The sequence below is a fragment of the Siphonobacter sp. BAB-5385 genome, assembly GCF_002261125.1.
GTDB lineage: Bacteria > Bacteroidota > Bacteroidia > Cytophagales > Spirosomataceae > Siphonobacter.
The window spans coordinates 1-57671 of record NZ_NMPS01000046.1; the positions used below are offsets into that span (position 1 = coordinate 1).

At 49.0% G+C, this 57671-nt stretch carries 44 protein-coding genes and 1 tRNA gene (1 of these 45 running past the window's edge); 37 read left to right on the forward strand and 8 right to left on the reverse strand.

What is annotated here, in order from left to right:
- The 8 genes from BWI93_RS04040 to BWI93_RS04075 all read left to right on the forward strand — a co-directional run.
- Positions 1–581: DUF5675 family protein (locus BWI93_RS04040; protein WP_217902231.1), on the forward strand; the 581-nt coding region annotated here is incomplete at its 5' end.
- Between the two features lie 27 nt (positions 582–608).
- A complete protein-coding gene (locus BWI93_RS04045; protein WP_094808872.1) occupies positions 609–929 on the forward strand; it encodes a hypothetical protein in 321 nt (106 codons plus the stop codon).
- 2 nt (positions 930–931) lie between these two features.
- A complete protein-coding gene (locus tag BWI93_RS04050) occupies positions 932–1267 on the forward strand; it encodes a hypothetical protein (RefSeq protein ID WP_094808873.1) in 336 nt (111 codons plus the stop codon).
- Positions 1268–1296: 29 nt separating this feature from the next.
- Entirely contained in the window at positions 1297–1995 is a 699-nt protein-coding gene (locus BWI93_RS04055; RefSeq protein ID WP_094808874.1) for a patatin-like phospholipase family protein, read from the forward strand.
- Positions 1977–2258, forward strand: a complete 282-nt coding sequence (locus BWI93_RS04060; protein ID WP_141217350.1) for a hypothetical protein — start codon at positions 1977–1979, stop codon at positions 2256–2258. Before BWI93_RS04055 ends, BWI93_RS04060 begins: the two co-directional genes overlap by 19 nt.
- Positions 2259–3971: 1713 nt before the next feature.
- Positions 3972–4262, forward strand: coding sequence for a hypothetical protein (locus BWI93_RS04065; RefSeq protein WP_094808876.1), 291 nt, complete (start codon positions 3972–3974; stop codon positions 4260–4262).
- A gap of 17 nt (positions 4263–4279) precedes the next feature.
- Entirely contained in the window at positions 4280–4465 is a 186-nt protein-coding gene (locus BWI93_RS04070; protein ID WP_094808877.1) for a hypothetical protein, read from the forward strand.
- Between the two features lie 40 nt (positions 4466–4505).
- Positions 4506–5105: a hypothetical protein gene (locus BWI93_RS04075; protein ID WP_094808878.1), complete on the forward strand. Its 600-nt coding sequence runs from the start codon at positions 4506–4508 to the stop codon at positions 5103–5105.
- Between the two features lie 3 nt (positions 5106–5108).
- Here BWI93_RS04075 and BWI93_RS04080 read toward each other — a convergent pair whose 3' ends face one another.
- Positions 5109–6377 (reverse strand): phage integrase SAM-like domain-containing protein, encoded by a 1269-nt coding sequence (locus BWI93_RS04080; RefSeq protein ID WP_094808879.1) that lies wholly within the window; start codon positions 6375–6377, stop codon positions 5109–5111.
- Positions 6378–6595: 218 nt separating this feature from the next.
- Between BWI93_RS04080 and BWI93_RS04085 the strand changes: the two genes are divergently transcribed.
- Complete coding sequence (locus BWI93_RS04085) at positions 6596–7039, forward strand: hypothetical protein (protein WP_176454126.1); 444 nt, start codon at positions 6596–6598, stop codon at positions 7037–7039.
- Between the two features lie 140 nt (positions 7040–7179).
- Positions 7180–9831, forward strand: coding sequence for an alpha-L-rhamnosidase (locus BWI93_RS04090; RefSeq protein WP_094808881.1), 2652 nt, complete (start codon positions 7180–7182; stop codon positions 9829–9831).
- Between the two features lie 263 nt (positions 9832–10094).
- Here the strand turns inward: BWI93_RS04090 and BWI93_RS04095 are convergent, their stop codons facing one another.
- Positions 10095–10868, reverse strand: coding sequence for a S1 RNA-binding domain-containing protein (locus BWI93_RS04095; protein ID WP_094808882.1), 774 nt, complete (start codon positions 10866–10868; stop codon positions 10095–10097).
- Positions 10869–11435: 567 nt separating this feature from the next.
- Here BWI93_RS04095 and BWI93_RS04100 point away from each other — a divergent pair.
- The 26 genes from BWI93_RS04100 to BWI93_RS04215 all read left to right on the forward strand — a co-directional run bounded on the left by BWI93_RS04100 (position 11436) and on the right by BWI93_RS04215 (position 49886).
- Entirely contained in the window at positions 11436–14684 is a 3249-nt protein-coding gene (locus BWI93_RS04100; protein ID WP_255157719.1) for a TonB-dependent receptor, read from the forward strand.
- A gap of 50 nt (positions 14685–14734) precedes the next feature.
- A complete protein-coding gene (locus BWI93_RS04105; protein ID WP_094808883.1) occupies positions 14735–16495 on the forward strand; it encodes a RagB/SusD family nutrient uptake outer membrane protein in 1761 nt (586 codons plus the stop codon).
- Positions 16496–16586: 91 nt separating this feature from the next.
- Complete coding sequence (locus BWI93_RS28505; protein WP_255157720.1) at positions 16587–17159, forward strand: VCBS repeat-containing protein; 573 nt, start codon at positions 16587–16589, stop codon at positions 17157–17159.
- A gap of 8 nt (positions 17160–17167) precedes the next feature.
- A complete protein-coding gene (locus BWI93_RS04110) occupies positions 17168–20143 on the forward strand; it encodes an FG-GAP-like repeat-containing protein (RefSeq protein WP_255157721.1) in 2976 nt (991 codons plus the stop codon).
- A gap of 19 nt (positions 20144–20162) precedes the next feature.
- On the forward strand, positions 20163–21509 hold the full coding sequence (locus tag BWI93_RS04115; protein WP_094808884.1) for a vanadium-dependent haloperoxidase: 1347 nt from the start codon (positions 20163–20165) through the stop codon (positions 21507–21509).
- Positions 21510–21512: 3 nt separating this feature from the next.
- The gene (locus BWI93_RS04120) at positions 21513–23024 is read left to right on the forward strand and encodes a VCBS repeat-containing protein (protein ID WP_094808885.1); all 1512 of its coding nucleotides are present in this window, start codon (positions 21513–21515) and stop codon (positions 23022–23024) included.
- A gap of 358 nt (positions 23025–23382) precedes the next feature.
- Complete coding sequence (locus tag BWI93_RS04125) at positions 23383–23988, forward strand: RNA polymerase sigma factor (RefSeq protein ID WP_094808886.1); 606 nt, start codon at positions 23383–23385, stop codon at positions 23986–23988.
- 157 nt (positions 23989–24145) lie between these two features.
- Positions 24146–25237 carry a FecR family protein gene (locus tag BWI93_RS04130; RefSeq protein ID WP_094808887.1) on the forward strand — a complete coding sequence of 364 codons (1092 nt, stop codon included), beginning with the start codon at positions 24146–24148 and terminating at the stop codon, positions 25235–25237.
- A gap of 233 nt (positions 25238–25470) precedes the next feature.
- Positions 25471–29076 carry a TonB-dependent receptor gene (locus BWI93_RS04135; RefSeq protein WP_094808888.1) on the forward strand — a complete coding sequence of 1202 codons (3606 nt, stop codon included), beginning with the start codon at positions 25471–25473 and terminating at the stop codon, positions 29074–29076.
- A gap of 18 nt (positions 29077–29094) precedes the next feature.
- Positions 29095–30885, forward strand: coding sequence for a RagB/SusD family nutrient uptake outer membrane protein (locus BWI93_RS04140; protein WP_094808889.1), 1791 nt, complete (start codon positions 29095–29097; stop codon positions 30883–30885).
- Between the two features lie 199 nt (positions 30886–31084).
- Positions 31085–32008, forward strand: coding sequence for a sugar phosphate isomerase/epimerase (locus BWI93_RS04145; RefSeq protein ID WP_094808890.1), 924 nt, complete (start codon positions 31085–31087; stop codon positions 32006–32008).
- Between the two features lie 79 nt (positions 32009–32087).
- Entirely contained in the window at positions 32088–33569 is a 1482-nt protein-coding gene (locus tag BWI93_RS04150) for a VCBS repeat-containing protein (RefSeq protein ID WP_094808891.1), read from the forward strand.
- A gap of 111 nt (positions 33570–33680) precedes the next feature.
- Positions 33681–33935, forward strand: a complete 255-nt coding sequence (locus BWI93_RS28510) for a hypothetical protein (protein WP_255157722.1) — start codon at positions 33681–33683, stop codon at positions 33933–33935.
- 41 nt (positions 33936–33976) lie between these two features.
- Positions 33977–34810: a hypothetical protein gene (locus BWI93_RS04155; RefSeq protein ID WP_255157723.1), complete on the forward strand. Its 834-nt coding sequence runs from the start codon at positions 33977–33979 to the stop codon at positions 34808–34810.
- 158 nt (positions 34811–34968) lie between these two features.
- Positions 34969–36540 carry an NAD(P)/FAD-dependent oxidoreductase gene (locus BWI93_RS04160; RefSeq protein ID WP_094808892.1) on the forward strand — a complete coding sequence of 524 codons (1572 nt, stop codon included), beginning with the start codon at positions 34969–34971 and terminating at the stop codon, positions 36538–36540.
- Between the two features lie 189 nt (positions 36541–36729).
- Positions 36730–37365, forward strand: coding sequence for a CoA pyrophosphatase (locus BWI93_RS04165; RefSeq protein WP_094808943.1), 636 nt, complete (start codon positions 36730–36732; stop codon positions 37363–37365).
- Positions 37366–37622: 257 nt separating this feature from the next.
- The gene (locus tag BWI93_RS04170) at positions 37623–40241 is read left to right on the forward strand and encodes a DNA gyrase/topoisomerase IV subunit A (protein WP_094808893.1); all 2619 of its coding nucleotides are present in this window, start codon (positions 37623–37625) and stop codon (positions 40239–40241) included.
- Positions 40242–40302: 61 nt separating this feature from the next.
- On the forward strand, positions 40303–41028 hold the full coding sequence (locus BWI93_RS04175) for a vancomycin high temperature exclusion protein (protein ID WP_176454127.1): 726 nt from the start codon (positions 40303–40305) through the stop codon (positions 41026–41028).
- A gap of 92 nt (positions 41029–41120) precedes the next feature.
- Positions 41121–41891 (forward strand): TatD family hydrolase, encoded by a 771-nt coding sequence (locus tag BWI93_RS04180; protein ID WP_094808894.1) that lies wholly within the window; start codon positions 41121–41123, stop codon positions 41889–41891.
- Between the two features lie 40 nt (positions 41892–41931).
- Positions 41932–42993: an asparaginase gene (locus BWI93_RS04185; RefSeq protein WP_094808945.1), complete on the forward strand. Its 1062-nt coding sequence runs from the start codon at positions 41932–41934 to the stop codon at positions 42991–42993.
- Positions 42994–43043: 50 nt separating this feature from the next.
- A tRNA-Ser gene (locus BWI93_RS04190) sits at positions 43044–43131 on the forward strand.
- A gap of 553 nt (positions 43132–43684) precedes the next feature.
- Complete coding sequence (locus BWI93_RS04195) at positions 43685–44767, forward strand: hypothetical protein (protein WP_141217351.1); 1083 nt, start codon at positions 43685–43687, stop codon at positions 44765–44767.
- Between the two features lie 434 nt (positions 44768–45201).
- Positions 45202–45498, forward strand: a complete 297-nt coding sequence (locus BWI93_RS04200; protein WP_094808896.1) for an HPF/RaiA family ribosome-associated protein — start codon at positions 45202–45204, stop codon at positions 45496–45498.
- Positions 45499–45609: 111 nt separating this feature from the next.
- Positions 45610–46806 (forward strand): hypothetical protein, encoded by a 1197-nt coding sequence (locus BWI93_RS04205; RefSeq protein WP_094808897.1) that lies wholly within the window; start codon positions 45610–45612, stop codon positions 46804–46806.
- A 40-nt stretch (positions 46807–46846) separates the two neighbouring features.
- Positions 46847–48679 (forward strand): glycoside hydrolase family 15 protein, encoded by a 1833-nt coding sequence (locus BWI93_RS04210; protein ID WP_094808898.1) that lies wholly within the window; start codon positions 46847–46849, stop codon positions 48677–48679.
- A 247-nt stretch (positions 48680–48926) separates the two neighbouring features.
- Positions 48927–49886 (forward strand): hypothetical protein, encoded by a 960-nt coding sequence (locus BWI93_RS04215; RefSeq protein WP_094808899.1) that lies wholly within the window; start codon positions 48927–48929, stop codon positions 49884–49886.
- An 82-nt stretch (positions 49887–49968) separates the two neighbouring features.
- Here BWI93_RS04215 and BWI93_RS04220 read toward each other — a convergent pair whose 3' ends face one another.
- From BWI93_RS04220 to BWI93_RS04240, 6 genes are all read right to left on the reverse strand, one after another.
- Complete coding sequence (locus tag BWI93_RS04220; protein ID WP_094808900.1) at positions 49969–51192, reverse strand: DUF4374 domain-containing protein; 1224 nt, start codon at positions 51190–51192, stop codon at positions 49969–49971.
- 29 nt (positions 51193–51221) lie between these two features.
- Positions 51222–52457, reverse strand: coding sequence for a TonB-dependent receptor (locus BWI93_RS28515; RefSeq protein WP_255157724.1), 1236 nt, complete (start codon positions 52455–52457; stop codon positions 51222–51224).
- Positions 52448–53515: a TonB-dependent receptor gene (locus BWI93_RS28520; RefSeq protein ID WP_255157725.1), complete on the reverse strand. Its 1068-nt coding sequence runs from the start codon at positions 53513–53515 to the stop codon at positions 52448–52450. The genes BWI93_RS28515 and BWI93_RS28520 overlap by 10 nt, the downstream gene beginning before the upstream one ends.
- A 159-nt stretch (positions 53516–53674) precedes the next feature.
- Positions 53675–54892, reverse strand: a complete 1218-nt coding sequence (locus BWI93_RS04230) for a DUF4374 domain-containing protein (RefSeq protein ID WP_094808901.1) — start codon at positions 54890–54892, stop codon at positions 53675–53677.
- 9 nt (positions 54893–54901) lie between these two features.
- Positions 54902–55504 carry a hypothetical protein gene (locus BWI93_RS04235; RefSeq protein WP_094808902.1) on the reverse strand — a complete coding sequence of 201 codons (603 nt, stop codon included), beginning with the start codon at positions 55502–55504 and terminating at the stop codon, positions 54902–54904.
- A gap of 84 nt (positions 55505–55588) precedes the next feature.
- The gene (locus tag BWI93_RS04240) at positions 55589–56128 is read right to left on the reverse strand and encodes an RNA polymerase sigma-70 factor (RefSeq protein WP_094808903.1); all 540 of its coding nucleotides are present in this window, start codon (positions 56126–56128) and stop codon (positions 55589–55591) included.
- A gap of 295 nt (positions 56129–56423) precedes the next feature.
- On the opposite strand from BWI93_RS04240, the gene BWI93_RS04245 reads away from it, so the two are divergent.
- A protein-coding gene (locus tag BWI93_RS04245; RefSeq protein WP_094808904.1) for a c-type cytochrome crosses the window boundary here: on the forward strand, positions 56424–57671 show its 5' portion. The gene runs 1053 nt beyond the window's last position; 1248 of the gene's 2301 nt are visible here — the first part of the coding sequence; it begins with the start codon at positions 56424–56426; its stop codon lies off the right edge, out of view.

Below are 57671 nucleotides of genomic sequence, written 5' to 3' on the forward strand. Positions count from 1 at the left end.
GGGCGGCTCCTTTGAAGGGCTGCCCGGTTTACTTACCTACAATCATGGAATTACTGCTCTCACGAAAAGCGAAAAACGACAAGGCGACGATCGCAAAATTGTCCGTCGACGGATTGTTTGAATGCTACACGCTGGAAGATAAGGATCGGGGTCTTAGAAAGGATATGCCGCTGGACCGTATCAAAAAAATCAAGGTTCATGGGCAAACGGCTATTCCGATAGGTCGCTATCGAGTGAAATTGACTTATTCGAACCGCTTCAAACGCATCTTGCCTGAGATCGAAAATGTTCCTGGCTATTTAGGTATCCGGATTCATTCCGGTAATAAATCCAGCCATACGGAAGGTTGTCCGTTGACAGGAGCCTGGAATGGAAAGGACGCAGACTGGATTTCTGATAGTCGGAAAGCCTTTGATAAGCTTTTTGTTCAACTAGAATCCGCCGACAAACGCAAGGAGGAGATATGGATAACAATAGAATCCGGATACGGAGACTCCATACAGGAAACGATAGCCATGAATCAGGTACTTGTCTCCGCTACAAATTTCTTAGAGGCCAGGCCGGATTCGCTAATGGCTTAAACCCACACATCAAACAACGCCGCCGCAATGGAAAAGGAGCTGAGGGATTTACTAATACTGTCTTTTATTGGCGTAACGCTGGGTGCATTGGTAAACTTGTTTGTGGTGTCTGAAGATCAAGCGTACCAAACGAACCGCTCACTCCTGAAAGAATTTGCCTTGTCTTATGCAGTCGGCTACTATGCTGGTTTCATCATTTACGTGTTAAGCTGGAAACAGTCGATCATTATTATTACTGCAGCCAGTTTCTCGCTCATGGGTAGCAAGGGAGCTCGCCTGGCCAAGAGTATGACCTGGGCGAAAATGAAGGCAGAAATTCAACGTGTTTTTTTCTCCAAAACTGAATAACCATGGTACAAGTGCTAGGCTTTGTGTTGCTGGCTGTAGCCTCTATTGTTACGTATCGAGTGCTACGAGCCCTGTTGAAGTTTGACCCAAAAATGCCCAAGCTTCACCGGTTGGGCTGGGCCATATTTATCGTGTTAACGTTCGTCACCGGAGTCTCTGGTGTCTTTCTGTTATCGGGCTGGAATGTAATGAAGGATCAGCCCGTCGAATTTGTCTATATGGCTACCAATGCATTTGTAGCGGTGATCGGTCTGGCGTTTAATCAATTTTTGAAGGACTATTCAGAGAAAAAAGGCGATGAAAAGCTAGGGGTCAATCAAACTCACCCTTGCGACTAGTCGCGTATAACATTCCAGAACTTAAATCTATGAAACAGAAAATTCCAGTGCTCTGGACCGTCGACGGGGGCGGCATGAGGGGCTATATGGTCGCTATAGTTCACGACTACCTACAAAGCAAGTTACCCCGTCCGCTTTCGCATTACATTACGATCGTGGCCGGGGCCTCGACCGGGCAGGGAATTTCTTCCCTGATTCGGGCCGAGGAAAAGGATCAGCAGGGATGGTACGAGCAGCACGGCCCACTGATCTTTACCCGGAAAAAACTGGCAACCCGCATCCGGGTGTTCGCGGGTCAGTTTGGATTGGTGGGATACAAGTATGGTAAAGCGTATTTGCACGAGCAATTAAAGAAAGCTTTCAAAGGATTAGCACTTTCCGACGTCCGTCCGACGCTGGCCATGGCCTACAATCCGGATACGGACCAGGTATGGGTGATGAGTTCAGAAAAAGCGAAACTGGATCCTGATTTTGATTTCGATCTGGCGGACGCTACGCTGGGCAGTATGGCAGCCCCAACGTATTTTGAACCTGCGGAGGTTACCTCGAAAGCAGGAAATAAGTATACGTTGATCGACGGGGGCGTGTTCGCTGCTAACCCAACACTGATGACGCTGGCGGAATACTTCAAGTCCCATAAAGATTGTAAGGAACTGCCGTACGTAATCAGCTGGGGCACGGGAGCGAGAAGGGTAAAAAAAGTACATTGGTGGGTAAGATGGCTCTGATGATGGTGGAATCGATCATCGGTATTCAGATGTCGGGCTCCTTCCAGGTGGTGGACTTCATCGTCAATCTACTGTATTGGTTTTTCGATTCCGAAGAGCGGTACATCCGGTTAGATTTTGATTCACCCGGTATCAAGATGGACGATGCAAGCCCGGAAGCCATGGCTAAGATGAAAGCAGTAGCAGAAAAGTTTATAGAGGATAACCAGAATCTACTTGATAGAATAGTAGCCTTGCTGCAAGGCGATCAGACAGTAAAGTAGTACTGACCTGTTCTAAATACATTAGGAAGTTCTAAAAGTAATATAATTAGGGCTTTCTAATGTGTTGTATTTTTTCAAGAATTTTAGTCTAAAAGGTATAATTAGCCCAGTATGTAATTTTTTTACCTTTTAAGTGCGTAAGTATTTGAAAATCAGAAAAATATTGAAAATAACTAATAGTTTGTACAAAACACAGATTTGCAAGAGACTCAGGATATTTTATTTGTACATGGCATAGCTTAACCGTACTTTTACAACCGGTGCCGTCATCTTCTGAAAAACGATGGTATGGTACCAACCGAACCTCTTTAGGGGTTAATAAAAAACGATCCCTTAAAGAGATCGTTTCTCAGGAGGGTTAAACTCCAGTCACATGGAACCAAAACCCAATAGTAAGCTTAAACATTTCTTTGAAATTTTTAAGCTATCAATTCCGTTGATTACAGCTATAATCAACACGTTTAATCTGGTGTTGCCGTTCATTTTGAACAAGTAACACTAAAAGCCCTGCTGGATTGACCCCAGTAGGGCTTTTTATTAGATTCAAGTCATTACTTGAAATGTAATAAATTATTACATCAAAGGTATATGATTAAGATTATAGATATAATGAAATTATATACTTTTTTTAATTGAAGTTAAAAAAAATATGCATAATGTGTTGATAATCAACATAATGCGTTGTTGATGTGAATTTGTATGGTTATGATTACGTTACATATATCATAATAGATAGTAAGTTTTAATGACTCCCATCAACTCGACGTAATCGAAGATTTTTACTGTTAACTCAAAATGGAAGTAGAATTTTACACTTGATTTTATTTATCAAATTGTAATTGCCAAGTTTTTGAGGATAAGTTAAACTATTTTAAATGACCTCAGCCAAGAGAATTGATTATGTTATAATCTTTAAATGTATGAGATTTCGAAACTTTATTAATTAGTAAATCGTGTGATAGTAAAAAAAACAACTGTTCCACGTGAATCATTAAGTGCTGGTATTCAGCGTTATTGCCGGGTTAATGTCGTGGAACAGGGTAGAAAACGTCTTTGACCGCTATGTTTAACTGGTAAAAGGGCGAGTTGATGTGTTATTTTTGAAGTGGAAGTCAGAAACACCTGATGATTGTCAACGACGCTTAATGGCTTCCGCACTACTGCCGTAGAAGTAGGTCATAAAAAACGACCCACTCGAAAGCAGGTCGTTTTCAATTGTTGGGGGCAATTCATATTTATATGAAAAACCCAATCGGTAAGCGGCTGAACAGCTTTATCAAGAGAAATCAGCCGTTGATCACAGTAGTGATCTCAATTGCAGAACTGTCAATTAGCCTAATCTTAGTGTATCAGCACTAAAATTATTTGAACAGTTCCTAAAACCACCGACTAGCACTCGGTGGTTTTTTCTTTTATGTACCCAAGGATATAGTAATCACCTTAGATAGACCAAGCTCAACCTATTGAACGGATAGTCAATGTAATTTGAATGTAAATTCAATGTAATTCGAACGCAAATGTAAAGTAAGTGCGATGAATTACCTGCAGAAAGCCTATGAAAAACCTATTAAAAGGAGTGAAAAGGGCCCCAAAAGTGGTTCAAAAGGGTCTCAAAAATAGGCTTTTTTGAAATTGCTAAAATAGTATACAAATAAAAAGAAATAATATATTTCCTTTTTATTTTGTTATACTTACATTTGTAGAAAAACAATTATGACTAATGTAAAGCACTTAAACGTCACGCTGATTTCGGGTAACTTACTTTCACTCGATTTTACTGTTCAGGGCGGCATGGTTAATCAAACTGTATTTGATGAGCCATTTACGATTCAGGAGAAGGACGGTGTTACTGGCATTTACATCGATTCTGTGTATTATGAAAGTTACGCTCCAATCTTGAAAGAATTTTGGGGGGTACAGATTCCGGAAGGAGAAGCGGCCTTTTTCTCAATCTCTACGGAAACCGCTCAGCAAATTCAAGATTTCGTCTCGAAACTCGGTTAAAGGCATATTTTTGCCGGATGAACTGGCCGGAACGATACAAACGATTCAAAAAGCACTACGGGCTTACTAATAAAAAGGTAGCGGAGCTCATCGGTAATACGGAGGATTCCGTACGGGTGATCACCCGGTCAGACGAATCGTTTCCAGCCTGGGCGAAACTGGCCATTATCATTTTCGAACGAGAACATATTGATAAGGAATAGCCCGGCAAGTGCTGGGCTATTTTAATAAAAATAAGATAATATGAAAAATTACTTACTAGTAGGATTAATTGCATCTACTTTTATAATGTTGGGAGCAGTAGCTATATACGCTATGCAATTCCATAATCATACTTTTTCAAATAGCCCAGAAAATTGGGGACAATTTGGGGATTATATGAATGTATTTGTGAGCATTTCAAGTCTAATTTTGTTATCAACATTAACGCTTTACATTCATAAAAGTGAAGATGCAAGAGCCTCACAAGCTGAAAAGCAAGAAAAAGAACGTAATAGACCGATATTAATATTTTATATAGAAGATGGCGGAGTATGGGCTATTAAAAATGTAGGTAATAGTGTGGCACTAAACATTTTTATTAAAGAAACTACCGGCAATGAAAAAGAAACCTCCCAAAGAAAAATTTATTCATTAATGCCAGGCCAAGGTATAGGTTTAAGATTCGCTTCTAATGTTGTAAAATGGGAATCGACTTATTACGATATTTTAGGAAATATAATCAGTTCGATTTGTATTAACGACCAAACAGAAATACTAGATGGTAAGAAAATATTACCTTGCCATGAAGGAAAGTATAGTCGGATGCCAGCAGATTATACATATAATATTAAATATTTATAACCGTTAATCTCCAAAGATGGCGTCGTGGGCATCGTCCTGCCCTTCCAGGTCAAAGCTGTTAAGGTAACGCTGGGTAGTGGCTAAGCTGGAGTGCCCCAGCATCAAACGAATCCCATCGATCGTAATATTCTTCTTTTCTTTCATCATCCTTCTGGCCTTGTCAGCGAATGAATGCCGGGCGGTATGGAAAGTCACTCCTTCAAGTTCCCCTAACAGAGCCTTACGTTTTAACCAAGCGTTGATTCTACGTTTTACCCTGGACATATCATTATAATGATGTTGCTTTATAGGTAGGGGCATCTTTGATTTCTCAGCCTTCGTTATAAATCGTGAGTAAGGGGCGTTGTTATCAAGCAGAGGGAAAAAGTAATGTTCGGGCAGGGCGTCCGGATTGTAATATTTATCAAAGATGGACTGGGCTTCAGGTCGGATTTTGATTGACTTTACCACCCCTGTTTTATTCATTTCATACGTTAGCCGACCATTTTGAAAATCTTTTACTCGCAGCTGCACCATATCGCCTAAACGAATCCCACCATGCAAATAGGAGAAGTAGTAGAGTTCAATCGCGATTTCGTCCCATTTCCCCATGAATCGCGGATTCTGGGCTTTTACATTATTTAAAGTATCAATTTCGGCGTCGCTCATCTTTTTTCGTGTACAGCGTTCCGACTTAGGGTACTCAATTTTATCGTAAGGGTTTTTAGTGATCAGATCGTTATCATAGGCTCTGCGAAACTGAGTCCCAATTTTCTTCAGGTAGTGTCTGGCCGTATTCGCGTGGTTCTTTCTAAGCAGATGTACTTTATACTGATTAATATGATAGGTTGTAACCTCGGTCAGTAGAATATCCTTGGGCAAAAAGGCAACAAACTGATTTAATATACATTTACACTGCGTAGCGTGGTCGTAAGTTGTGGTATTGAATATTTCCTGAATGCACTGTAGCATGTAATCGGCAAGTGTCAGTTTGTCAGGATTCAGGATTTTTTTAGCTATTGCCTCCTTGCTGGCGACTGAGCCCAGCCCCTCATACTCACTGCGAGCTTGATCCAAAATTCCAACGAGAGCCTCATTAATTTGCCGGGATCGGGGATGGGTTTTACGAATCCACCGACCATATTCAGCCTCTGGATTGTAAAACTTCTTTTCAATAAGTATTGAAGTTTTTATACGTTTGTGTTGTCGCCGTACGGTAATACGTAAATAAATGGTGTATAACCCTTCCCGATTAGGGCGGGGCGAAAGCTCAATATTAAAGGACGTTGACATTTGCAGAAACGATTGCAGAAACTTTTACAGTAACAATATTACATAAAATAACAAGTTGTGTAAATAATGTAACCGTCAAAAGTGTGGGAATGTGATGTTGTGTAATTTAATGTATTTTTGAATACAAAATATATTTTTGCAGAGTGGAAAGGCAATCCCTACTTTTGACTGAACGTTAGTACGGCATCAGTCCCCGTCTTTCCTTTCCTACGCTCATGATGAAAACACTCGTTTTGGGATTACTGAGCCTGGTGCTCTTTACCTTTGCTTCCTGCAAAAAAGACCCCGACCAGTCAGAAACTTCTGCCAAAGAAGACATGCTGATCAATACGCCCTGGAAACTCAACCGGGTAACCGACGTGGATGGTAAAGTCATCGACCGAAGCCGTCTGGGGGTATTTACGGATGCGATTTATGCCATGTCCATTCAGTTTCAGACCAATAACCGCGTACGGGCTCTCAATGAAAGCGGGCAGGTACTTAACGGTGGAACCTGGTACCTGAATGCCGACGAAACGGTAGTGGATATTGATGTGAGTGGCTTTGCCGGAGCTTTCAAACTGGTCAATTTAAGCAGCAACAGCCTGACGTTACAGCAAACGAACGTACAGGTGGACGGCAAAGCTCAGGCCGCCAATCTGGAATTTATTCCTGGTAAATAGAATATAGTCGCTTGAATCATGTACCAAGCCCGAAAATTCGTTTTCGGGCTTTCCTATAACCAGCCGGGCCGAAAGTACGGTACGGCTTTACCCCTAAAACACGTTACCTTGCGGAAGTTTAATCGTACGTCCTCTTGCCTATGAAATCATTTTTAACAACCCTTCTGGTTGGTAGTTCTACGTTTCTGTATGCTCAGCAAGGCGGAAACCTTACTTGCGAGCACCTGAAAAACCCGCTGGGCATCGACGCCCCGCAGCCTCGTTTCAACTGGCACATGGAGGATTCACGGCCCGGAGCCCGGCAAACAGCGTATCAGCTTTTTGTGAGTACCGATTCCGTGCAGGTACAGAAAACGGCCCTGTGGCAATCGGGCAAAATTACTTCCGGTCTGAATCAGGCCGTATACAAGGGTCCGGCCCTGAAACCCTACACCAAATATTACTGGGCCGTGGTACTATGGGATCAGGACGGAAAAGTGGCTCCCCAGAGTTCAGTAGCGAGTTTTGAAACCGGCCTGATGAATCAGCTTAACTGGAAGGGCTCCTGGATTTCGGATTCCCGCGATAGTAAGATTAAACCCGCTCCGTACTTTCGGAAAGCCTTCCAGACGACGAAGAAAATTCGTTCGGCCCGGGCGTATGTGGCAGCCGCTGGTCTGTACGAACTCTTTATTAACGGTCAAAAAGTTGGTAATCACCGCCTGGATCCCATGTACACGCGGTTTGATCGCCGAACCCTGTACGTGACCTATGACGTAACCAAACAGCTACAGGAGGGGAAAAATGCCATCGGTATCCTGCTCGGAAATGGCTGGTACAATCACCAGTCAACGGCGGTATGGTATTTCGATCAGGCTCCCTGGCGGAGTCGCCCCTCGTTTTGTCTGGATGTACGGGTGACTTACGAAGATGGCAGTACGGAAACGATTTCAAGTGATACGTCCTGGAAAACGGCTCTGAGTCCAATTGTATTCAACAGCATCTACACCGCCGAGCATTACGATGCCCGCTTGGAACAGGCCGGCTGGAATACGGCAGATTTTGACGATTCGAAGTGGAAAAATGTCATGAATCGGCCCGCTCCTTCGCAACATATTGTCGCTCAGGCCCTGCACCCGATTCGCAACGTCGAAGAAATCCGGACGGCCTCGCTGGTACGGATCAACGATACGACCTGGGTCTATAACATGGGTCGAAACATTGCGGGCGTTAGTGAATTGAAAGTGAAGGGGAAATCAGGTACGGTCGTCCGGCTCAAACACGGCGAGCGTTTGTACGAAAACGGTCGGGTTGACCTGTCGAATATCGACGCCCACTATCGACCCACCGATAATCAGGACCCTTTCCAGACCGATATTGTAACCCTGAGTGGCCGGGAAGATACTTTCATGCCCCGCTTTAATTATAAGGGCTTTCAGTACGTAGAAGTAACGTCGCAGGATCGGGATCTCGAACTGACGCCCGCTAGCCTGACGGCGTATTTCATGCACAGTGATGTACCGCCGATAGGGCAGGTGCAGTCCTCGAATCCGACGCTGGATAAAATCTGGTCGGCCACGAACAATGCGTACTTGTCGAACCTGTTTGGGTATCCGACCGACTGCCCCCAACGGGAGAAGAACGGCTGGACGGGTGACGGACAAATCGCGATCGAAACGGGGCTGTACAGCTTCGATGGTATTACCATTTACGAAAAATGGCTGGCTGATCACCGCGACGAGCAGCAGGCCAATGGCGTATTACCAGCCATCATCCCCACCAGCGGCTGGGGCTACGACTGGGCCAACGGTCCGGACTGGACGAGTACCATTGCGGTCATTCCCTGGAATCTGTACCTCTTCTACGGCGATGCCAAACCGTTGTCTGATAACTACGAGAACATCAAACGCTACGTCGATCATATTACGGAAATCGCTCCTTCGGGCCTGACGACCTGGGGCCTGGGCGATTGGGTACCGGTGAAATCCAAGTCGCCCGTTGAGCTGACGTCGAGTATTTATTATTTCGTTGATGCTACAATCCTAAGCAAAGCGGCTGGGTTACTCAACAAAACGGAAGATCAGGCCAGATACGCTGCGTTGGCGAAGAAAATTCAGGACGCCATCAATGCTAAATACCTCAATTCCCAAACGGGTATGTATGGTTCTGGCTTGCAAACAGAACTGGCCGTACCCTTGCAATGGGGCGTAGTTCCCGAAAACCTGAAAGCCAAAGTGGCCGACAATCTGGCGAAACGCGTGAAAGCCGATGGCAACGCTTTAGACGTAGGCTTGTTGGGTACGAAAGCCATTTTGAATGCCTTGAGCGAAAACGGTCATGCAGATGTAGCGTACACGCTGGCTTCCAACGAAAAGTATCCTTCCTGGGGCTGGTGGATTAAAAATGGTGCAACGACCTTATACGAGAACTGGGACATTCAGGCCAAGTCCGATATCTCCCTGAACCATATCATGTTCGGGGAAATCGGAGCCTGGATTTACAAAGGGCTGGGAGGCATCAAACCCGATCCGACGCAACCGGGTTTTAAAAACGTATTACTACGTCCCAATTTTGTAGCAGGACTGGAACAGTTCGAAGCCCAGCACGAGGGTCCGTATGGTCGCATTGTTTCTTCCTGGAAACGGACCGGTAAAACCGTCGAATACAAGGTTAGTATTCCGGCCAACAGTACGGCTTCTGTTTTCCTGAAAGGGAAAAAAGTAATGCTAGCGGGCAAGCCGGTAGCGGTAACGAATCCGAGTGAAGGCTACAAAGTAGGAGCAGGCAATCATACGTTTGTCATCGAAGAATAAGGGGTTACAACCCGTATAAAAGAAAGGCTAGCCCGGATTAAACCAGGCTAGCCTTTTATTTTTTATGCGTAACCGATCCAGTCATTCAAAAAGGTGTGCAGCAGTGCATACACAAAAAGCCAGTGGACTTTTCTGGATGCCTGAAGTTGTCCCTTTCGGAAGTAGACGAGCTTAGAAACGAATGCCACAACGCAATCGCAATACCGCACCAACCCAAAACTCTAAACCCACAACTTCAAACTCTAACTACTCCAACTGAAAACTCAATTCATATAAATTCCATCGTCTTCCAGCCGAATGACCCGCTCCCGGTACAGGGCTCCGATGGCTTTTTTGAAGGCCTTCTTGCTCATTTGCAGCGTTGAATAAATTACGGCAGGGTCACTATTATCCGTAAGCGGAAGAAAGCCGCTTTGGTCCTGTAGCGTTTTTAAAATTTTATCCGTATTGACGTCAATGCTGTGGTAGTACCCCTGCGGTTGCAGGGAAAGGTCAATGGATTTATCAACCCGTACCTGCTTGATATAGCCTTTTACTTTATCACCAATGGTCAGCGGCTGAAATACCTCGTTGTAGTAAATCAAACCCCGGTAATGATTGTTGATGATGGCATTATAGCCCAGATCGCTGCGTTCGTAAATCAACAGGTCCACTTCATCGCCGGGAGCGAAGGGGATGCGTTCATACTCCAGATACTGACCCACTTTGCAGGTACCAATAAGGCGATCGGTTTCCACGTCTGGTACGAGTGCCACCACCACCGACTCGCCTTCCTGCAAGGGATGCAGTTGTTCACTGAAGGGTACCAGCAGATCTTTCTCCAGTCCCCAGTCCAGAAAAGCCCCGAATTTCCCAGCCGATTTTACTTTCAGCACGCCAAACTCGTACAACTCCAGATACGGTTGCAGGGTGGTAGCAATAAGCCGGTCCTCCGAATCGCGGTACACGAATACTTCGATCTCATCCCCCTCTTCCAGTCCTTCCGGGATGTATTTGTTGGGTAGAAGTAATTCATCCTCACCATTGCCTAAAAACATTCCTACGCTGGTGAGTCGCAGGGCCGTCAGTGTATTTTTTTTCCTACAGAAATCATAAAACGATCATTGAGGTACAACCCTGGGTTGCACAATTCCTGCTGCAAAGTTCTTCTTTTTTGGTCAGGAATGAGCATTAGGCCCCATTCATTTCTTCATTCCTCCCTAAGTTACGTATAGAGATTAGCGTATACTGCGTCTCAGCCTTTGGACAGGCTATCCAACGTTAATGACTCCCCCAATTTGCGGTAGAGGTAAATGTTAATAAAAGCTAAAATTGTACATTATATATGATTATTGATTTGTATCAAAAAACATCATTCCATACATACAAATCATTATTTGCTGATTATTAAGAAAATAAAGACACTATATGTAGCCTTTCAAGACATCAGGATAGAGGTCTATTTAAATGATACGTCGACGTTTTATACGATTTTATCTTACGAAGAATCATTGTAAATTGGTATAGTATAATTAATTATAAAAATATTTTAAAATACATATTGTGTGTGTGGAATAATTGGATAAAATTGTGAAGTAAAGCTTCAAAACCTTAATACAATTACCATGATGAACCACTTATATCAGTTAGGAAGGGTAGTATTTTTACTTACTCTTCTGGGATTATTTAGTGGGATGACAGAAGTCTGGGCTCAAAACCGTCAAGTGACGGGTAAGATTATTGAGTCATCGGGCCAAGCCATTCCTGGAGCCAGTGTGTTGGTAAAAGGCACCACCAGCGGGGCCAATACGAACACGAACGGCGAGTTTACGGTAACCCTTACCTCTACGGATGCCGTATTGCTGATTACAGCTGTTGGCTATAAAACGCAAGAAATCGTCGTTGGAAATCAAACGCGTATCGATGTCACGCTTCAGGAAGAAGCCGCTTCGCTGAATGAAGTAGTGGTTACGGGTTATACGACGGATAGCCGTCGGGAAACAACTGGGGCCGTTTCCACCGTAAAAACCAAAGATCTGACCGTAACGCCTTCCGGTAACGTTGAGCAACAGTTGCAGGGACGGGTAGCGGGGGTAACCGTTATCACCAATGGTCAGCCAGGTACGACCAGTCAGGTGCGGGTACGGGGCTTTGGTGCTTTTGGCGGCAACGAACCCTTGTACATCGTTGATGGGGTACCGACCAGCTCTACCGAGTTTCTGAATCCTGACGATATTGAGTCGACTACCGTATTAAAGGATGCGGCCTCCGCTTCCATCTACGGAGCCCGGGCGGCCAGTGGGGTAATTGTCTATACGACGAAGAAAGGTCAGCGGCAGGCTCGGAAGTTAACCGTTACGTACGATGGCTTATTTGGTTTGACGGATCCCGGCAAAGGACAGCAAATGATGAATCCCACGGATTTCGCCAACTGGACCTGGAATGCGTACCGGAACAATGGCTGGAAGGTAGGCGATGACGAATGGACTCACCCCCAATTTGGGAATGGAGCAAACCCCGTTATTCCGGACTATTTGATGGTAGGAAAGAATTATGGCGTCGTTGGTAATATTAATCTGGACGCCGAGCGGGCCAAATACAATGTCAATTTTGATGCTGGGGATATTTATCAGGTGGTAGCCACCAACCGGCAGGGCACCGATTGGTACAAAGCCATCACTCGTACGGCTCCGCTGATGCGGCACTCGCTGGGTTTTTCGGGTGGTACCGAATCCAGCCGTTACTACGTAGGCCTGGGTATTCAGACGCAGGCGGGTATCCTGAAATACAACGATTTCAAGCGATATAGTATACGGGCCAACACGGAATTTGATGTGTTGAAAAACCTTCGCATCGGTCAGAACTTCCAGGCTACCTACCGGCAGGTGCTCGGTCAGTCGGGAGGGAACGGTGGAGCCGGGGTTTCTGCGGATGAAAATGATATTCTGTCGGCGTTCCGGATGCCTTCCATCATTCCCATCTATGACGTATTCGGGGGGTATGCGGGTACGGCGGCGAAGGGCTTCAATAACCCCCGTAACCCCGTGGCCTCGCGGGATGGTCAGAAAGACAACCGGGGCTTTGGTGCCAGTGCTTTCGGCAACGCGTACCTTGAATTTGACCCCATTCAGAATTTAACCCTGCGGAGCAGCATTGGGGGAAGTTACACGGGGTACAGTAACTGGGGTTACAACCGTCGTCAGTACGAAAACTCGGAAAACAACTCGGCGTTTAGCTACAACGAAACCTACGGCTTCAACTTTGCCTGGACGTTTACAAACACGGCCAACTTCAAAAAAGACTTCGGTCTGCATAACGTCGATGTACTGGTAGGACAGGAAGCACTGAATACGGGAGCGGGCCGCGAAAACCGTACCTCTGGTCAGAGTCCTTTCTCGATCGACAAAAATTATGTTACGATCACGAACGTATCCTCGCGGGTGGCTAACAGTGACTTGTACCGGGGAGCTACGTTCTACTCGTTGTTTGGCCGTTTGAAATATTCCTTCAACGAAGGGAAGTACGTGGTGACGGGGCTGGTTCGCCGCGATGGTTCCTCTAAATTCGCAGCAGCTAATCGGTTTGGGGTATTTCCCGCCTTCTCGGCCGCCTGGCGTATTTCCGAAGAGCCATTCCTGAAAAACGTCGGTTTTCTGCAGGATCTGAAAATTCGCGGGGGCTGGGGTATCATGGGGAACTCGAACAACGTAAACCCCACCAACCAGTATAGCCTGTACGCGACTACCCTGGGCCAGTCGGCGTACGATTTGAACGGTACCAACTCCAGTACGCTAGAAGGCTACTACCGCTCGCAAATCGGGAACCCTTTTGCTAAATGGGAGAGCAGCGTTACCTCCAACATTGGCTTTGACGCCACGTTGTTCGATGGTAAACTGGATGTGATTCTGGACCTCTGGCGGAAAAATACCAAAGACCTGTTATTCCAGGTTCCGGTTACTGCCGAAGTGGGTACTTCCGCTCAGTTGCCCTACGTAAACTCGGGTCAGATGCGGAACCAGGGTATTGACCTGCAACTCATCAATCGCGGAAAAATCTCCAGCGATCTGAATTACGAAGTAAACGTAACGGCGGGCTGGCTGGACAATAAAATCGTTTCGCTGGCTCAGGGACTTAAATACCTGACTTCGGTGAACCCAGGTTTCCGGGGAATCAATCCCATCCGTAACCAATTGGGCTACTCCATCTCCTCGTTCTACGGGTACAAAGTAACGAACCTGTTCCGCGATCAGGCCGAAGTAGATGGGGCTCCGCAACAGGATGGTGCCGGTCCCGGACGCTTCCGCTACCAGGACCTTAACAACGATGGTGTGATCAATGCCGATGACCGTACCTATCTGGGCAGTCCGGTACCGAAGTTTGTGGGTGGTTTGAATCTGACTCTGCGTTACAAAAACTTCGATTTTGTGACCTATCTGTATACGTCGCTGGGTAATAAAGTGTTCAACGTATCGAAGTGGTTTACGGATTTCTATCCTTCGTTTGCCGGAGCAGCCATCAGCGAACGGGTGAAAGAATCCTGGACGCCCAACAACCTGAACGCAAGCATCCCCATTTTCGAAAGTGCCTCGAACTTCTCTACCAATACGCAATCCAACTCGTTCTACGTAGAAGATGGTTCGTACCTGCGTTTACAAAACCTCTCCCTGGGCTATACGCTGCCGGCACCCACGCTGAGTAAGCTGCGGATGCAGAAACTGAGAATTTACATCTCGACAAATAACCTCTTTACCATAACCAAGTATCAGGGTCTGGACCCGGCCGTAGGGGGTAACGCCGATACCAATTTCGGTATCGACGTTGGAAACTACCCCGTGACCCGGAGTTGGGTAGCCGGTATCAACCTTGCTTTTTAATCGGGAACCTGCTGGCAACAAAAGGAAAACCATTCTTATCGAACACAATTATGAGTGATCCCATACAACGCTTAACAAAGAAACGCACCGCACTGACGGCTCTGATTTTGGCCGCAACCGCCCTGGTTTGGTCCTGTAAAGACGACTTTCTGGAAATTCCGGCGACGGGTGCTCTGACGGATTCACAACTGGCCACCACCAAGGGACTCGATGGCCAGCTCATCGCCGTATACGCTCAACTCAATGGACGGTCCACGCGGTTGGCGAGTGCCAGCAACTGGCTCTGGGGTAGCATTCGGGGTGGGGATGCCAACAAGGGCACCAACCCGGGGGATTACACCGACATCAATCCGATTCAACGCTTCGAAACGATTACGACGAGCGTACCGGTACAGGACAAATGGAATGGCAACTACGAAGGCGTAGCCCGGGCCAATGCGGTACTGCGAATTATGGCAAAGGCGGGTTCCGCCATTCCCGAAGCGGACCAGAAGCGAATCGCCGCCGAAACGCGATTTTTAAGGGGCCATTATTACTTTGAACTGAAGCGGGAATTTGGCAATACGCCCTACGTCGATGAGAGCATTGACTACGGAACGGGAATCGAAAAAGTGCCTAACAACGCCGACCTGTGGCCTAAAATTGAAGATGATTTCAAGTATGCCTATACTAACCTGCCGGAAACGCAGGGATCGGTAGGACGGGCTAACAAGTGGGCAGCGGCTTCGTACCTGGCCAAGGTGTATATGTACCAGTCCAAATTCAGTGAGGCGAAAGCATTGTACGACCTGATTATTGCCAATGGGAAAACCAGTAATGGCAAGAAATATGGACTTGTAGCCAAGTACTCCGACATCTTCAAGGCCTCGAACGACAACCACGAAGAATCCATTTTTGCCATTCAGGCGGCGGCCAATACGGGTAACGTCAATAACGCGAACCCGGAATTTGACCTGAACTTTCCCTACAATACGGGAACGGCTGGTCCGGGTAACTGCTGCGGCTTTTTCCAGCCGAGCTTTGAGCTGGCCAACTCTTTCCGTACCACTGCTCAGGGACTACCGTTGCTGGATGGATCGTACAATAATGCGGGAAATGAGGTAAAAACGGACATGGGTCTGGAAAGTAGCCAGAGCTTTACGCCCGACGCGGGCAACCTTGATCCGCGAATCGATCACTCGATTGGTCGCCGGGGTATTCCGTACCTCGACTGGCAGGATTTTCCCGGCAAAGACTGGATTCGGGAACAGTCCTACGGCGGACCGTATTCTCCGAAAAAATACGTGTATTACAAGTCAGACGTAGGTTCTTTGCAGGATAACAGCTCCTGGACGCCCGGTTACACGGCCATTAACTTCACCATCCTCCGTTTCGCGGATGTATTGCTGATGGCGGCGGAAGCCGAAATTGAAGTAGGATCGCTGGAAAAAGCCCGCGAGTATGTCAATCTGGTACGCAAACGGGCGGCCAATTCGGCGGGTTTTGTCAAACGAAGCAACGGCTCCGACGCTGCCAAATACGTAATCGGCACTTACGATACCGCCTGGACCGACAAGGCCGCGGCTCGTACCGCCGTTCGGTTTGAACGCAAACTGGAGCTTTCGGGAGAAGGCCACCGCTTCTTTGATCTGGTTCGCTGGAAAACGGCGGCTACGGAACTCAATGCGTACCTCACGTACGAAGGCCGGAAGTTATCGGGTGCATTGGGGGGAGCGAAATTCACCACCAATCAGGATGAATACTCGCCCATTCCGCAGGCTCAGATCGACTTGCAGGGACAGGACGTACTGAAGCAGAATCCCGGTTATTGAGTAGACCAAACCCTTTAACCCCGCGGATTTGCATTCGCGGGGTTTTATCCATTCCTAACCTGGCACTATTTCCCGAATGACCTTTTTACGAATGAAAAAATTATCCGTTTGGGCGGGGCTGGCCGGACTGCTGGGGGGCCTTACGGCTTGTGAACAGCCGCTGTTCAGTAACCTGCCCGCCGCTGATACGGGCATCACCTTTGTCAACCGGATTGTAGAGAATGATTCCATCAACGTGCTCGATTTTGAGTACACCTACAATGGTGCGGGCGTAGGTATCGGCGATTTCAATAACGATGGTCTGGCGGATGTGTACTTTACGGGTAATCAGGTGGCTAATCAGTTGTACCTGAATAAGGGCCATCTGAGTTTTGAAAATGTTACGGAAAAAGCGGGTGTAGCAGGCAAAGGTCGCTGGTGCTCGGGGGTAGCCGTGGTAGATATCAACGCCGACGGTTGGCTGGATTTGTACGTGTGTGCGACGGTTAGCAAAAGTCCCGAGCGGCGGGAAAATCTGTTATACATCAATCAAACCTGTCAGCCCGGGGGTACGCCTACGTTCCGGGAAATGGGCCAGGCCTATGGCGTAGCGACAGCGGTCATTCGACCAATGCGGCCTTTTTTGATTACGACAATGACGGTGACCTGGATTTATACGTATTAACCAACGAAATGGAGCCCGAGCGGCATCCCAATAATTTTCATTACAAACACCGGGACGGTTCAGCCTCCAACACCGACCGACTGTACCGAAACGAAGGGACGGATCCGGTTTTGGGTCATCCCGTGTTTAAAAATGTGTCGAAAGAAGCCGGGATCACCATTGAGGGGTACGGACTGGGCCTGAATATCTGCGACATCAATCAGGACGGCTGGAAAGACATCTACGTAACTAACGATTACATCAGCAATGACCTGTTCTGGATTAACAACCAGGACGGTACCTTTACGGATCGCTCGGCGGAGTATCTGAAGCATACGAGTGCCTCGGCCATGGGTATGGATATTGCCGACCTGAACAATGACGGTCAGCCCGAGATCATCGCTCTGGATATGCTGCCCGAGGACAATTACCGGAAAAAAATGTTTCTGAATCCGGCCAGTTACCAGACCTACATCAACAATGAAATCTTTGGGTATCAGTACCAATATGTTCGCAATACCTTACAATTAAATCAGGGGCTGGTTCCGGACGCGTCGGGTAAACGCCGTCCGGTATTTTCTGATATTTCCATGCTGGCGGGCGTGGCGGAAACGGACTGGAGCTGGACGCCATTAGTGGCCGATTTTGATCAGGACGGCTACCGCGACATTATCGTGACAAACGGCTATCCGAAAGACATTACAGATCACGACTTCGTGGCCTATCGGGCCGATGTGGGTTCCATCGCGGGTTCGGATTTGTTGCTGCACGAAATCCCGCAGGTGAAAATCCGCAATTATGCTTTTCAGAATAATCAAAACCTGACCTTTACCAATCAGGCCGAAACCTGGGGGTTGACCCAGCCGACCTTTTCCAGCGGGGCCGCGTACGCCGATCTGGATAATGACGGTGACCTAGATTGGGTAGTCAGCAATATCAACGATTCGGCTTTTGTGTACCGAAACAATCTGACGGAAAACAAAACGAAAGATCATCATTTTCTTCGGGTGAAGTTTAAAGGCGAAGGCCAGAATCCGATGGGTCTGGGAGCTCAGGTGGAGATCCGCTACGGCGAAGATCAGCAGCAGATGTACGAGCACACCATCTATCGCGGCTATCTGTCGAGTATGGAAGCGGCGGGGCATTTCGGGCTGGGTAAGCAGACCAGCGTTCGGGAATTAACCGTCACCTGGCCCAATGGGCTTTCGCAAACCCTTCGTAACCTCCCCGTCGATCAGGTCGTAACTCTCGACGTACGGAATGCTCATCAGAAACGCAACACTCCGGCCCCCCGGCCTACGCTGTTTGAAGCCATTGACGACACACTGGCCATTCCCTATAAACATACCGAACGGGATTATATCGACTTCAACGTGCAGAAAACGGCACCCCACAAATTTTCACAGTTTGGACCTTCCATTGCCGTAGGTGATGTCAACGGGGACGGTCTCGATGACTTGTTTATGGGTGGTTCGCGAAGACAGCGGGGCACCTTCCTGCTCCAAAAAGCCACGGGTGGTTTTCAGTCGGTGCCTTTCCAGGCGGACCCGTCGGGCGACGCCAAGCAGTCGGAAGATGCGGGTACCTTGCTTTTCGATGCGGATGGCGATGGTGATCTGGATTTGTACATTGTCAGTGGGGGAGGTGAAGCCCACGCGGGCAGCGAAAGTTTTCAGGATCGCTTGTACCTCAATGATGGCAAGGGACATTTCCAGCGAAACCTGAGTGCCTTGCCCGCCGAGCGAATCAGTGGCTCCTGCGTGAAAGCCGCTGATTTTGACCGAGATGGGGATCTGGATTTGTTCGTGGGTGGTCGCGTTGAACCGGAAGCCTTTCCGAAACCAGTTTCCAGTCGCATTTTGAGAAATGATTCCCAAAAGGGTAAGGTGATGTTCACCGACGTAACGCCCCGGCTGGCTCCGGCCTTGGTCAACATCGGCATGGTGTGCGATGCGATATGGACCGATCCGGACCGGGATGGCTGGCCGGATTTATTACTCGCCGGTGAGTACATGCCTCTGACCTTACTGAAGAATACAAAAGGAGCGTTGGCTCGGGCGAATACGGGGCTGGAATCCTATGTAGGTTTCTGGAATTCCTTAAGTTCGGGAGATTTCGACAACGACGGCGACATTGATTACATCGCAGGAAATCTGGGTGAAAACAATCTGCTGCGGGTTTCTGAGCAGCGACCCGCCCGCCTGTACGCGAAAGATTTTGACCAAAACGGTAGTTATGACGTAATTCCCAGCGTGTATTATCCGGAAAAAGAAGGGGGTACCTATCGGGAATATCCCTTCCACGTACGCGATGATATGGTGAAGCAGTTGATTGGTACGCGGGCCAAAGCTCCCAATTACAAAACCTACGCTGCCCTGACGATGGACCAGTTTCTGAGTGCGGAGGAACGAAAAGATGCTCTGGTATTGCAGGCGAATTATTCCAAATCAAGCTATATTGAAAATCAGGGAAACGGTACGTTCGTGGTAAAACCGTTGCCGACGCTGGCTCAGATCGCTCCGGTATTTGGTCTGGTTATCGAAGATTTTAACGCCGATGGCAATCTGGATGTGCTGCTGGCCGGAAACGATTATGGCAATGAGCTAACCATGGGCCGTTACGATGCTTTTCAGGGTTTGCTGCTACTGGGCAACGGAAAGGGAGGCTTCCGGGCGGTATCGCCGACTGAAAGTGGACTACTGATTCCGGGCGATGCCAAGGGACTGGTTCAGTTTCTGGATGCGAAAGGGCAGTACTGCCTGATGGCTACGCAAAACCGGGATCGTCTGCGGTGTTTTCGGCTTCGTCAGCCCCAGCCCGTCGTTCGACTGTCTCCCAGGGATGAAACGGTAGTACTGACGCTGAAAAACAAGCAGTCCCGACGGATGGAAGTGCCGCTGGGTTCCTCGTTCTATTCACAGTCTTCGGCCTTAGTACTGAAAAATTCACAACTGGTTCACGCCCAGGCAATTTCTGCCAAAGGCAGCTCTCGTAAGCTTTGGTAATTCCCTCAATTCCTGACCTATGAATCATTACAAACCCTTTCTTCTGTTGCTACTGTTGGGGGGCTTACTGACGGCCTGCCAATCTACGTCACGGGTACAAACGCTGGACCCCAAAAGTCCGGAAAGTGTACATAGCTGCGTCAAGAAACTGACCGATGTCATCGTGTACGACATTTTTTCTCCGCCCGTAGCCAGTCGAATTTACACGTATACTGCTCTGGCCGCTTACGAGGCCGGACGGTTCGAAGACTCCAGCCAGCCTTCACTGACCCAGCATCTCAACGATTTTCCGGCCATGCCGAAACCTGAGGCGGGCCAGTCGTACGCTTATACGTTAGCCGGGGTAAAGGCCTTTTGTTTCGTAGCTGAGAAGTTGACGTTTTCCAAAGATACCATCCGGCAATTTGAAGCTCAGCTGCTGGAACGTTTCCGCGTTTCCGTGGACGAGCCAACTTACGAACGCTCCATCGCTTTTGGGGAGCAAATTGCGAAGAAGATCATGGAGCGAGCGGCGAAAGACCATTACAAGGAAACCCGCGGTATGGAACGGTACAGCATCAAACAGGATATTGAAGACAAATGGCTCCCGACACCGCCCGATTATTCCGATGCCGTCGAACCTTACTGGGGACTCATTTCACCAATGGGCATGGACTCGGCGAGTCAGTTCAAGCCCGAACGGCCCTATCCGTACAGCCGCAATCCGCAGAGTCCGTTCTGGAAAGAGGTCGTCAAGGTGTATGAAACCGGAAATGCACTGGATGAGGAGAAAAAAGTCATTGCCCGCTTCTGGGATGACAATCCGTTTGTGTCCCAGCATTCGGGCCATTTAATGATTGGCCGGAAAAAGATGACGCCCGGCGGACACTGGATGGCCATTGCAGGACTGGCGGCTCGCCAGACCAAAGCCAATTGGGTGAAATCGGCTCAAGGATACGCCCTGACGGCGTCGGCTTTACTCGACGGTTTCATTAGTTGCTGGGACGAGAAGTACCGCAGTGAATACCTGCGACCCGTGACCGTGATTGATAAGTTTCTGAATCCTCGCTGGGAGTCGTATTTACAAACGCCTCCTTTTCCTGAATACACCTCCGGCCATAGCGTAATCTCTGCTTCGGCGGCTTCGGTGCTGAGCCAGTTGTACGGAGCAAATTTTGCCTTTCACGATACGACGGAGAAAGAATACGGCCACGGCGAACGCAGTTTTCATTCCTTCATGGAAGCCGCTGAACAGGCGGGCATCAGCCGGATGTACGGTGGAATTCATTACGAATTTTCCTGCAAACGGGGGACGGAGCAGGGCAAAAAAGTAGGTTCCTGGTTATTACTTAAAACCGGTTTGCAGGCTTCGCTGGCCCAGCGATAACGTATGATTCGATCGCTTACTCAATGGATAGTCCGGCTGGGTAGCTGGCTGAGCCTGGTACTGGTTTTAAGTTACTGTCAGTCAGGCTCCGCTTTGCTAGCCGAAAAGGGTGCTCAGTTAGTGGACCAGCATTGCAGTTCCTGCCACTTATCCGTTCGCCCGGAATTACTCGACCGGCAAACCTGGTTAGAGCAGGTGTTGCCCGCCATGGCTCCCAAATTAGGAATTGGCACTACCGCCAGCGGTGAATATTATCCCGAAACAAATGCTGCCTTACCTTTCGAAGAATGGCTGACATTGGTAGACTATTTCAGGCAGTTTGCTCCCGATACGCTACTGCCCGCTCAGCGAGTTCCGGTCAGCAATGACTACTCCCTGTTCGCCGTCAAGCCCGCTCCCGCCGATTCCGCTACGGCCCTCACGCTGATGGTGCATCTGGAAAAAGACCGGGTGTACTCGGCTCAGGCTACCAACGCGATGGTGATACAATGGGATCAGGATTTGAATCGGGTCGATTCAGTTCGTTTTCCGGCTCCGGTAGTACAGTTGCACGTTCGTTCTGACTCGGAACTATTCGCTACCAGCATCGGTACCATGCGGGCTCAGGATCAGTGGGCGGGAAGTCTGATTCACCGAAAGGGTTCCAACCAAACCGTACTAACCCGACAAATGCCCCGACCCATTCATACGGCTTCGGGCGATTTCAACCGCGATGGACGTACGGATTGGCTGATTGCCGGCTTCGGACATACGCAGGGCGGCCTGTACCTGACTAGCCAACGAGCCGACGGAACTTATGAAACCCGACTATTGACGGCCCAGCCCGGAGCTACGCAGATTGAGGTGGGAGACTACAACGCGGACGGCTGGCCCGATGCCATCGTCCTGTTTGCCCATGCCAATGAAGGCCTGTGGTTACTTCAAAATGATCGAAAGGGTGGGTTTAAATCAATTCCTTTGCTGCGATTTTCACCCCTGGCCGGATCAAGTAGTTTTCAGTTAGTGGACCTCAATAAAGACGGAAAGTTAGATCTGATTTATACCAGTGGCGATAATAGTGACTATTCCCGGATTTTAAAGCCGTATCATGGGCTGTATATCTATCTGAATGAAGGGAATTTTAAATTCCGAAAACACTGGTTTTATCCCATCAATGGAGCTACCAAAGCGTTAGCCGAAGATTTTGATCTGGACGGCGATGTCGATCTGGCTACCATTGCCTTCTTTGCGGACTTTCAACACCACCCGCAGGAGAACTTTTTGTACTTCAAACAAACGCAACCCTTACATTTCGAGCCATATTCGCTACCCGTTACAACCTACGGCCGATGGATTTGTATGGATGCCAAAGATTGGGATGGTGATGGCGATACGGATGTAGTGCTCGGAAACTTTTCAAAAGGCTTTCGTAACTTACCCCATGTTCAACCGCATTGGAGTACAAAAATTCCTTTTATCATTCTTGAAAATAAGACCCGTAATAGAGTGGAGAAACGAGCATTTTTGTTGCAGTAAGCTTTGGCGGATGATCCTTTCTTTAAGGATTGTTTTTTGCTAAAATAAGCGTATAGATTAAAAGGTTAAGTAGATTGATTTATTTAATAAAAAGCATTATTAACGAGTACTAAAACAGCGTATACAATCCAGCGTTTGCAACTTGTATTAGATTTTGTTAAATAAGTATTGAATCAATTTCAAGCCTTACTCAAGCATTAAAATCTTACTCAGTTCTATTGGCTATGAATTGTGTCTAAATAACGCATATCGTATAATCGTTTTGTTACAAAAAATATTGTAAATTTATAATCGTCTCAAGAATGGAGATTGGAGAAAAAAATTACATTTGCTCAGTTGTTCGTTCAAAAAGTGCCCAATGTTTTCCTCTGAAAAGCCATTCGATTTATTGGAGCAGGAACTCTGGAGTCAATTCAGAGCGGGTGACGCCCATGCCTTTTCGGAGCTCATGAAACGCTACTCCCGCATATTGTTCCGATACGGGAGTCGACTTTCACTGGACGAAGACTTGATTAAAGATTGTATTCAGGACGTCTTTTTTGATTTATGGGAGCACCGCTCGACCATCAGTCAGCCGGCGGTCATTAAACCTTACCTGTACAAAGCCTTACGCCTACGCATTTTCAGGGAGCAGGCCAAGTGGACCCGCTGGGAAAACGTGGAGCCGGAAACGTACTTCGAATTTTCGGTTGAAAACCACTGGGTCGAACAACAGCACGCTACTGAAACCCGTGAACAGTTTGAAAAGCTGCTGAATACCCTGCCGAAACGGCAAAAGGAAATTCTATATCTGAAATTCTCCGAAGAGCTTCCTCACGAAGATATTGCCGCTATCATGAACATGAATCGGCAATCGGTTTACAATTTACTCCACGAAGCTATTGCCCGTCTTCGCAAAAACTGGCACGACATGCCCTTCTATCTAAGTCTGGGCTTACTGTTGCTAACTGTATTATTTCAATAAATATTTTTATTTTGAAGCAATGCTGAAAATCAGGCAGTTGGCTGATTGATGAGCTATTATTGTAATTTTTTATATATTTTTTTACACTGTGATCAGTAGATTTTTCGGCCTCTCTGCATACTAGTCATGTAAGCCAGCAAAAAAATCTATCGAAACAATGAAATCACACAGTCATTATGAAATAGAAGATTTTCTGGCTGACGATTCGTTTCTGGATTGGGTACGAGGGGTTCCTAATGAATCATCAGCCCAGTGGGATGCGTGGCTCTGTCAGTATCCGCATAAGCGAGAGCTGGTGGAGGAAGCTCGGACCCTGGCCTTAGCCATTCGAGTGAAACCTACCCGCGAGTTAAGAGATGATGAGGTACAACGACTGGTCGAGGAGGTACAACAACGATTACCACACCAACCACGGATCATTGGCTTTGGACTTCGTCGTATAGCGGCGGGAGTTGTATTGTTAGCCGGGTTAGGAGCGGGCATCAGCTGGGGTGTTTCGTGGTATAAATGCCAACAGGAGCAAGTAACGCCCTATCAGCAATTGACGGAAGCCTGCCACTGTTCGCTGACTGAACAGGTCAATACAAGTACCCAGCCTATATTTATCCGTTTACCCGATGGCAGTACCGTGGTGCTCAAATCCGGTGCCAAATTGAGCTACGATCAAGCCTTTCGGGGAACTAAACGAATCGTGTATCTACAAGGAGAGGCTTTATTCGAAGTGAAACGGAATCCGGATCGTCCCTTTTACGTATACGCCAATGATTTAGTGACGAAAGTGCTGGGAACCAGCTTTGTAGTAAATGCCCAGGCCGAGGGCGACCGAGCCAGTGTTTGTGTATTATCGGGTCGAGTTTCGGTGTTTCATCGCAATCGGTCAGAGGTACGAATTTCACCTCAGACGGAACGCAAAGCCGTCATTCTGGCCCCGAACCAGCAAATTGTTTTTCAGCAAGGAGATCCGCAACTGGTCAAGGAGATCGTAAAAAAACCTCAACTCATTAGCCATCAGGCAACCGTAAGCAATTTCGAATTTAGTGATACGGCGTTGAGGGAAGTGTTTAGTAAACTGGAAATGGCTTATGGTGTTAATATCATTTATGACGAAGAAGTAATGGCTAAATGCCCGCTGACGGCTTCTTTTACCGACCGTCCGCTGTTTGAGATGCTTACCATTATCTGTAAAGCAGTTGAAGCCCGCTATGAAATTCTGGATGGACAGATTATCGTATACGGCAAAGGCTGCTGAATAAATAGTAAACCAACAGACTTCCGCGAGTACTAAAACGATTATCCTACAACGAAAACCTCCAGCCCGTGCCTATGATTAAAGCTTAACCGCCTACCAAAAAAATCGGCAGTGTTACCAGCACCGCCGACTTACTTTTTCCACGCTTTCACTTACCAGGTGATGACAACTCCGCAAGAGTTGCCCGTGGATTCTTTTTGTCGAATCGCATTTCAACAAAACACCTCAAATGTATGAAAAAAACGAAAAGGGTACTGTTGACACTCATGAAAATCACGGTCATTCAACTAGTACTGGCTACGTCCCTGTTTACCATGAGTTTTGCCTATGACGGCAAGGCCCAGGATCTGCTCAATAAGAAAGTAACCTTATCTATACAGGGACAATCCATCAAAGAAGCTTTGAAAGCCGTGGAACGCCTGGCGAACGTAAAGTTTGTCTACAGTTCCCAGCTCATTCAGGCGGATCGTAAGGTGACGATTTCCGTAACAAATGAATCGCTGAATCGGGTTCTCGCTCAATTACTCCAGCCGTACCGATTAACGTATGAAGTTTCGGGCGGTAATATCATTCTAAGCCGCAACATCACCACCCTTCCGACCCGAATGGGGGGGAGCAGTAGTTTGATGTCGATTCCGGCCGTAGTCATCACCGGCCGCGTCACCGACGCCGCGGGTGCGGGTATTCCGGGTACGACGGTACGCCTGAAAGGTGGTTCGGCGGGTACGAGTACGGATGCGGATGGTAAGTTTTCGCTCAATGTACCGGACGGATCGGGAACGCTCATTTTCTCTTCCATCGGTTATGCCACCAAGGAAGTAGAAATCGCGAACCAGACTTCTCTTAACGTTACGCTGGAGGCCGATACCAAGCAACTAACGGAAGTAGTTGTCGTGGGTTACGGTACGCAAAAGAAACAGGATCTGACGGGTGCCGTATCCGTGATCAACGTATCACAGTTGACGGAGCAGCCTTCGCCGCAAATTACCAGTCAGTTACAGGGTCGTGCTTCCGGGGTGACGGTACTGGGTTCAGGTCAGCCGGGGGAAGCTCCGCAAATCCGGATTCGCGGGATCAACACCTTCGGTAATAACTCGCCTTTGTACGTCGTGGATGGCGTGCCGACGCAGAACATCAACGACATCAACCCTAATGACATCGCTTCCATGCAGATTTTGAAAGATGCCGGTTCGGCGTCGATCTACGGTTCGCGGGCGGCCAACGGGGTAGTGATTCTGACGACGAAACGCGGCAGCGGAAAAATCAAGGTTTCGTACGATGCGTATTACGGTGTACAAACACCGAAGAGTGGTAATGTCTGGAATATTCTTTCACCCCAGGACATGGCCAATCTGAAATTCCGGGCGTTGCGAAATACATCAGACAAAGCCATCGATGATCCTCAGTACGGTACAGGGCCAGATCCTAGACTGCCTACGTACATTGAAAAACCGGATGATATGACTGACGATAATGTTGATGAATCTAAATATTACGTCAATCCAAACTATACGGACAAAGCTGATTACGATCGTTTTGCTCGGTTTGTTCGAGCCAATAAAGCGGGTACGGACTGGTTTCATGAAATATTTAAACCAGCTAGTATACAGAGCCATAACGTAGCGGTAAGTGGTGGAGGAACGCAGGGTAATTATTTGTTTTCGCTGAACTACTTCAACCAACAGGGAACGCTGCTGAACACCTACCTGAAACGGTATACGATCCGCTCGAACAGCCAGTTCAACATCAGCGACCACGTACGCGTAGGCGAAAACCTGGCGTTTGCCGTTTCGGATAACCGTCGGGTAAACTCGTCCACCGAAGGTAGTGCCATCGGTATGGCGTTCCGGATGCAGCCCATTATTCCGGTATACGATATTCGGGGCAACTATGCAGGCTCATTCGGGGATGGTTTAGGTAATGCTAAAAACCCGGTAGCGATTCAGGAGCGGGCTCGTAACAACAAAGGCTTAAACAATCGTTTGTTCGGTAACATGTACATCGAGGCTGATTTTCTCAAGGACTTCGTGGCCCGGAGTAGTTTCGGGGGTGAAATTTTCTCGGGAGCTTTCAACAGCTTTGCCTACCCCGAATACGAAAATGCGGAAAACCTGACCATAAACTCCTACACCGAAAATACGTTCAGCGGGTTCAACTGGACCTGGACGAACACCCTGACCTGGTCACACAATTTCAATAATACGCACGATCTAAAAGTGTTAGTGGGTACGGAAGCCTATCGCAACCGGGGCCGTAACGTAGGGGGTACGACGACGGGTTACTTCTCGTTCGATCCGAACTTCACGAACCTGTCTACGGGTTCCGGTACGCCTACCAATTACAGCAGCCGCTATGCCGATGCTCTATTCTCCCTGATTGGCCGAATTGATTACAATCTTTTGGGCAAGTATCTGGTGAGTGCGACGGTACGTCGGGATGGCTCTTCGCGTTTCCTGAATACGCAATACGGGGTGTTCCCGGCATTCAGTGCGGGTTGGCGGATTTCGCAGGAAGAATTCATGAAAAACGTATCGTGGATTACGGAATTGAAACTGCGGGGTGGCTACGGAATCATGGGTAACCAGTTGAACGTAGATCCGGCAAACGCCTATACGGCTTACGGCGGAATTCGGGGCCAGTCCTATTATGACATTACGGGAAGTAATAAAATCCAGGAAGGTTTTCAGCGAACCCGTATCGGTAATCCCGATGCCAAGTGGGAGCGGAACATCAACTCCAACATTGGTATTGATGCAACGCTATTCAAAGGAAAACTGGATATCGCCCTGGATTACTATCGCAAGGATATCCGCGACCTGCTCTACAATCCTGAACTGGCTGCGACCGTGGGCTTGGGTAGTGCTCCTTTCGTGAACATTGCCAACATGAAAAACTCAGGGATCGATCTGGCTATAACCTGGAATGGCAACATCACCAGTGACCTGAAATTCAATGTAACGGGAACGTTAACTACCTACGATAACAAAATTCAGAAAGTATCGAATGGCTCCAGCTACTTCGATCAGGAAGGTCGTCGTTTCAACGGTAGTAGCATTGTACGCAACGCCGTGGGACACTCCATTGGTCAGTTCTTTGGTTACAAAATTGATGGATTCTGGGATTCACAGGATGAAATCAATCAGGCCAATCAACAGGCTCGCGAGCGGACGGGCAATGCCTCAGCCATTTATCAGACGGATGTAGCCGTGGGCCGTTTCCGCTACGCTGACGTCAATGGAGATGGACAGGTAACCGACGCTGACCGTACCTTCCTGGGCAATCCAAACCCGAAGTTTAGCTACGGTATCAATCTGGGCTTGAATTACAAAAACTTCGACTTCGGGATCTTCCTGTACGGCGTAAAAGGCAATGACATCTGGAATAACGTACGCTGGTGGACGGACTTCTATACCAACTTTGCGGGAGCGAAGAGTTATACGGCTTACTACGATTCCTGGACGCCGGATCACATGAACGCCAAGGCTCCGATTCAGGAAGATAAAGGCTCATTCAGTACGAACCAGGTACCCAACTCGTACTACATCGAAAAAGGATCGTACCTCCGGGCCAAGAACGCCCAGATTGGATACACCTTCCCGGCTAACATGCTGAAAAGCGTAGGCGTGAGCCGCTTACGGGTGTATGTTCAGACAGCCAACCTGTTTACCATCACCAAGTACTCGGGCCTGGATCCTGAAATTGGCACTACGGTAAATACCAATAATAGCTCGGGTGGTAGTAACAACCAGTCTTTTTCTACTACGACGTCTTTTGGTATCGACGAAGGGGTATATCCGAACCAGCGTCAATTCTTATTAGGTCTGAATTTATCCTTCTAAACAAACGTGCGGAACTCGATGAAAACGATACGATACATTCAGGTTACGGCAGTGCTGGCAGCCTGCCTGACTACTTTTTCCTGCAACAATACGTTTCTGGATCAACCGGCACTGGGTGCAATTAATGATACGCAGCTAACCAGTAAAGCGGGTGTGAATACACTCTTGACGGGAGCTTACGCCGTGCTGGACGGTATTACGACGACTGATCAGAGTGCCTGGGAAGTGGCTCCGGGTAACTGGATTTACGGCAGTGTGTCCGGGGGCGATGCTCACAAAGGCAGTGATGGAGCGGATCAGGGGAGTATGAACGATTTAATGACGTATACGCAAAACCCGAGTAACGGTTTTTTCAACAGTAAATGGAGAGCCGGTTACGAAGGGGTGAACCGGGCCAATACGACGTTATATTACGTGAAAAAAGTGACGGACCTGACTGCTACAGAGTCGAAAACCATTGAAGCGGAGGCCCGATTCTTGCGGGGACATTATTATTTTGATCTGAAAAAGATGTTTAATAATATTCCCTGGATCGACGAAAATACGAGTGATTACAGTGCCCCAAATGCGACGGATTTCTATAAACCGAATACAGAAAACGTCTGGCCCAATATCGAAGCAGATTTCAAATTTGCCTTTGATAACCTGCCTGATAAACAAGGTAGTGTAGGGCGGGCCAATAAGTGGGCGGCCGGAGCGTATCTGGCTAAAACGTATCTCTACCAAAAGAAATACAGCGAAGCCAAAGCAATGTTTGATCAGGTGATCGCCAGCGGAGTAACATCCAACGGTTTGAAATATGCCTTGACGGATCGCTTCGAAGATAACTTCGATGCGGCTACGAAAAACAATGCCGAGTCGGTCTTTGCGGTTCAGATGGTTGCCAACGATGGTACCAATAACATTGATAATGCCAACCGGGGTCAGATGCTGAATTTCCCGTATCAAAGTCCCTTCCGTTGCTGCGGTTTTTACCAGCCTAGTCAGGATCTGGTGAACTCGTATCGGACGGATGCGTCGGGTTTGCCTTACGTGGATACGTACAATAGTACGCCGGTAAAAAGTGATATGGGCGTTCTTTCAACCAGCCCCTTTACGCCGGACAACACCACGCTTGATCCGCGTTTGGACTGGACGGTGGGTCGTCGGGGCATCCCGTACCTGGATTGGGGCAGACACCCCGGTCAGGCCTGGATTCGGAGTCAACCCTATGCCGGTCCGTATTCACCGAAAAAGAACGTGTACTGGCAGGCTACGCAGGATAAATACTCGGATCAAAGTACCTGGGCTCCCGGCACGGCTATTAACGTACTGATCATTCGTTTTGCGGATGTACTGCTCCTGGCCGCTGAAACCGAAGCTCAGTTGGGTAATCTGGCAAAGGCTCAGGAATACGTGAATCTGGTACGGGCCCGGGCCGCCAAACCCGTGAATCTGGTGTACAACTATCAGAATGAAAGCAGTCCGATGGCTGGTTTTTCAACGACGCCTGCCGCGAACTACAAAGTGACCGTTTACCCAGCTGGAACGTTCGCCGGTTACGGAAAAGACAAAGCCTTACAGGCCATTTATTTCGAGCGGAAACTCGAGCTGGCCATGGAAGGACACCGTTTCTTTGACCTTTCCCGGTGGGGCATTGCGGAGCAGACCCTGAACAACTACATCCAGTACGAAAGCAAAATCACTACGGACCTGACCGGTGGTCGATTTACGGCTCCCAAGAACAACTACTTCCCGATTCCCCAGCGACAAATTGACCTTTCCACGGTAAATGGACAGGCCACGCTGAAACAGAATCAGGGATACTAGCGGGTTTTGAATTTAGGGTTGGGCGTTTTGAGTCGCTCATCCCAGACCTGTTCTATAAATATCCCGAAAGCCTCAAAACTTTCGGGATGTTTCATTTAGAAATAACTTTCCGTGATCCTGAAAAGACCTGTATTCATTAGAACAAAAAGTCTAACTTGAATAGATCTTGGTAACAGAATCCTTTAAACCCCAAACACTCATGCAGGCACGTCGTAACTTCTTGAAACAGGCCGGCTTTTTGCTGGCTGGTAGTACGGTTTATCCCTTTCTGTCGCAGGCAAAAGAGCATAACCTAGCCGCCAAGCCTATCGGCATACAGCTTTTTACGGTATTTGAACCGATGAATAAGGACCCGCAGGGGACGCTCCAGCAAATCGCCGCCATCGGGTATAAGGAGATCGAGTCGGCGTTTAGTAGTCGGGGCGGTTATTACGGATATAAACCGAAAGAATTTAAAGCGTTAGTAGAAGATCTGGGGATGAAGTGGCGTTCACACCACGCCGTAGGAGCACCCTTCAAGCCGCGTCCGGGGATGAAACTACCGACGGGCTCGGATGGTAAACCCATGACCATTCCGCCCATGCTAAACCTGCGGGATAACTACCAGCAGCTCGTCGACGATGCCGCCGAAGCGGGCCTCAAGTATCTGGTGTGTGCAAGTACGCCCGTGGCCACGATGGACGAGATCAACAGCTCCATCGAGGTCTTTCAAAAAGCGGGAGAAGCCAGTAAAAAGGCGGGTCTGCAATTCGCGTATCACAACCACGCGACGGAATTCGATCCGGTTGAAGGAGGGAAGACCCCCTACGAAGTCATTTTGAAACAGACGAGTCCGGATTTGGTAAAAATGGAATTAGACCTGGCCTGGGCGACCAAAGCGGGTAAAGATCCGGTGGCTTTGTTCAAGGAGCATCCGGGCCGTTTTCCGCTCTGGCATATCAAAGACATCAAAAAGGATCTGAACGCCATTACCGAAGTAGGCAACGGCATCGTGGACTTCAAACACGCCTTCGCCGCGGCCAAAACCGCTGGATTGAAGTACTTCTTTGTCGAGCAGGATCTGGCTCCATCGATGGATAGTATTAAAACCAGTTACGAGCATTTATCAAAGATTTTGGCTTAGATACATTAGTTTAAAAAATCCCGCTTACCCGAGAGGTTAGGCGGGATTTTTCAATGAATACAAATGCTATTCTTTCCGTATGAACAACGTACATCGTTTCTGGGTGATGGGCTTGAGTTTGCTGATGGGCTGCGGTCCGACTTCGGAAACGAAGAAAGAACCCGACGGAGCCGAACTGGTAGCAACCCATTGCTCGGGTTGTCATTTGCCCGTAAAACCCGAACAACTGGACAAGGAAACCTGGCTGAAGCACGTCCTGCCCGCGATGGCTCCAAAACTGGGTATTCCTACAACGGCCAATGGCGAGTACTATCAGGTGGCTAACAATCAGCAGAAATCAGCGTTGTCGTTTGCCGAATGGACGCAACTGGTGACCTATTTCGAAAAAAATGCTCCTGATCGTCTGAAGGCTGCTCCGAGAGAAGCGTTAAAGCAGGACTGGTCCATCTTTGCTTTGGAAAAGCCCAGCGAATTTCCGGAATCGGCACTGACCACTATGGTGCAGTTTCACGAGGGAAAAATCTACTCGGGGCAGAATGGGCAGCCAACGCTGTATGCCTGGGATAAGACCCTGCGTCGTTCGGAAGCAGCGACGCTGAACTCTCCCGTTGTGCATGCGGCCTTTGTGAGTCCGACGGAAGCAGTCGTTACGACAATTGGTACCTTACTGGCGGTAGATCAGCCCGTGGGAGAGGTGGTGAACGTCGATTTGCGGACGAAGAAGACGAAGGTCATCGCGAATGCCTTGATTCGACCTATTCAATCGGTACCCGGTGATTTCAATAAAGATGGTCGTACGGATTGGATCATCTGCGGATTTGGCCACAATCAGGGAGGTTTGTATCTGTCCGTACAACAAGCCGATGGCTCGTACCAAACCCAGCCGATTCGGGCCGAGGCCGGAGCTACGCAGGTAGTTGTAGACGATTTTAATAAAGACGGCTGGCCCGACTGTATGGCCCTGTTTGCCCACGGGGACGAAGGCCTCTGGTTGTTTACGAACGATCAAAAAGGTGGGTTTGAAGCCCGAAACGTACAGCGATTTTTACCCCTGGCGGGGTCAACCAGTTTTCAGTTGATTGATCTGAACAAAGACGGTCAGTTAGATTTAGTGTACACGAGTGGTGACAACAGCGATTACTCCAAGATACTCAAGCCTTACCATGGGGTATATACCTTCATCAATCAGGGGGATTTCAAATTTAAACAGCAGTGGTTTTATCCCGTTAACGGCAGTACCAAGGTGATAGCCGCCGACTTCGATCAGGATGGCGACATGGATTTGGCGACCATTGCCTTTTTCGCCGATTTCAAACGTACGCCTGAAGAAAGTTTCATCTACTTTGAGCAGGAGGCCAATGGCCATTTCGTGCCGCACGCCGTACCCGTTCACGCCTACGGTCGCTGGATTTGTATGGACGCTCAGGACTGGGATGGTGACGGCGATCTGGATATTGTACTGGGAAATTATAGCCGTGGCTTCAATAATCAGGAAGATTATCAACCTAACTGGAATAGCCAGTTGCCCCTGATTGTACTGCGAAATAAGACCAGGGAGTGACAGCCTTGGCAAGGCTTGACTGGAAAATCTCCGCTGAAACCGAGGGAAGGTGTTATTTTTGCAAATCATAGGTCTGCCGAACAAACGCGGCAGCGATGGTTATTCCCCAGCATGAAGTCACTTACCATTGTCAACCGCCATTATCCGCCCAATCCCGGTATTACGGGCGAATCGGCCTGGGATTTAGCTCAGGTACTGATTGAAAAACATGGCGTTGAGGTACACATTGTTCATATTGACCGTACGTACGACGGGGGCGGAGCCGTCCGCAAACCCGTCGGTCATACGCACGCTGTATCGACGATTTACGAGGGAAAAACCCACTCTTCCGATTCATTGCGGGGCCGCTCGATGGCTTTCTGCTGATTCGGAAGGCATTGAAGCTAAAGAAAGGGCCTTTGCTGGTTATGACCAGTCCGCCCTTACTTCCGTTCTGGGCTTCGCTGTTTTTAAAGCGGAAAAACTGGATCCTGTGGAGTATGGATTTATTTCCGGAAGGTTTTGCCGCCGACGGGAAAATCAAACCAACCAACCGCCTGTACCGCTGGATTCTCAAGAAAACCTACGAAAACGCTCCCAAAGCCCTGATTGCTCTGGGACCAAATCAGGCGGAGCTGTTGCGACGTAACTACCAGCAGTCCATTCCCACCATCCTCTTACCCTGTGGCGTACTCGTGGATCAGTCCAGGGATAAAACCCGACCCGACTGGCATTCGGATGATACCAAAATTTACCTGGGCTACGCTGGTAATGTAGGGGAGGCTCATTCAGCAGAATTTCTGGAAAGTGTTATTCGTCAGTTTAATCCAGAACAACAGCAATTAGTACTGGCCCTGTACGGCACCAAAGCCGAAGGACTACTGAAACTGGCCGAAGGAAAATCAGGGATTACGATATTAAAAAGCATTCCCCGGGCCCAACTTCATTGGCTGGATATACAGCTCGTTAGCCTTCTGCCGCAGTGGACGCACATTGCCGTGCCATCCAAAGCCGTGAGTGCCATTTGTTCGGGTTCACCCATTCTTTTTTGCGGTAGTAAAGAAGCGGATACCTGGGAACTTCTTCGGGATGCTGCCTGGTTAATCAATACTGACGAAGAGCTGGATACTCAGGTGAAACAGGTGTTAGATTCACTGACTCATTCGGAAATCGAAGATAAAAAACGCTCGGCCCGGCTCGTTTCCCGCAGACTCAACGAAATGGTCGATCAGGCGTATCAAAGCATAGAAAAATTGATTTAGTAGAGTTTTGAGTCTAGGGTTTTGTGTGTAGCGTTACGGCTGCTCTTTCCGAAGTCTGCTCTTTCGGCTTATAAATCTGGAACAGCGGGGAACAGAAACAACGAAGGAAGTCAAATCAAAACCCAAAACCCTTTTAAGGTTAACTACCTTACGAACGCATGAAAAAAACAGTATCCTACGTACTAGAGCCCGAAATAGCTCTGGATACGGACCGTTTTCGGCAGTTCATTGCCGATGAATTTAGCTTACCCCTGGAGGCTAGCGACTGGCAGGTACGCAAGACCCGGCAATCCGTCGATGCTCGAAGTCGACAGGTAAAAATTAACGTCGAAGCCGAAGTTTTCATCAACGAAACACCCCAACCGCAACGGCAGTACGAATTCTCGTACGGTAATGTGAGCCAGGCTCAGACGGCAATTGTCGTGGGGGCAGGCCCGGCGGGACTGTTCGCAGCTTTGCGGCTCATTGAACTGGGGGTTCGTCCGCTTGTACTCGAACGCGGGAAAGACGTGCGGGCCCGTCGCCGGGATCTGGCTGCAATCAACAAAGAACATCTGGTCAATCCCGAATCCAACTACTGCTTTGGCGAAGGCGGGGCGGGTACGTATTCCGATGGAAAGCTCTATACCCGTTCTAAAAAACGCGGGGACATTCGGCGTATCCTCGAAATTCTGGTTAATCATGGGGCCGTCGAAGATATTCTGGTGGAGGCCCACCCGCACATTGGCACCAACAAGTTACCCAATGTCGTGGCCGCCCTTCGCGAACAAATTCTGCAATCCGGAGGAGTAATCAAGTTTGATACGAAAGTCACCGATTTTATCCTGGAAAAAGGAGAAATGCGGGGCGTTATTACCGCTGACGGGCAAAGCTATACGGGGCTGGGCGTCATTCTGGCAACGGGACATTCTGCCCGGGATATTTTCGAACTCTGCGAGAAACGGGGCATCCTGCAGCAAGCCAAGCCTTTTGCGATGGGCGTGCGGATCGAACACCCGCAGTCGCTGATTGACCAGTTGCAGTACCACCGGCCCGATCGGGGCATTCTGCCCGCTGCCTCGTACAGTCTGGTCGCTCAAACGCAGTACAAGGGTGTTGAACGGGGCGTATTTTCATTCTGTATGTGTCCAGGTGGTTTTATCGTTCCGGCGGCTACGGCTCCCGGCGAGCTGGTCGTCAATGGCATGTCGCCTTCCCGCCGCGATTCCTACTTCGCCAATTCAGGCATGGTGGTAGCCGTCAACGAGCCCGATTGGAAAAAATACAGTAAACACGGGGCTTTGGCCGGACTCCGCTATCAGCAGGAAGTGGAGCAGCAAGCCTGTCAGGCGGCGGGGCAAACACAATTGGCACCTACCCAGCGGGTACAGGATTTCCTGACGGGTAAGGTATCGTCCTCGCTGAACGAGACTTCGTATCAGCCCGGACTGGTCGCTCTGGATTTATCGAGCCTGTTACCCGAAACCATTGCTCAACCCCTGAAGCTGGGCTTACAGGAATTTGGCAAACGCATGCGGGGCTATGCCTCCAACGAAGGTCAGCTCATTGGCGTAGAAAGCCGAACGTCTTCACCCGTACGGATTCCGCGGGATCGCGAAAGTTATGAACACATACAGGTCAAACGACTGTATCCTTGCGGAGAAGGGGCCGGATACGCCGGAGGGATTGTCTCGGCGGCAGTAGATGGCGAACGTTGTGCTGAAGCCCTGGTCGATCGTTACCGCCGCTAAGCCGGAAAAGGGGCGGGGAATGGTTTTCGGGGATCAGAAGTCGAGATAAAAAAATGAGTGACCGAATCCGAACAGTTTCAGTAACTTATGTACCTAAACCACGGGTGAGTTCCGCAAAGTATGTGCTGATTTCAGTCAGGAAGACGTATCTTGCAGGGCACACCCCGAAATTTCCTCACCAATATGAATCTGACTACGGCAACCTTCTCTGAATTTTCCCAGTCACTCAGCCAGCGATTGCAAGAGCCGCTGCCGGGTGAACTGGCCCATCAGAAAATGGCTTCCGGCAGCCGGACTCGCTTCAAAATCCAGCCCAACGAACGCACGCGGCAAAGTGCCGTTTTGATCTTATTTTACCAGTATCTGGGTAATATCTATCTGCCTCTGATTCTTCGGCCTAAGTACGAAGGGGTGCACGGCGGTCAGATGGCTTTTCCTGGTGGACGCATGGAACGAACCGATAAAAGTTTGATTCATACGGCCTTACGCGAAGCTCAGGAAGAAATTGGAATCAAAGCCAGTGACGTAAAGATCCTGGGTTCACTCACCAAATTGTATATTCCACCCAGTAACTTCTGGGTGTTACCGGTCGTCGGAACCCTGCCGTACCGCCCTGATTTTTATCCGGATCCCGTAGAAGTCGATATGATCTTCGAAGTAGAATTAATGGAGATGATGAATGAAGGCATTCTCGGTACCGAAAAACGCGAATCCAAAGGTTTCGTTTTCGACGCTCCCTATTACCTGTTGCAGGAGAATAAAGTATGGGGTGCTACGGCCATGATGATTGCCGAATTATTGGTAGTCGTGCATGAAGCCCAGTAGAAGGAAATGAGTAAATTTTATATACAATTCTGAAGGAATAAGCGATAGGTGGCGTAAAATATTCATTAAAATTCACTATCTTTACCCATGAGCAGAGCAGTCTGCTTCAAAAAAGGTACGATTCATCTGAAGTACTGACAATTTCCATATATACATTAAATATCAGGGAGTTAACAGGGCAGATCCTTCAAAATACCAAGTGTTTTACCCCACGAATGGGGTCTGCTTCCCATTCGATTTGAACCCGTTTTTTACCCATGTCCGAAGCACTCGAACAGGAAGAATCCTTGCATCAGCAAATGTCCGTCGATGGGCTGTATGAGCAATGGTTTCTGGAATATGCCTCCTATGTGATTCTGGAGCGGGCTGTCCCCGCTATTGAAGACGGATTTAAGCCCGTACAACGTCGCATCCTGCACGCCCTTCGCGAGCTGGATGATGGCCGTTTTAATAAAGTAGCCAACGTCGTTGGGGCGGCCATGCAGTATCACCCGCACGGCGATGCCTCGATTTACGATGCCATTGTAAACATTGGTCAGAAGTCCCTGCTGTTTGATTGTCAGGGAAACTGGGGCGATATCAATACGGGCGATAGTGCAGCCGCAGCCCGGTACATTGAAGTACGTCTGTCAGCTTTCGGTAAGGAAGTCGTCTTCAACGAAGATACTACCGAATGGCAACTGAGCTACGATGGACGGAAACGCGAGCCGGTTACGCTACCCGTTAAATTCCCTTTACTACTAGCCCAGGGCGTGGAAGGGATTGCCGTCGGGCTTTCCACCAAAATTCTGCCCCATAACTTCATTGAACTTTGCGAAGCTTCCATTGAAGTGCTGAAAGGGCACTCGATTTCCTTACTGCCGGACTTTCCGACGGGAGGTATGATCGATGCCAGCAACTACAATGATGGGCAACGCGGAGGCAAAGTACGGGTACGGGCGAAAATCCGCGAGCTGGATAAGAAGACGCTCGTGATCCACGAAATTCCGTACGGCACCACGACGACTTCCGTAAAGGACTCGATCATCAAGGCCAACGATGAAGGCAAAATCAAGATTCGTAAAGTAGAAGATCTGACGTCGAGAAACGTGGAAATTCACGTGCATCTGGCTCCGGGCGTATCCCCGGATATTACCATCGATGCCCTCTACGCCTTTACGGAATGCGAAGTAAGCATTTCGCCCAATGCCTGTATCATCATCGGCGATAAGCCCGTTTTTTCTAACGCAACGGATATTCTGCGAATTAATACCGAGCAGACCAAGGACTTGCTACGGCAGGAACTCGAAATCCGGAAGAACGAACTACAGGAAAAAATTCTCTTTTCTTCGCTGGAAAAAATCTTCATCGAAAACCGCATTTACCGCAAAATCGAGGAATGCGAAACCTTCGAAGCGGTAATTGCCACGGTGGACAAAGGGCTAAAGCCTTATAAAAAGAATTTTTACCGGGAAATTGTCGAGGACGATTTGTTACGACTGCTGGAAATCCGAATCAAACGTATTTCCCGCTACGACGCTTTCAAGGCCGACGAAGTAATGAAACGCCTGAATGATGAGCTGACGGAAGTGCTCGATCACCTGGCACACCTGACCCGGTACGCGATCGATTATTACAAAAATCTGCTGAAGAAATTTGGCAAAGGTCGCGAACGTAAAACCGAACTCAAAAACTTTAATACCGTATCCGTGGCCGTAGTGGCGGCGACGAATGCCAAGCTGTACGTCAACCGTGAGGATGGATTCATCGGTTTTGGATTGAAGAAAGACGAGTACGTCTGCGACTGTTCCGATATCGACGACATCATCGTTTTCCGCCGCGACGGCAAGTGCCTGGTGACCAAAATTCAGGAAAAAGTATTTGTCGGGAAAGACATTATTTTCTGCAGTATATTCCGCAAAGGAGATGATCGCCGGGTGTACAACCTGATCTACAGCGATTCCAAATCCGGAGTTACCTACGCGAAACGGTTCTGTGTAACGGCCGTAACCCGCGATCGGGAGTATGACCTGACAGCGGGTAATCCAAAGTCTAAATTACTCTGGTTTACGGCTAACGACAACGGAGAAGCGGAGACCGTAGAGATCAAGTTGACGGCTTCCTGTACGGCCAAGGTGAAGCAGTTTGAATGGGATTTTGCTAAACTCGCCATCAAAAACCGCGAAGCACTGGGGAATCAGGTGACGAAATTCCCGGTTCGTAAAGTTGAACTCAAACGTACGGGAGTATCCACGCTGGGCGGCGTAGACATCTGGTACGATGCGACCATCAGCCGCCTCAACCGCGATAATCGGGGGCAGTACCTGGGGAATTTCGAAGCGAAAGATTCCATCCTGGTGGTGTACAAAGATGGCAATTACGAGTTGACCAGCTTTGAACTGACGAATCGTTACGAGCAGGATCAGATCTTGGTGCTGACCAAATACACCCCGGAAACGGTGATCTCCGCAGTTCATTACGACGCTGCCCAGAAAAACCATTTTGTGAAGCGTTTCCACATCGAAACGACTACGATCGATAAGAAATTTCAGTTTATCAGCGAGGCGAAAGGTTCTAAGTTGCTGATGGCGAGCGTAGACGCTCATCCGCGAATCGAGGTAGCTACGAAGGAAAAGGACAAAGGACCCGTCGAGAAAGAGGAAGTGGCCGTGGATGAGTTCGTGGAAGTACGGGGCTGGAAAGCCCTGGGTAATAAGCTCTCATCGCATAAAGTGGTAGAGGTGAAAACGCTGGCTTCAAAGCCGGTGGAAAAGCCCCAGGAAGTGAAAAAGATTCCGATTGAAACCGAAACGGAACCTGAACATTCCTCCGAAGAAAAAGTTACTGAAGAACAGGATGACACGGCTCCGATTAATCAATTAGATTTGTTTGGTTAGGCAAAGCTTCCGAGCTTAGGGGAGCCAAGCCAGCCAGATCCGGTGCTAGACAAATTTTCGTATGGTAGACCGAACGCTTCTTTTCCGGGCTTCACGTCGCGTGAATACCACCGCTTACTGGGTAGCCAGAATTACCAAGTGGGCGATGAAAGGAGCGTTTGCGGTTCTAATGCTGGTTTTGCTCTGTAATGCCTGGGTCGTCCTGAGTACGCAGGGAAAGAATTATTACTTTATCAAACAGCTTCCCACCAACGATGTGGGGCTGGTATTAGGGACAAGCAAGTACATTGCCAACGGTCGCGAAAATCTGTTTTTCAAGCATCGCATGGAAGCAGCGGCCCTGCTGTATCACGAGGGTAAAGTAAAAGTGTTGATTCTGAGCGGTAATAACGATTCGGAATACTATAACGAACCCCGCGATATGGAGGACGCTCTGGTGAATTTGGGCGTACCGGCCAATATCATTCAGCACGATTTTGCGGGACGCCGCACGTACGATAGCATTGTACGTTGCCGGGAAGTGTTTAAGCACAAAAACGTTACCGTGATCTCACAGCCTTTTCATAATGCCCGGGCTTTATTCTTAGCCGATCAACTGGGGGTAGATGCGGTCGCTTTTGCGGCTCAGGATGTCCCGAATGGCTATTCGCTGAAAACGCTGGTTCGGGAATATCTGGCCCGACCGAGAGCGGTAATGGATGTTTTTTTTCTGAATCCCTCGTTTGCCAAAACGAATCAGCCCATCGAGAACGAACGCCGGAAACGGAAAATGGACGATACGCTATAAAACGTTTGTTTCGGACCGATACAAACCTTTATCTCCGCAAAACCCGGGCCGTTGGTTCGGGTTTTGTTACTTTTGCGGGAATTTAGTACCCTATGAAAATCATTGAAACCCATGCTCATTTATACGATGAGCAATACGATACCGACCGCACCGCCATGATTGAACGGGCATTGGCGGCTGGTGTAACGGAATTCTGGTTACCCAATTGTGATTCCGAAACCATATCCGGCATGATGGAGCTGGCTCAAACCTATCCGGGCCAGTGCCGACCCATGATTGGTCTGCATCCTACCTACGTAAAGGAAAATGTGGAACAGGAATTACAAACGATGCAGCAATGGCTGGAAAAAAGTGCGGATGCCTTTGTGGCCATTGGCGAAATCGGGCTGGACTTCTATTGGGATACCACCTTCGCCGAACAACAGAAAGCGGCCTTTTCCCATCAGCTTGGCTGGGCGAAGCAGTATCAATTACCCATCGCTATTCATTGCCGGAACGCCTTCTGGGAAACCGTTGAACTCATTGAAAAGCACAATGACCCGAATCTGCGGGGTATTTTCCATTGTTTTTCGGGTGGGGTAGAAGAGGCCCGGAAAGTCGTGGAGTTAAACTTCCTCTTAGGCATCGGCGGCGTAGTGACTTTTAAAAACGGTGGACTGGATAAAGTGATTCCGGAAGTAGGTCTGGAACATCTGGTACTGGAAACGGATGCACCCTACCTGGCTCCGGTACCGTACCGGGGCAAACGCAACGAACCCAGTTACCTGCCACTGATTGCCCAGCGAATCGCAGATTTGAAGCAGGTACCCGTCCAGACCATTATCGAACAGACGACCGCCAATGCTCTGCAATTGATTCAGTAAGGTTTTTTGTGTATCCCCCCAAACGATTACTTCCTTGAAAATCATAAAATTAGATACGGCAGCTTCGGCTTCCTCCCCGCTTTCCGTACTGGTTATTTATACGGGTGGAACCTTTGGTATGGTCTACGACCGTCGGCTGGAAACGCTGGTGCCCTTCAACTTCGAACAGATTCTGGAACGCATTCCGGAATTGGCTCGCCTGCGGTTTTCCATTTCCGTACTCGTGCTGGACGAACTGCTCGATTCTTCGAACATGGTACCCAATAACTGGCTGGAAATCAGCCGGATCATTGGTGAGCATTACGAGCAGTATGACAGCTTTGTGATTGTACACGGAACGGATACCATGGCGTATACGGCTTCGGCACTGGGCTTTTTGTTCGAGAATCTGAATAAACCCGTGATTCTCACCGGGGCCCAATTACCCATTGGAGCTGCCCGTACCGATGCCGTTGAAAACTTCATCACGGCCCTGGAAATTGCCGCCGCCCGTGATGAACAGCAGCGACCCATGGTGCCCGAAGTAGCCATTTATTTTCATTCGTACCTGTTACGGGGTAATCGGGCCCGCAAACAGGAGAGTAGTCAGTTTAATGCGTTTCAGTCGGAAAACTATCCGTATCTGGCCGAAGCAGGTGTAACCATTGATTACAATCGGCCTTACATTCGTGCCTACGATTCTACAAAGCCCTTTTCTGTACACGAAACGCTGGATGCGAACGTGGTGATTTTAAAACTCTTTCCGGGAATTTCACCTTCCGTGATGAACAGTATTTTCTCGATTGAAAGATTAAAGGGAGTGGTGCTCGAAACCTACGGAGCGGGAAATGCCCCCACGGCTCCCTGGTTTTTAGAAACGCTGGAAAAAGCGACCGATCGCGGTCTGATCTTACTGAACGTGTCGCAATGTACGGGAGGACGGGTACTGCAGGGGCGGTACCAAACCAGTAAGTACCTCAACGAGATGGGTTTAGTCAGCGGAGCGGACCTGACCTCTGAGGCGGCAGTGACCAAACTGATGTTCCTGCTGGGGCAGTACGGCGACGATTCTGCGATGATTCGTCAAAAATTGACGGAATCTTTACGGGGAGAATTAAGCTAAACACTTGCTTTTGGCTCTTTTTTGTTTGTATCTTGCGACCCCAAACAAACAGAGGGGTGTCCGAGTGGTTGAAGGAGCACGCCTGGAAAGTGTGTATACCTCTCAAGGGTATCGAGGGTTCGAATCCCTTCCCCTCTGCGAAAAGCCTGATTATCGAATCGATAGTCAGGCTTTTTAGTTACGCACAAATTTCTGCCAGCGTATCTGCTTCGTCTTCTATCATCTGTTATCTATTAAGGAAATAAGCTTTTCAGAAAAGTTTTGTAACCCATAAGTTGCTCAATAATTTCTAAAGTTGAATAGCCTATTGTGTCTTACCAAAGGCGAATCAGTTCAATTTTAGCAATAATTCCACCTACTCAGATTCCTGGTTTGGGTATTCAACTCGTTACAGAAAGAGCAGCATCATAGGCAGTTGAAGCAAAATATAATCTAAAGTACCCGTAAAAATTTATTTGTTTGAGAAGATTGAAGTTTATAGAAAATTAGGTAGTATCTACTAAAAAAATACTTAGAAAGCTAGTTGAATCTTTATGGTTTCGTTAAATGATCGGAAATGCTGCCGTCAGATGATTCTTCTTTATAGTAACATAACTACATTATTTATCTAATTTATGCGTAATTGGTGGGCATTACTAGTCGTTTGTGACTATACGTTTTAACCCTACTTTTAACAAGCCGCTTTACGTGTATGAAATCTTTTTTACAAATCACTCCAACGCATCTTACTAAAACATTTTTGCAAGCAACGACTCGCAGGATTACTACCGCCTCTCTTTTTCTGATTGGCTTTACTTCTATCCAGGTACAGGCTCAGAATAATATGGGGATTGGTACTGCAAGCCCGGATGCCTCTGCCGTTCTCGACGTGGTAAGTACGAACAAGGGGGTACTCGTCCCCCGCATGCTTGATTCCGAGCGTCTCGTGATTCCCAATCCTGCTACGGGCCTGATTGTTTATCAAACCAATGGAACGGCTGGCTTTTATTACAACGCGGGCACGCCGGCTACCCCGAGCTGGATTAAACTCAGTAGTGGCGTCGTCGCAGTGGCCGACGGTGGGACCGGAGCAACGACGGCCTCGGGTGCCCGGACCAATCTGGGGCTGGGAACCTTAGCTACCTTGAACAGCGTGTCGAGTAACGAAATCACGAATGGAACCATCGTAAACGCCGATATTAGCAATGCAGCAGGCATCGATGGGTCCAAGATAGCCGGTAACATTGAGGGAAAAGCAGTTAACGTAACAGGAGTCGTTCCCCTGGATCATGGAGGTACGGGACAAACGACCCAGAGTGCAGCTCTGAATGCCTTATTACCCACCCAGAGTTCGAACAGTGGTAAGGTTTTACAAACGGATGGATCAAATGCCACCTGGGCTACCCCGAGTACGGGCGGTGGCCAGGTTTTTGCCATCACTACGTTCAATCCGATTACGCAAATCGTGGAGCAAAAGGCGATTATGCTTACCGCTACCAGCGGGCAGCAACCACCGTTCATTATGCCGGCTTCGGGTACTTGCGATGTGATCTATTTAGAGGACGTAGCACAGGCAAATCAGGCAAGCACGGAATGTAAAGCAGAATTATACAAAAACGGGGTAGCCACCGGATTGGCAATTCGGGTCGTATCCGCTACGACGTCGAATGCCAAAACAGCGGGCTCGGCAACGGGTTCGGTCTCTTACGTAATGGGTGATGTACTGACGTTCGGCGTATCAAGTACGAACACTACCCCTAACGTTCGCATGAATATCTCCATGCGTTGCCGCTAAGGTAAGCTTACTACAAAAATAAATGCATCTCCTACAAACGGACGGTGTCAGGCTGGGAATCTTATCCAGCCTGACACCGTCCGTTTTTGGGTATCTCATCCACCGATGCTTTGATCTGGTCCTGACGAAGTAACGAATGAGGTTTAGTACCGGGCTTGGGGACGTCTGGCTTTCCCATCAATCGTCCGTCCGTTTCTCAATCGCTTCGATAACCTCAATAATCACCTTCTACCGATTCATGGATTTTAAGGCAAATTCCCCGCATGGTTTTTTTAAGTATAAGTATCTACTCAGTAACCCGTAAATATAATGTAGTAAGTTGCTGATTAACAGTAGATTAATTTTGAACGACGTGCCGATTTGACCGTTTGGTACACTCGGATTTTAAGGTACAGGTCGTTAGAATTTTCTAATAACCCTAAAACAAAAGAATCATGGAACACAGTGTGGATGGCATCAAAATTGACTTGCAAACGGTGGGATTCAAGGAGTCTCCCGAGTTAGTGACCCAGGTAGAAAACGAACTGCGACGCCTCATGCGTTTTCGGCAGGATATCGTAGCCGCTGACTTCTACTTCAGTGAAGATGGCCGCAACCCGGAAACCAATAAAGTGGTACGCTGGCGTCTGGGCGTGCCGGGGAAAGATCTGTTTGCGGAAGCGAACTCGGCTTCGTGGTACAGTAGTCTTCGGGACGCGGGAGAAAAACTTCGCCGCCAGTTTGTAGACTAAGCTTACTTCTTTGAGGTCTATTCAAACGTCTGTTTTTCAACAGACGGAGGCCGATCTATGCGTACACTAAATAAAACTTCTCACTAATACACTCTTCAAAACAGAAAGCTTATGACCCGATTTAATGTAGATCATTTCAATGCCTTAGCTCAAAAAGAAGCAACTCTTTGCGTCTCCCTTTATACACCGACTGAAAAGATTTCAACCGATGGGCACCAATCAAGTAAAATTCACTTCAAAAACGCGTTGACTGAAGCCCGGAACCAGTTGCTGGAAGTCCATGAAATGTCAGAATCAGATGCCGATTCATTTTTGGCGGAAGGCTTTCAGTTACTGGACGATCAGGAATTCTGGAAATACAGTTCAGATATGCTGGCGTATTTCATTTTTGATGGCGAAAGTGTGTTTTACAAACTACCCTTATCCATCGAATCACCCATTTGTCAGGTAAACCAGCGGCCCTACCTGTTACCGCTCATTCCCGAGTTAAATGACGACGGACACTTCTATCTGCTGGTGTTAAATCTGAAACAGGTAAGCCTGTTGGAGCTGACCCGGTCCACGATGGAACAGATTCCTCTGCCTGACTCCGTCTCGGCTTCGTATACCGAGGAAATTGAAGACGCGGATAATCAGAAAGCCCTGCAACACCGCAGTGGCATTGGCGAAGCGGGAGCCATGTTTCATGGCCAGGGAAGCGGGTCAAGCGAAGCCCGGAAAGCAGAGATTCTCCAGTATTACCTTCGGTTGAGTACGGACATTGAGGCGATTCTGAACCAGAATCCATTGCCACTGGTACTGGCGGGGGTCGATTATTTGATTCCGCTCTACAAACAGGCCAGCAACTATACCCATGTGGTCGAGCCGTATCTAACGGGCAGTTATTCGGAAGACGATACCCTAACACTGTCAACCGAAGCCTGGCAGCTGATGGAACCTCAATTCGTACAGGGCCGTCTCGACCGAAAGGAGAATTACGGCCTTTTTGCCGCGAAAGGGCAGGGAGGGGATGACGTGGAAACGGTGATCCTAACCGCTCTTAGTGGGGGGGTCGATACTTTATTCGTTCAGGCTCAGGAAGAAGTATGGGGAACGTACGACGCGGAGAAGTTTAGCCTCACCGTGGAGGAGTCGCCGAGCCGCAGCAATTATTCCTTGCTCAACGAGGCTGCTCAAAAGACCATCGCGTACGGTGGAAACGTGTATCTGGTCGAGAAAGATGAAATGCCAGCGACGGATTCCATGATCGCGGGCATGTTCCGCTATCCTCTGACAGAAGTCAATCAGGAAACCGAGAACACCCTTTAAATCACATCAAAAACAAAAATCAGAGTTAACCCGATATATTATGCGACAACCGCCCCAAAACTATAAACCCATTGAAAATTACGGAATCATCGGCAATATGAAGACGACCGCCTTGGTCGGCATGGATGGTTCGATTGATTTCTTATGCTTCCCCCGATTCGATTCCCCGAGTGTCTTTGCCCGTATTCTGGATCACCAGAAAGGAGGCCATTTTTCGGTAGAGCCCCAGATGAAGGAGGTACAGCATAAACAGCTCTATCTGCCCGAGACGGCCGTACTGATTACCCGCTTTTTTTCGGAAGAAGGCATCGCCGAGATAACGGATTATATGCCCGTCCGGCATGAATCCGAACGGAGTTACAACGCCGTCGTTCGTAAGATCAAGGCGGTGCGGGGGACCATCAAGTTCAAAATGAAAATGCAGCCGCGGTTTGATTATGCCCGCGAAAAGCACTCCGTTGAGCCCAAAGGGGAGGCGTTGTATTTTAAAGCGGACGACGGTACCAAAACCGAACTTCGTTTACAGGCCAGTTTTCCATTGGAGGTACGCGATGGAGATGCCTACGCCGAGTTTGAACTGAAGGAATCGGAACGGGCGTTGATCGTCCTGGAATCCATTGATGCGGGGAAGGAAAAAGACCTCGCCGATCTGGCTTTCTATGCGGAAAAAACGTATTTCGATACGATCAATTTCTGGCGTAAGTGGGTCAATCAAACGACCTACAAAGGCCGCTGGAAGGAAATGATCTGTCGGTCGGCGATTACGCTGAAATTGCTCACTTCGACGGAGTTTGGCTCGGTAGTAGCGGCGGCAACCTTTGGCTTACCGGAGGAACTGGGAGGCGATCGGAACTGGGATTACCGCTTTACCTGGATTCGGGACGCGGCCTTTACCATGTACGCTTTTCTGAAACTGGGCTTTAAACAGGAAGCCGCTGATTTTCTGCGTTGGATTATCGAACAGGATAAAAACCGCGATCTGCACTTGCTGTACAAGGTGGATGGTACGGCCGACATGGAAGAAATCGAACTGACGCATCTGGAAGGCTATAAGCAGTCGGCTCCCGTTCGCATCGGAAACGAAGCCAACAGTCAGTTGCAGCTGGACATCTACGGCGAACTCCTGGATACGATCTACATCTTCAATAATTACCACCAGCCGATTACGTACGAATTGTGGGAAATCATCTGCAAGGAAGTCAAAATCGTGATGGAACGCTGGCGGGAAGCCGATCACGGCATCTGGGAAATCCGGAACGAAGAGCATGAATTTCTGCACTCCCGACTGATGTGCTGGGTGGCCATGGACCGGGCCATTAAAATCGGTGTGCATCGGTCATTTCCCTTTCCGCAGCAGGAATGGGTGCAGGTACGCGATGAAATCTACCAGGACATTTACCATAACTTCTGGAATGAAAAACTACAATGCTGGGTACAGTTCAAGGATGGAGACAAAGTGGCCGAAACCGTGGATGCCAGTGTCCTGCTGATGCCGCTGGTACACTTCGTGACGCCCGACGAACCCCGGTGGATTTCCACGCTGGAAGCCGTCAACCAGCATTTGCGACTGGATGTACTGGTGTATCGCTACGATAACGAGGTTTCCGGAATCGATGGCTTAGAGGGCGAAGAAGGTACGTTTACCATGTGTTCATTCTGGTACGTGGAATGTCTGGCCAAGGCCGGTCGACTGGATGAAGCTGTTGAAAATTTCGAAAAAATGCTGGGGTACGGCAACCACCTGGGATTATTCGCGGAACAAATCAGCAAGAAAGGCGAACACCTGGGTAACTTCCCGCAGGCCTTCACGCACCTGGGCCTCATCAGTGCCGCTCTGGAACTCGATAAGAAACTAAGTCGCAAAAATGGCTAAGGCGGTATAGCCTTGCCAGGGTGAGTTCTAGATAGTTCTTACGCTTCTGCAATCCGGGTCTGCCCTTCATGGAAACGTTCATGAAGGGCAGACCCGGATCTTTTATGGCAGGAAGCCAAGCCGGTTCACGACGCACTTTCCTCAACCGAAGAAGTCAAAAGCACAAGTCAGCCGGATTGGGTGGGAAGACGGTTGAAAGGCGAACAACTTTGTATCATCCCAATCAGGAATTTTCAACCGATCAACCATGATACAAAAACGTTTTGCTTTAACCCTTTTACTCGCTACGGCGGGCTTCTGGATAGCCGCCCGTACGGCCGACATCCTCGCCGATCTGCGGTTAAAAACTGAAAATATTCAGGAAATCAGTATGGATGCCGTCACGTCCGATGGGCTGAGTGTACCCTACGTGCCCTACGAAGGCAAGCAGTGGGCGAAAGCCCTGTCGGCTCCCGCCAAGGTGGAGGCGGTTAAAGCTCTGGGCCGAATTGTAAGGGCCTATACCGAAACGGAAGATTTCCGCAAGCGATACGATCAGTACATGCAGGAAAAGTATGACGTGAGTACGGATCAAACGCAACGGCTCCAGTCGGATCAAAACGCTCGTCAGCAAATGAGCGAACAGACGGAGGCACTGGGCGGATCGTACGATGAGATGGTCCGTCAATCGACGCAGGCGATGGCTCAAATGGAACCTTCGATGTTACGGATGGTGCTGAAAACCCAGATTGAAGGCCTGGTAGAAGGATTGAACGGAGCTGAAGGAGAGACAAAAACCAAAGGGGCTGCCGAGCTGACCCAGCTTAAAAAGTTACAGGCGATTACCAATCCCGCAGAATTCAAGAAACAGTACCTGGCCTACTATACCCAATGGATGAACCAGCAGATCAAGGAAGGAAATGCCCGAATGGTGGAGGATGAGGAAGAAGCAAAGGAGAAAGCCGCCGATTATCAGAAACGCCTTGCTGAATACAAAGCCCATGCCAATCCGAAGCTTGCTCTGAAGGAACGATTACGGGAATGCATTACCCTCATCGAAAGTGTGGACTTTAACGCCAGACTCATCAAAAAGGGCTCCCGACTGGAGTTCGAAAATCCCGACTATCGTAGTAAGTCCAGCACCTGGAAAACGGTATTCCGGATGGGACAGGAACCCGCAATGGCCGTCCGGGATTTCGCCCAGGTTTGGCTTAAGGAGTTAAAATAGAAGCGTATGGAAACTGAGAAGGTCCCGTATAACTCACGTATACGGGACCTTCTCGGTATTTAATCCTGACTGTCGCGAAGACTTAATTTTTGAGTTTGTCTACCCGCAGCATGTAGTTGTACCCGCCCTGTAGTTCCAAACCGGGCGTGGTTTTACCCGTGGCCGGATCGTATTCCCACACGTAATCCTTACCCGTTTCGGCGTTGGACAGGATATAGGCTTTGCCGTTATCAATCGTTACGCTTTCGAGGGTTTCGGAATTGTCGTAGGGAATGTCGCTGAGCTTTTTCGTAACCGCTCCGGTACTCAGATTGACGATGGCAAAACCGTAGATGTGGCTGGATTTTGAACCACTGGCTGCGATCTTGGGATCTTCGTACTTCACTACGGCTTCGCCATTGCCGATATTCCACATCGCAAACACCGAGCCGCCCAGTGCATCACTCAGATTGATTTTAAAGCTGGCATCAAACTCGGTCGTGCCGTTTTTGATACGGTACAATACCGAGGGCAGTTTCATACTGCTTCGCGACGAACCCGGCGTAGCCAGGTGATACAGATCGCCGCTGCTGGTTACGAACGAAGCCGGTTCCCACATGCTGATCCCGCCCGCTCCGGTAGTTTTGTCATCCTGTACCACTTTGGAAAGCGTCATGGCCGGATAATCGAATACGCCTACATTAACCTGGCGGTAGGCCGCGGGCCAGTTGCCTGTATACATAAATCCTACAAACAGTTTGCCCTTCGTATACTCCGTCGTACCAATGCTCAGGTAGGGAAACCCGGTTGGGCTGGCGGGTACGCTCAGTTCGCCGTTCGTGATCGCCAGCGTCGTGGCATTGACCACCGAGTATAAAATCTTGTTGCTGTCGCCATTTACGCCAATCAGCACCAGCGTATTGTCATCCACCCAGGTGTAGCTGCTGACGTTCTTTTGGTAGGTAAAGGGCACTTCCTTCACGGCCGTCAGCTGGTTGTTTTCAAACTTGAATTTCGAAAATTTTCCGTTGTTCGAACTGGTACTGGGGTAATAGTAAAAGCCACCGTGGGGAATGATGCCGTAATCGGCCTTGCCCGTTACTTCCACGCCATTGCCGGACAGGCTAAGCACGCCCGTTTGGAGGGAATTGGTACCGACTACGTACTGGAAGGTATTGGGCCAGCTACCCACTTGAAGCCACACGGCGTAGTCGGGAGCCTGATCGTTGGCTGGTTCTTCAGCGGGACTGTCTTTGCTACAGGATTGGAAACCCGCCAGGGCCGTCAGCAGCAAAAGGGACGAAAGAGTTTTGTGAAACAAACGCATACGTAAAAATGGATTAGGAACGAAAGGAGTTATTGAATGAAATAGCGGAGCTTCACCCCAAAGGCCCGACCCGGTTTCTGCAGCCGGAAATTGTCGTAGGCCAGAGCGTTCGCCAGATTCCGGCTCTCGAAGGAGATGTTGTACTTCCCATTGTCGCGGGAGTAGGTGAGGGAGGCGTTCTGAATAAACTGGGTCGGAATCCGGTTGAGGCTGGACTTGGTACCGAAGGCTTCCCAGCTCAGGTAAAACCAGTGGACGTACTGAGCCCCCCAGTTGAGTTGAAGCCGGGTGTTTTTGCCCAGTAAATCGTTTTTCCCGATGCTGATGTCCGCATTACCGAAGGCCCAGGGTTGATTGGGAATTTTGTTGAGGTACGTAGCCTCGGGCGTACCCGTGGAGCCCGGTGCGTATTTGGTCGTGTTGATGGCGTTCTGGTAGCTGCCATTCACCATGATACTCAGCAGGTGGTCGTAATCGTAGCGAAACTCGGCTTCCAGTCCGTTCACGCGTACTTTGGACGTATTGGCGTAGCGGCTTACGGCCCGGTTGGATTGATAGACAACGGCGTAAATGAAATCGCTGGCATCGCGGAAAAACCAGGAGGCTTCGGCAAAAAAGTGATGCTTCTGCACGCGTTTATTCAGAAAAGCTCCCACGTTCACGTTATGACTGGCCTCCGGTTTCAGATCCAGATTGGCAATGATCGTGTAACCGTTTCCGAACATTTCACCCACTTCCTGCAGGCGGTACGAGCGTTCGTACGAAGCTTTCACGCCGATTGATTCCGAAATCCGGAACCGCGAGGCAATACCGTAGCCCAACCGGTGAATGAAATCCTGTACGCTGGACGTTTCGCCGGATGTATCCAATGCCCGATCTTGAGCAATGGACATGCCATAATATTTGCCGAAATACGTCGTCATCCACCGCTGATCGAGCAGATTTTGCTGATAGGCGAGTCCCAGCAGGTGTTTCCCGAGTACACCCGGACTGGCGTCTCCTTCCTCCACCAACTCGTTATACATTTTGTTTTTAACGTGATCGAAGGTGTAGTTGACGTTGATTGAATGCTGATCCGTCAGGGCATAACTCGCATTGACCCGGCCGAAGGTTTTGGTTCGGATCACCCGATTCAGGGAGCGGCCATAGCCAATTTCTGCCTGATTGGTCTTCACCCGCGAACCGTCCCAGGCGTATTGATAACCCGCCGTATCGACCACTACGTAATTATCCACGGAACGTGACAGAAAGGCGTTTACATCCAAACCCTGGACCAGAAAGTTGTTTTTTCGGTACCGAACCGACGTATTCCAGGCATCGCGTGGCGGGTTGCTGCCCCATAGACGACCTCCTGCCGGGTGCCCGTCTGAATATCCTGAGCCGACGTATTATACGAAACTCCCACAAAGAAGACGTCGGCCCACTTTTTATTGTTCACCCCCACTTCCAGCTGTCCCATCGCCGACTGAAATGTATCGTGAAAACGACGAAGGTCTTTCCTGACGTAGACTTCCCGATCAGCATCCCATATTTCGATGCCCCGCATGATATAATTGTTGTTGGAGTAATTGTAGAAGGCATTGGCCCGTAGCGTGAGGCCCGTTCGGGGGTGAATGTACTGGCCCGTAAGAGCCGCCCGATGCGTGTTGAAGGAGCTATAACTGTAGCTGGCATCCAGGTAGTTACGGATCTGCTGATTCGTGATGAGGTTCACGGCTCCGCCCATCGCATCCGAGCCCAGCGATACCGGCACGACGCCTTTGTATACTTCGATACGCTCGGCCAGATTGACGGGAATAGTATTCAGCGTGAGCGAACTGCCCATGACTTCCAGCGGAATACCGTCAATGAAAAACCGGACAGCCTTCCCCGATAAACCATTGATTGAGAAGTTGAAATCCGAACCCAGACCGCCCTGCTCGCGTACCCGAACGCCCGTTGTGCGGTTGAGTACCTGGTTCATATCCACGTTGGTATTGGCAAACAGGCGGGTTTCGATGGCGTTGACGGCGAAGGCCTGTTCTTTGACCTGCTGGTTCTCGGTCTTGCCCGTTACAACGACTTCGTTCATCGTGCGGGAATCGGCTTTGAGAATGAACGCAACGGATTGTCCGGCCCGAATTTCTTTGGATTGCGGAAGAAACCCCACCCCCGAAGCCGTAATCGTCAGCAATTCCGTCCGGTTTACCCGAAGCTGAAAGGATCCCGTCGTATCCGTCGTGGTGCCGAGGGCAGAACCTTTTACGCGGATGCTGATCCCCACGAGGGGCAGCTTGTCTTCGGAATGAACCGTACCCGAAACGGTCGGTCCAGTCTGGGCCAACGACCGGAGAGTTAGGAAGAAAAGAAGGAAGAAAGAGGTAGACGCTTGCATGGGGAAACGAGAAGGGGAAACAACGCCTTCTCTTCTCCTAGTTGCATAAACCCGACTATACCGAAGCTGGGAAAGAAATAAAATGCGGTACGTGAAACGCGGTAGCCTTTAGTCAGACGTTTGGCCGGACGCGTCCTTCAGTTTTTCGAGCCGTAAGAGGTAATCCACGGAGCCTTCGATTTTCAGGCCTTTCTTCAGGCTCTGATCGTTTGGATTGTAGACCCAGATGTAATTATTGTCTGGACCGGCATTGACCGAAATATAGACCAAACCCCGATCCACAAGTACGCAGCTACGGGCACTGCCTTTGTCCAGGGGCAAAGCCAGTTTACGCGTCGTTTTTTGATTCAGGTCTACCACGTAAAATTCCAGATGCGGTACCTGATAATGGTCTTCCATGGTTTTGAAAAGCTCCCGTCGTTCACTCCGGACGATCGCCTGACCTTTTCCAATGTACCAGAGCCCATACGCGTGATTGTGAATAGCGGAGGCTGAAATATTGAAAAAGTACGTGGAGTCCAGGGTCGCTTCGCCCGCTTTGATCCGGTAGATAGCCGTTGGTTTCCGGGGGTGATTGCCCAACGCAAAGCCCGGACAGGCCAGAAAATAAAAGTCTCCCTTTTCGTCAGCGAACGTACTGGGCTGCTCCGTATTGATGCTTCCCGGATACGTCGATTTCGTGTCTTTCTGCGTACGGATGAGCCGCATCGAAGGATACGCCAGCGTACTCACGTAAAGCGTATCGCTGGTGGTATACTGACCGGGGCGACCGGATACCGTGTGATACGTATACCCAACGAAGAGCTCGGAACCCCGAAAGTGACTGAATCCCACCGACATGGAATTGTAAGGCCCAAAAGGCAGGGATAGGGGTAATTTCCCCGTTTGGGCCTGCATCGTACGGACATCGACGCGGGCGTACTGCAATTTGGAAATTTTACGATTATATGAAATCAGGAAAAGCGAATCCGGCGTGAGCCAGTTGTAGTTTTCAATGAAGGACATCTCAGGCAGTGCCACAGAATCCTGAGCCGTAAAGTGCTGATCAATTAGCCGATGGCGGACCAGGTAACCGCTCTTTCGGTTCATGTGGTAATAATTTCCATCCCGTTCGATCAGCTCCGCCCAAAGCTGGGGAATCGGGACCGGAACGCCTTTGCTGAGGGGATCCATCCGGCCGGAATCTAGCTGATCCGTACGGACGATATATTCCCGGGCATCCCCGGACCTCATGACATAAATTCCGTACGTTCCTTCCGGGTGGGATTGGTGACAGCCGATCAGACCAAGCAGACTCCAGAAAACAAGTAAAAACTTCAGGTGCATACCGCTACTTCAAATACCCCATTCATCCATCAATTGCCGTTTGGCGACGGGCGGAAGGCTCTGGAGCAATTTTTCTTTAATGACCAGTATCTTTTCGTGATCGGCTTTCTGACAGGTATGAAAAGCAAAGTACGTTTCCCCTTTCTGGAAAGAAAAATGTTCGGGTGATTGCTCGATAAACGAAAGCTGCACGTCTTTTTTCGGCTGAATCTCTAAGCGACCGCAGAAGTTAATGATGCCCGCCTTCGTGACCTGAACCTTGCTCTCGGGACCCGCCGCCAGGGTATAGTCCCGGCCCGAAATTTCCTGTGACTGAGGGGTAGCTGGCGTGTGCGTGCGGTACAGCAACCAGCCCAGACCCAGTACCACCACGCACGCGGCGGCGACGGAGCCGAGCAGTGACCACCGGAAAAGCCGACGCGGTTTCGACGAAGGCAACTCCTGCTGAATGTGCGACCACATTTCCTGCTGGATGGTTGCTTCGTCCACGAAAACGGGGAACGAATCATCCACGTCCGAGTCATCCAGCAGCCAGTTTTCTACGGCTGTTTTTTCCTCGGGCGTGCAGTGTCCACGGTGGTATTTTTCAAGGAGTTCCTTCGTAACCTTCATGATAGCTTTTAGCGAAAGCCAGGGTTCTTTTCGGTAAAAGTAGCATATCGAAGGTCTTACCGCAGTACCAGTCGGATGAAAAAATCAGAGGGCGTATTCGGGTAAGTTCGTTTTCAGGGAAAAGAGAGCTTTGGAGATGTGGTGCTCCACGGCCCGTTCCGAGATCAGGAGATGCGAGGCAATTTCCTTGTTGGTAAGGCCCTGTTCGCGGCTCATCCGGAATACCCGCTGGCACTGGGCGGGGAGGCGTTCGATGAGGGAGGCGAGCCGTTCCGACAGACTTTGGGCCAACACTTCGTGCTCGGTATAGTTCTGGGCCTGTACCTGCCGGGAACCTATGTGCTGGAGGTGCTGCTCGTGGATTTTTTCGTTGCGAAAGTGTTCAAATACCTTCAGCTTGGCCGAACGAACCAGGTATTTTTCAACGGACTGCGTGATCTCCAGTTCGTTTTTCCGCTCCCACAGTGATTTGAAAATATCCTGTACAATCTCCTTCACCAGTTCCGGATCGCCGACGGAATGGTAACAGACCGCATAGACCTTTCGCCAATACAACTGATAGATTTCCTTGAAGGAATCTTCAGTAATTCGCGTAGGGCTTGAAGCCGGGGACAGAGTAGACATAGGGCAATCGATTCGCTTCCGAACAGGATGGGGCAAATATAGAGTTTTATTTATAATGATTCCAAATAGTCATTAGGTTAATAATGGAGGGGTGGTGGAGAGAACCGGAAGTATCAGACAAGCAAGCTTCACGCAATGAACCCTCACGGATGAATCAGAACCAGCTTTATCCGTGAAAAAATGGATTATCCACCGCTTTCGCTGAGAATACTTGAAACTCCCTAGGAAAGAAATACGGGAATGCGTTAATTTTATGGGTCTTTATCTAGAATATGCCTATACTCTAGACCTTGCTATGAAATTAAAAGTCCCCGTCATACTCCTCCTGCTGGCCAGCATCTTATGGTACTGCAAAACCAGTCAGCCCCCAGCGGCACAAACCCGGACCGCTGAAGAAAAAAACGTCCGTACCGATGCGGTAGCGGTAGTACCCGCTCAGGAAGCCCTGAAATACATGACCATCGAGGATGGCTTTGAGGTACAGCTGGTAGCGGCTGAACCACTCGTTGAAGCTCCGGTTGCCCTGAGTTTCGACGCCAAAGGACGCATCTGGGTGGTGGAAATGCCGGGGTATATGAATGATACGCTGGGTTCGAATGAAGAGGCTCCCACCGGTAAAATTGTCATTCTCGAAGATACCAATCAGGATGGGCTGATGGATCGCAAACAGGTATTTCTGGATTCGCTCATTCTGCCCCGGGCCATCTGTTTCATCGAAAACGGCATCCTCGTAGCTGAACCGCCGTACCTGTGGCATTACGAAATCAAAAATGATAAACCGGGGAAGAAAACCCTGGTGGATTCAACGTATGCCAAGGGGGGTAACGTCGAACATCAGGCCAATGGGCTGGTACGGGCGTTGGACAACTGGATTTACAATGCCAAGTCGGACAAACGGTATCGCAAAGTCGGCGATAAGTGGCTCATTGAAAAAACGCATTACCGGGGGCAGTGGGGGATAGCTCAGGATAATACGGGCCGTTTGTACTATAATCATAACTCCCAGAATGTCATCGCCGATTATTACTTACCGGGTTTTGGAGCCGGAAACGCCAATCAACGCAACGACGTAGCGGGCTTCAACGTCAATATTACTACGGATAATCGCGTGTACCCATTGCACGCCACGCCGGGCGTAAACCGGGGGTACATGAAAGAAACGCTCGACGATAGTTTGCGACTGCGTAGTTTCACGGCCGCCTGCGGACCCGTCGTGTACCGGGGCGAACAGTTTCCGGCCGCGTATGCCTCCAACGTATTCGTCGCCGAACCTTCGGCCAATTTAGTGAAACGGAATCTGGTACAGGAACAGGGCAATGTGCTGGTAGCCAAACAGGCCTATCAGAAACGTGAATTTTTAGCCAGTACGGACGAACGCTTCCGGCCGGTAAGTCTGAACAACGGTCCGGACGGAGCCCTGTACCTGATCGACATGTACCGGGGTATCATTCAGCACAAAACCTACCTGACTACGTATCTGAAAGGACAGATTGCCAAACGGCAACTCACGCAACCCCTGAATTGCGGCCGGATTTATCGCATC

Excerpts from the sequence above, each read along its gene's own strand:
- BWI93_RS04045 (WP_094808872.1), top strand. The coding sequence starts at position 609 with ATGGAAAAGGAGCTGAGGGATTTACTAATACTGTCTTTTATTGGCGTA.
- BWI93_RS04050 (WP_094808873.1), top strand. The coding sequence starts at position 932 with ATGGTACAAGTGCTAGGCTTTGTGTTGCTGGCTGTAGCCTCTATTGTT.
- BWI93_RS04055 (WP_094808874.1), top strand. The coding sequence starts at position 1,297 with ATGAAACAGAAAATTCCAGTGCTCTGGACCGTCGACGGGGGCGGCATG.
- BWI93_RS04065 (WP_094808876.1), top strand. The coding sequence starts at position 3,972 with ATGACTAATGTAAAGCACTTAAACGTCACGCTGATTTCGGGTAACTTA.
- BWI93_RS04070 (WP_094808877.1), top strand. The coding sequence starts at position 4,280 with ATGAACTGGCCGGAACGATACAAACGATTCAAAAAGCACTACGGGCTT.
- BWI93_RS04075 (WP_094808878.1), top strand. The coding sequence starts at position 4,506 with ATGAAAAATTACTTACTAGTAGGATTAATTGCATCTACTTTTATAATG.
- BWI93_RS04080 (WP_094808879.1), bottom strand. The coding sequence starts at position 6,377 with ATGTCAACGTCCTTTAATATTGAGCTTTCGCCCCGCCCTAATCGGGAA.
- BWI93_RS04085 (WP_176454126.1), top strand. The coding sequence starts at position 6,596 with ATGAAAACACTCGTTTTGGGATTACTGAGCCTGGTGCTCTTTACCTTT.
- BWI93_RS04090 (WP_094808881.1), top strand. The coding sequence starts at position 7,180 with ATGAAATCATTTTTAACAACCCTTCTGGTTGGTAGTTCTACGTTTCTG.
- BWI93_RS04095 (WP_094808882.1), bottom strand. The coding sequence starts at position 10,868 with ATGTTTTTAGGCAATGGTGAGGATGAATTACTTCTACCCAACAAATAC.
- BWI93_RS04100 (WP_255157719.1), top strand. The coding sequence starts at position 11,436 with ATGATGAACCACTTATATCAGTTAGGAAGGGTAGTATTTTTACTTACT.
- BWI93_RS04105 (WP_094808883.1), top strand. The coding sequence starts at position 14,735 with ATGAGTGATCCCATACAACGCTTAACAAAGAAACGCACCGCACTGACG.
- BWI93_RS28505 (WP_255157720.1), top strand. The coding sequence starts at position 16,587 with ATGAAAAAATTATCCGTTTGGGCGGGGCTGGCCGGACTGCTGGGGGGC.
- BWI93_RS04110 (WP_255157721.1), top strand. The coding sequence starts at position 17,168 with ATGGAGCCCGAGCGGCATCCCAATAATTTTCATTACAAACACCGGGAC.
- BWI93_RS04115 (WP_094808884.1), top strand. The coding sequence starts at position 20,163 with ATGAATCATTACAAACCCTTTCTTCTGTTGCTACTGTTGGGGGGCTTA.
- BWI93_RS04120 (WP_094808885.1), top strand. The coding sequence starts at position 21,513 with ATGATTCGATCGCTTACTCAATGGATAGTCCGGCTGGGTAGCTGGCTG.
- BWI93_RS04125 (WP_094808886.1), top strand. The coding sequence starts at position 23,383 with ATGTTTTCCTCTGAAAAGCCATTCGATTTATTGGAGCAGGAACTCTGG.
- BWI93_RS04130 (WP_094808887.1), top strand. The coding sequence starts at position 24,146 with ATGAAATCACACAGTCATTATGAAATAGAAGATTTTCTGGCTGACGAT.
- BWI93_RS04135 (WP_094808888.1), top strand. The coding sequence starts at position 25,471 with ATGAAAAAAACGAAAAGGGTACTGTTGACACTCATGAAAATCACGGTC.
- BWI93_RS04140 (WP_094808889.1), top strand. The coding sequence starts at position 29,095 with ATGAAAACGATACGATACATTCAGGTTACGGCAGTGCTGGCAGCCTGC.
- BWI93_RS04145 (WP_094808890.1), top strand. The coding sequence starts at position 31,085 with ATGCAGGCACGTCGTAACTTCTTGAAACAGGCCGGCTTTTTGCTGGCT.
- BWI93_RS04150 (WP_094808891.1), top strand. The coding sequence starts at position 32,088 with ATGAACAACGTACATCGTTTCTGGGTGATGGGCTTGAGTTTGCTGATG.
- BWI93_RS28510 (WP_255157722.1), top strand. The coding sequence starts at position 33,681 with ATGAAGTCACTTACCATTGTCAACCGCCATTATCCGCCCAATCCCGGT.
- BWI93_RS04155 (WP_255157723.1), top strand. The coding sequence starts at position 33,977 with ATGACCAGTCCGCCCTTACTTCCGTTCTGGGCTTCGCTGTTTTTAAAG.
- BWI93_RS04160 (WP_094808892.1), top strand. The coding sequence starts at position 34,969 with ATGAAAAAAACAGTATCCTACGTACTAGAGCCCGAAATAGCTCTGGAT.
- BWI93_RS04170 (WP_094808893.1), top strand. The coding sequence starts at position 37,623 with ATGTCCGAAGCACTCGAACAGGAAGAATCCTTGCATCAGCAAATGTCC.
- BWI93_RS04175 (WP_176454127.1), top strand. The coding sequence starts at position 40,303 with ATGGTAGACCGAACGCTTCTTTTCCGGGCTTCACGTCGCGTGAATACC.
- BWI93_RS04180 (WP_094808894.1), top strand. The coding sequence starts at position 41,121 with ATGAAAATCATTGAAACCCATGCTCATTTATACGATGAGCAATACGAT.
- BWI93_RS04195 (WP_141217351.1), top strand. The coding sequence starts at position 43,685 with ATGAAATCTTTTTTACAAATCACTCCAACGCATCTTACTAAAACATTT.
- BWI93_RS04200 (WP_094808896.1), top strand. The coding sequence starts at position 45,202 with ATGGAACACAGTGTGGATGGCATCAAAATTGACTTGCAAACGGTGGGA.
- BWI93_RS04205 (WP_094808897.1), top strand. The coding sequence starts at position 45,610 with ATGACCCGATTTAATGTAGATCATTTCAATGCCTTAGCTCAAAAAGAA.
- BWI93_RS04210 (WP_094808898.1), top strand. The coding sequence starts at position 46,847 with ATGCGACAACCGCCCCAAAACTATAAACCCATTGAAAATTACGGAATC.
- BWI93_RS04215 (WP_094808899.1), top strand. The coding sequence starts at position 48,927 with ATGATACAAAAACGTTTTGCTTTAACCCTTTTACTCGCTACGGCGGGC.
- BWI93_RS04220 (WP_094808900.1), bottom strand. The coding sequence starts at position 51,192 with ATGCGTTTGTTTCACAAAACTCTTTCGTCCCTTTTGCTGCTGACGGCC.
- BWI93_RS04230 (WP_094808901.1), bottom strand. The coding sequence starts at position 54,892 with ATGCACCTGAAGTTTTTACTTGTTTTCTGGAGTCTGCTTGGTCTGATC.
- BWI93_RS04235 (WP_094808902.1), bottom strand. The coding sequence starts at position 55,504 with ATGAAGGTTACGAAGGAACTCCTTGAAAAATACCACCGTGGACACTGC.
- BWI93_RS04240 (WP_094808903.1), bottom strand. The coding sequence starts at position 56,128 with ATGTCTACTCTGTCCCCGGCTTCAAGCCCTACGCGAATTACTGAAGAT.